Annotated in this window: 57 protein-coding genes (2 of these 57 cut by a window edge); 46 read left to right on the top strand and 11 right to left on the bottom strand. The window is 45.4% G+C overall.

Features of this window, described 5'->3' with window-relative positions; genetic code table 11:
* The 32 genes from sctD to AC5YB3_RS01470 all read left to right on the top strand — a co-directional run.
* Positions 1–145, top strand: partial view of a type III secretion system inner membrane ring subunit SctD gene (sctD, locus tag AC5YB3_RS01625; protein ID WP_494526430.1) — the 3' end only. 1,061 nt of this gene lie to the left of the window's left edge; only the last 145 of its 1,206 coding nucleotides appear in the window; its start codon lies off the left edge, out of view; it ends in the stop codon at positions 143–145.
* A gap of 8 nt (positions 146–153) precedes the next feature.
* Entirely contained in the window at positions 154–345 is a 192-nt protein-coding gene (locus AC5YB3_RS01620) for a hypothetical protein (protein ID WP_259516144.1), read from the top strand.
* A gap of 104 nt (positions 346–449) precedes the next feature.
* Entirely contained in the window at positions 450–824 is a 375-nt protein-coding gene (locus tag AC5YB3_RS01615; protein WP_259516146.1) for a hypothetical protein, read from the top strand.
* 50 nt (positions 825–874) lie between these two features.
* Complete coding sequence (gene sseB, locus AC5YB3_RS01610; RefSeq protein ID WP_006081435.1) at positions 875–1,450, top strand: type III secretion system translocon protein SseB; 576 nt, start codon at positions 875–877, stop codon at positions 1,448–1,450.
* A 37-nt stretch (positions 1,451–1,487) separates the two neighbouring features.
* Complete coding sequence (locus AC5YB3_RS01605; protein WP_494526429.1) at positions 1,488–2,288, top strand: secretion protein EspA; 801 nt, start codon at positions 1,488–1,490, stop codon at positions 2,286–2,288.
* 10 nt (positions 2,289–2,298) lie between these two features.
* Positions 2,299–2,769: a SycD/LcrH family type III secretion system chaperone gene (locus AC5YB3_RS01600; RefSeq protein WP_494526428.1), complete on the top strand. Its 471-nt coding sequence runs from the start codon at positions 2,299–2,301 to the stop codon at positions 2,767–2,769.
* Entirely contained in the window at positions 2,759–4,213 is a 1,455-nt protein-coding gene (locus AC5YB3_RS01595; protein WP_259585624.1) for a type III secretion system translocon protein, read from the top strand. Before AC5YB3_RS01600 ends, AC5YB3_RS01595 begins: the two co-directional genes overlap by 11 nt.
* Positions 4,214–4,225: 12 nt before the next feature.
* Positions 4,226–4,828, top strand: a complete 603-nt coding sequence (gene sseD, locus AC5YB3_RS01590; protein ID WP_006081439.1) for a type III secretion system translocon protein SseD — start codon at positions 4,226–4,228, stop codon at positions 4,826–4,828.
* A 63-nt stretch (positions 4,829–4,891) separates the two neighbouring features.
* Positions 4,892–5,275 (top strand): type III secretion system effector protein SseE, encoded by a 384-nt coding sequence (gene sseE / locus AC5YB3_RS01585; protein ID WP_494526427.1) that lies wholly within the window; start codon positions 4,892–4,894, stop codon positions 5,273–5,275.
* A 48-nt stretch (positions 5,276–5,323) separates the two neighbouring features.
* Positions 5,324–6,949 carry a hypothetical protein gene (locus AC5YB3_RS01580; RefSeq protein ID WP_494526426.1) on the top strand — a complete coding sequence of 542 codons (1,626 nt, stop codon included), beginning with the start codon at positions 5,324–5,326 and terminating at the stop codon, positions 6,947–6,949.
* Positions 6,950–7,161: 212 nt separating this feature from the next.
* A complete protein-coding gene (locus AC5YB3_RS01575) occupies positions 7,162–7,641 on the top strand; it encodes a SycD/LcrH family type III secretion system chaperone (protein WP_310803354.1) in 480 nt (159 codons plus the stop codon).
* A 47-nt stretch (positions 7,642–7,688) separates the two neighbouring features.
* Positions 7,689–8,795 carry a hypothetical protein gene (locus AC5YB3_RS01570; RefSeq protein ID WP_494526425.1) on the top strand — a complete coding sequence of 369 codons (1,107 nt, stop codon included), beginning with the start codon at positions 7,689–7,691 and terminating at the stop codon, positions 8,793–8,795.
* A gap of 259 nt (positions 8,796–9,054) precedes the next feature.
* The gene (locus AC5YB3_RS01565; RefSeq protein ID WP_006081444.1) at positions 9,055–9,753 is read left to right on the top strand and encodes a helix-turn-helix transcriptional regulator; all 699 of its coding nucleotides are present in this window, start codon (positions 9,055–9,057) and stop codon (positions 9,751–9,753) included.
* Between the two features lie 9 nt (positions 9,754–9,762).
* Positions 9,763–9,978 (top strand): type III secretion system needle filament subunit SctF, encoded by a 216-nt coding sequence (gene sctF, locus AC5YB3_RS01560; protein WP_006081445.1) that lies wholly within the window; start codon positions 9,763–9,765, stop codon positions 9,976–9,978.
* A gap of 22 nt (positions 9,979–10,000) precedes the next feature.
* Complete coding sequence (locus AC5YB3_RS01555) at positions 10,001–10,315, top strand: EscG/YscG/SsaH family type III secretion system needle protein co-chaperone (protein ID WP_494526424.1); 315 nt, start codon at positions 10,001–10,003, stop codon at positions 10,313–10,315.
* Positions 10,302–10,643, top strand: coding sequence for a type III secretion system inner rod subunit SctI (sctI, locus tag AC5YB3_RS01550; protein WP_494526423.1), 342 nt, complete (start codon positions 10,302–10,304; stop codon positions 10,641–10,643). Before AC5YB3_RS01555 ends, sctI begins: the two co-directional genes overlap by 14 nt.
* Positions 10,640–11,359 (top strand): type III secretion system inner membrane ring lipoprotein SctJ, encoded by a 720-nt coding sequence (gene sctJ, locus AC5YB3_RS01545; RefSeq protein ID WP_259506604.1) that lies wholly within the window; start codon positions 10,640–10,642, stop codon positions 11,357–11,359. Before sctI ends, sctJ begins: the two co-directional genes overlap by 4 nt.
* Positions 11,360–11,385: 26 nt before the next feature.
* The gene (locus tag AC5YB3_RS01540) at positions 11,386–12,066 is read left to right on the top strand and encodes a type III secretion system domain-containing protein (RefSeq protein ID WP_494526422.1); all 681 of its coding nucleotides are present in this window, start codon (positions 11,386–11,388) and stop codon (positions 12,064–12,066) included.
* Entirely contained in the window at positions 12,063–12,716 is a 654-nt protein-coding gene (locus AC5YB3_RS01535) for a type III secretion protein (protein ID WP_494526421.1), read from the top strand. Before AC5YB3_RS01540 ends, AC5YB3_RS01535 begins: the two co-directional genes overlap by 4 nt.
* Before the next feature lie 10 nt (positions 12,717–12,726).
* Positions 12,727–13,755, top strand: coding sequence for a TyeA family type III secretion system gatekeeper subunit (locus tag AC5YB3_RS01530; protein WP_494526420.1), 1,029 nt, complete (start codon positions 12,727–12,729; stop codon positions 13,753–13,755).
* A gap of 290 nt (positions 13,756–14,045) precedes the next feature.
* Complete coding sequence (gene sicP, locus AC5YB3_RS01525; RefSeq protein WP_494526419.1) at positions 14,046–14,480, top strand: chaperone SicP; 435 nt, start codon at positions 14,046–14,048, stop codon at positions 14,478–14,480.
* Position 14,481: 1 nt separating this feature from the next.
* On the top strand, positions 14,482–18,528 hold the full coding sequence (locus AC5YB3_RS01520) for a type III secretion system effector BopA family protein (RefSeq protein ID WP_494526418.1): 4,047 nt from the start codon (positions 14,482–14,484) through the stop codon (positions 18,526–18,528).
* Positions 18,529–18,646: 118 nt separating this feature from the next.
* On the top strand, positions 18,647–19,006 hold the full coding sequence (locus AC5YB3_RS01515; RefSeq protein WP_011846702.1) for a hypothetical protein: 360 nt from the start codon (positions 18,647–18,649) through the stop codon (positions 19,004–19,006).
* A complete protein-coding gene (locus AC5YB3_RS01510) occupies positions 19,006–21,063 on the top strand; it encodes an EscV/YscV/HrcV family type III secretion system export apparatus protein (RefSeq protein ID WP_011846703.1) in 2,058 nt (685 codons plus the stop codon). The genes AC5YB3_RS01515 and AC5YB3_RS01510 overlap by 1 nt, the downstream gene beginning before the upstream one ends.
* Positions 21,064–21,075: 12 nt before the next feature.
* Positions 21,076–22,407: an EscN/YscN/HrcN family type III secretion system ATPase gene (locus AC5YB3_RS01505; protein WP_432359454.1), complete on the top strand. Its 1,332-nt coding sequence runs from the start codon at positions 21,076–21,078 to the stop codon at positions 22,405–22,407.
* 16 nt (positions 22,408–22,423) lie between these two features.
* Positions 22,424–22,825, top strand: coding sequence for a hypothetical protein (locus AC5YB3_RS01500; protein ID WP_494526417.1), 402 nt, complete (start codon positions 22,424–22,426; stop codon positions 22,823–22,825).
* The gene (locus AC5YB3_RS01495) at positions 22,818–23,264 is read left to right on the top strand and encodes a hypothetical protein (protein ID WP_006081458.1); all 447 of its coding nucleotides are present in this window, start codon (positions 22,818–22,820) and stop codon (positions 23,262–23,264) included. Before AC5YB3_RS01500 ends, AC5YB3_RS01495 begins: the two co-directional genes overlap by 8 nt.
* Positions 23,265–23,268: 4 nt before the next feature.
* The gene (locus AC5YB3_RS01490; protein ID WP_494526416.1) at positions 23,269–24,189 is read left to right on the top strand and encodes a type III secretion system protein SepQ; all 921 of its coding nucleotides are present in this window, start codon (positions 23,269–23,271) and stop codon (positions 24,187–24,189) included.
* A 117-nt stretch (positions 24,190–24,306) separates the two neighbouring features.
* Complete coding sequence (sctR, locus tag AC5YB3_RS01485; RefSeq protein WP_006081460.1) at positions 24,307–24,957, top strand: type III secretion system export apparatus subunit SctR; 651 nt, start codon at positions 24,307–24,309, stop codon at positions 24,955–24,957.
* On the top strand, positions 24,954–25,223 hold the full coding sequence (gene sctS / locus AC5YB3_RS01480; protein WP_006081461.1) for a type III secretion system export apparatus subunit SctS: 270 nt from the start codon (positions 24,954–24,956) through the stop codon (positions 25,221–25,223). Before sctR ends, sctS begins: the two co-directional genes overlap by 4 nt.
* Before the next feature lie 2 nt (positions 25,224–25,225).
* Positions 25,226–26,026, top strand: coding sequence for a type III secretion system export apparatus subunit SctT (gene sctT / locus AC5YB3_RS01475; RefSeq protein ID WP_011846708.1), 801 nt, complete (start codon positions 25,226–25,228; stop codon positions 26,024–26,026).
* Between the two features lie 21 nt (positions 26,027–26,047).
* Positions 26,048–27,097 carry an EscU/YscU/HrcU family type III secretion system export apparatus switch protein gene (locus AC5YB3_RS01470; protein WP_494526415.1) on the top strand — a complete coding sequence of 350 codons (1,050 nt, stop codon included), beginning with the start codon at positions 26,048–26,050 and terminating at the stop codon, positions 27,095–27,097.
* 541 nt (positions 27,098–27,638) lie between these two features.
* Here the strand turns inward: AC5YB3_RS01470 and AC5YB3_RS01465 are convergent.
* Positions 27,639–28,073 carry a cupin domain-containing protein gene (locus tag AC5YB3_RS01465; protein ID WP_006081465.1) on the bottom strand — a complete coding sequence of 145 codons (435 nt, stop codon included), beginning with the start codon at positions 28,071–28,073 and terminating at the stop codon, positions 27,639–27,641.
* Positions 28,074–28,669: 596 nt separating this feature from the next.
* The gene (locus tag AC5YB3_RS01460) at positions 28,670–29,059 is read right to left on the bottom strand and encodes a helix-turn-helix domain-containing protein (protein ID WP_006081466.1); all 390 of its coding nucleotides are present in this window, start codon (positions 29,057–29,059) and stop codon (positions 28,670–28,672) included.
* A gap of 89 nt (positions 29,060–29,148) precedes the next feature.
* Between AC5YB3_RS01460 and AC5YB3_RS01455 the strand changes: the two genes are divergently transcribed.
* The 7 genes from AC5YB3_RS01455 to AC5YB3_RS01425 all read left to right on the top strand — a co-directional run bounded on the left by AC5YB3_RS01455 (position 29,149) and on the right by AC5YB3_RS01425 (position 36,417).
* Positions 29,149–29,634 (top strand): DUF2938 domain-containing protein, encoded by a 486-nt coding sequence (locus tag AC5YB3_RS01455; RefSeq protein WP_494526414.1) that lies wholly within the window; start codon positions 29,149–29,151, stop codon positions 29,632–29,634.
* Positions 29,635–29,976: 342 nt separating this feature from the next.
* The gene (locus AC5YB3_RS01450) at positions 29,977–30,291 is read left to right on the top strand and encodes an SDR family NAD(P)-dependent oxidoreductase (protein ID WP_494526413.1); all 315 of its coding nucleotides are present in this window, start codon (positions 29,977–29,979) and stop codon (positions 30,289–30,291) included.
* Positions 30,285–30,695, top strand: a complete 411-nt coding sequence (locus AC5YB3_RS01445) for an SDR family NAD(P)-dependent oxidoreductase (protein ID WP_494526412.1) — start codon at positions 30,285–30,287, stop codon at positions 30,693–30,695. The genes AC5YB3_RS01450 and AC5YB3_RS01445 overlap by 7 nt, the downstream gene beginning before the upstream one ends.
* A 759-nt stretch (positions 30,696–31,454) precedes the next feature.
* Positions 31,455–32,771, top strand: a complete 1,317-nt coding sequence (locus AC5YB3_RS01440; RefSeq protein WP_006081469.1) for a hypothetical protein — start codon at positions 31,455–31,457, stop codon at positions 32,769–32,771.
* A 19-nt stretch (positions 32,772–32,790) separates the two neighbouring features.
* Positions 32,791–33,321, top strand: a complete 531-nt coding sequence (locus tag AC5YB3_RS01435) for a hypothetical protein (RefSeq protein WP_006087243.1) — start codon at positions 32,791–32,793, stop codon at positions 33,319–33,321.
* Positions 33,318–35,306: a GMC family oxidoreductase gene (locus tag AC5YB3_RS01430; RefSeq protein ID WP_494526411.1), complete on the top strand. Its 1,989-nt coding sequence runs from the start codon at positions 33,318–33,320 to the stop codon at positions 35,304–35,306. The genes AC5YB3_RS01435 and AC5YB3_RS01430 overlap by 4 nt, the downstream gene beginning before the upstream one ends.
* Before the next feature lie 97 nt (positions 35,307–35,403).
* On the top strand, positions 35,404–36,417 hold the full coding sequence (locus AC5YB3_RS01425; RefSeq protein ID WP_494526410.1) for an HAD family hydrolase: 1,014 nt from the start codon (positions 35,404–35,406) through the stop codon (positions 36,415–36,417).
* Positions 36,418–36,766: 349 nt separating this feature from the next.
* On the opposite strand, the gene AC5YB3_RS01420 is transcribed toward AC5YB3_RS01425, so the two are convergent.
* The 4 genes from AC5YB3_RS01420 to AC5YB3_RS01405 form a co-directional block, all read right to left on the bottom strand.
* Positions 36,767–37,624 (bottom strand): DMT family transporter, encoded by an 858-nt coding sequence (locus tag AC5YB3_RS01420; RefSeq protein WP_494527211.1) that lies wholly within the window; start codon positions 37,622–37,624, stop codon positions 36,767–36,769.
* Positions 37,625–38,364: 740 nt separating this feature from the next.
* The gene (gene iadA / locus AC5YB3_RS01415; protein ID WP_494526409.1) at positions 38,365–39,534 is read right to left on the bottom strand and encodes a beta-aspartyl-peptidase; all 1,170 of its coding nucleotides are present in this window, start codon (positions 39,532–39,534) and stop codon (positions 38,365–38,367) included.
* Positions 39,534–40,979, bottom strand: a complete 1,446-nt coding sequence (gene yfcC, locus AC5YB3_RS01410) for a putative basic amino acid antiporter YfcC (RefSeq protein WP_494526408.1) — start codon at positions 40,977–40,979, stop codon at positions 39,534–39,536. The genes iadA and yfcC overlap by 1 nt, the downstream gene beginning before the upstream one ends.
* A gap of 79 nt (positions 40,980–41,058) precedes the next feature.
* A complete protein-coding gene (locus AC5YB3_RS01405) occupies positions 41,059–43,662 on the bottom strand; it encodes a TonB-dependent receptor (RefSeq protein ID WP_494526407.1) in 2,604 nt (867 codons plus the stop codon).
* A 346-nt stretch (positions 43,663–44,008) separates the two neighbouring features.
* On the opposite strand from AC5YB3_RS01405, the gene AC5YB3_RS01400 reads away from it, so the two are divergent.
* The gene (locus AC5YB3_RS01400; RefSeq protein WP_071939769.1) at positions 44,009–45,805 is read left to right on the top strand and encodes a cyanophycinase; all 1,797 of its coding nucleotides are present in this window, start codon (positions 44,009–44,011) and stop codon (positions 45,803–45,805) included.
* A gap of 297 nt (positions 45,806–46,102) precedes the next feature.
* On the opposite strand, the gene AC5YB3_RS01395 is transcribed toward AC5YB3_RS01400, so the two are convergent.
* Complete coding sequence (locus AC5YB3_RS01395) at positions 46,103–46,603, bottom strand: peptidylprolyl isomerase (protein WP_006081478.1); 501 nt, start codon at positions 46,601–46,603, stop codon at positions 46,103–46,105.
* Positions 46,604–46,700: 97 nt separating this feature from the next.
* Positions 46,701–48,104, bottom strand: a complete 1,404-nt coding sequence (locus AC5YB3_RS01390; RefSeq protein ID WP_494526406.1) for a DEAD/DEAH box helicase — start codon at positions 48,102–48,104, stop codon at positions 46,701–46,703.
* Positions 48,105–48,415: 311 nt separating this feature from the next.
* Between AC5YB3_RS01390 and AC5YB3_RS01385 the strand changes: the two genes are divergently transcribed.
* Positions 48,416–50,188 (top strand): DUF885 domain-containing protein, encoded by a 1,773-nt coding sequence (locus tag AC5YB3_RS01385; RefSeq protein ID WP_494526405.1) that lies wholly within the window; start codon positions 48,416–48,418, stop codon positions 50,186–50,188.
* 249 nt (positions 50,189–50,437) lie between these two features.
* Here AC5YB3_RS01385 and AC5YB3_RS01380 read toward each other — a convergent pair whose 3' ends face one another.
* Positions 50,438–50,758, bottom strand: a complete 321-nt coding sequence (locus AC5YB3_RS01380) for a hypothetical protein (protein ID WP_006081481.1) — start codon at positions 50,756–50,758, stop codon at positions 50,438–50,440.
* A 232-nt stretch (positions 50,759–50,990) separates the two neighbouring features.
* Between AC5YB3_RS01380 and AC5YB3_RS01375 the strand changes: the two genes are divergently transcribed.
* The 3 genes from AC5YB3_RS01375 to AC5YB3_RS01365 are packed head-to-tail and all read left to right on the top strand — an operon-like array spanning position 50,991 to position 53,986.
* Entirely contained in the window at positions 50,991–51,485 is a 495-nt protein-coding gene (locus AC5YB3_RS01375) for a putative 4-hydroxy-4-methyl-2-oxoglutarate aldolase (protein ID WP_494527210.1), read from the top strand.
* Between the two features lie 57 nt (positions 51,486–51,542).
* Positions 51,543–53,366, top strand: coding sequence for an AsmA family protein (locus AC5YB3_RS01370; protein WP_494526404.1), 1,824 nt, complete (start codon positions 51,543–51,545; stop codon positions 53,364–53,366).
* Positions 53,366–53,986, top strand: coding sequence for a BsuPI-related putative proteinase inhibitor (locus AC5YB3_RS01365; RefSeq protein ID WP_494526403.1), 621 nt, complete (start codon positions 53,366–53,368; stop codon positions 53,984–53,986). The genes AC5YB3_RS01370 and AC5YB3_RS01365 overlap by 1 nt, the downstream gene beginning before the upstream one ends.
* A gap of 140 nt (positions 53,987–54,126) precedes the next feature.
* Here AC5YB3_RS01365 and AC5YB3_RS01360 read toward each other — a convergent pair whose 3' ends face one another.
* Positions 54,127–55,686 carry a lytic transglycosylase gene (locus AC5YB3_RS01360; protein WP_494526402.1) on the bottom strand — a complete coding sequence of 520 codons (1,560 nt, stop codon included), beginning with the start codon at positions 55,684–55,686 and terminating at the stop codon, positions 54,127–54,129.
* A 232-nt stretch (positions 55,687–55,918) separates the two neighbouring features.
* The gene (gene gloB / locus AC5YB3_RS01355; protein ID WP_494526401.1) at positions 55,919–56,710 is read right to left on the bottom strand and encodes a hydroxyacylglutathione hydrolase; all 792 of its coding nucleotides are present in this window, start codon (positions 56,708–56,710) and stop codon (positions 55,919–55,921) included.
* 154 nt (positions 56,711–56,864) lie between these two features.
* On the opposite strand from gloB, the gene AC5YB3_RS01350 reads away from it, so the two are divergent.
* Entirely contained in the window at positions 56,865–57,602 is a 738-nt protein-coding gene (locus tag AC5YB3_RS01350) for a class I SAM-dependent methyltransferase (RefSeq protein ID WP_494526400.1), read from the top strand.
* A 33-nt stretch (positions 57,603–57,635) separates the two neighbouring features.
* A protein-coding gene (locus tag AC5YB3_RS01345; protein WP_494526399.1) for a LysR substrate-binding domain-containing protein crosses the window boundary here: on the top strand, positions 57,636–57,671 show its 5' end (the start). It continues 873 nt past the right edge of the window; the window shows 36 of its 909 coding nt (coding positions 1–36); the start codon lies at positions 57,636–57,638; the stop codon falls past the right edge of the window.

Genomic DNA, 57,671 nt, shown 5'->3' with positions numbered 1-57,671 from the left:
GTCTCCATTCATAGAGTTATCGAGTGGTGTTCGGTTATCAACAGGTAGCAAATTAGCTAATGGTTATGTCGTGGAGTATATGAACATTCATGGATTAGATCTCAGTAGAGCCGGTGAGTTAATTCATGTACCACTTATTTTTTAGGAGGCATTATGTCAAGAATTACACAGCTTGAGGATGATATCAAATTACATAATTATAAACAGGAGGCTTACCGTAATAGACTAGCTAAAATGCGCAGTAATATCTTATCCGGTAATAGTGGGACAATTCCATTGTTAGATGAAGCTATCGATGCGGCTGAAATAGTGATAAACACACTTTTTTCACGCTATAAGAAATAGGTTTAAATTTCAAGTAAGTGGTTCGACCAGTTTTGTTTTATTCTCATTGTTTTTAGGTATCTTCAATTCGCAATAGTATTAATATATAAGTCAAGGAGTTAGTTATGGATATGTTCAACGATATAAAGTCAGTTATGCAAGATCTTCAGCAACGTAAAGCAGCACTTGGAGAACATCTTAAAGAATTTCAATCGCTACAAGAAGAAGTAAACCTACTCGTAGAACGTTCCGATAGAGATCCTGAAGCATTAGCTAAGTTGATTAAGTTAAAGAATGCGTTTCCAGGAGGGTTTGAATTACAGCAAGACACTGTAATGAATAAAGTCAGTGAATTGGAAAGTAATTTTAAAAGTCTCGAAACACAATTTAATTTATTAGGAAAAATTGAGTCGGGTGACGTTGATAATGATATCAATTCGACTTCTAAAGATGGAGTGGGTAATAAAGTTAAAGTTAAAAAAGTTAGGAGTTATATGTAATCACAATATGGAAAGTCATATTTAATTTAAATAATCAATGAGGTGTTATTATGGATATTTCAAATGTAGGCAATCAAGGCACTAGCATTATTAACTCTCAACAACCTGAAAGCGTTAAAAATCAAATCGCTTCACGCGGTGATTCTGTGCTCTCAGGGGGAATTGCAGTTTTATATATGTTTATGAATTTGCTCTCTGAATTAGCCGATGCAAAATACAGTCAAATGCAGCAAAAAGCCGATGTTTCTCGTCAAGCGCAGGATATGGCAAACCAGGTGGATGAGGTCATTGCAAACGTCTCTAAAGATGGTGATAAAGCCGTAGGTAAACTTCCAGATGATGTCGTGAAATACATGCACGACAATGGTTTCACTATAGATGGTATGACCATTGATAAGTACCTTGCCAAGAATGACCCTGACGGCAAAGGGTTAGATAAAGGTAAGTTACAAGCGGTGAAAGCAGCGTTGGAATCCGTATCGAACCGTGCCTCTGACTTTGTTTCACAATCCCAGCTACAGCTGCAAAAAATTATGCAGACTTACAACGTTACCGTCAGCTTGTTAAACAGTATGCAAACCATGTTGGCAGAAATGAACAAGTCGATTGCGCAAAACATTCGTTAATTTAACGCGTTATCGTTTCTTGTTGGAGGTCATCATTGTGGAAATTATAAATGTAGCAACTCAAGGTACCAGCATTACCAACATTCAAGCGTCGGATGAGGTGAAAGCTCTGATAGCGTCTCGCGGAGATTCAGTGCTCTCTGGTGGTATAGCCGTACTGTATATGTTTATGAATTTGCTGTCAGAACTAGCCGATGCCAAATATGGCCAAATGCAGCAAAAGGCTGATGTGTCGCGCCAAGCCCAAGAGATGGCGAATCGGGTCGATGAGGCGATAGCCCAAGTCGCGAAGCAAGGTGATAAATCCACGGCAAATCTGCCAGCCGATGTCGTTAAGTATATGAGTGACAATGGCTTTGAAGTTGATGGAATGAGCATCTGCGCTTATCTCGACCACAATGATCCCTCCGCTGTTTATATGAAAGAGTTACTCGACAAAATTGCCGCTGCTGGACCAGCAGGAATGCAATCGGCGAGTTGGCAAGATGTGGTTAGTTATATGGATGAACACGGGATCAAGGTCGATGGTCAGCGTTGTTGTGATTTTATCTGGGGTCTTCCCGAAGTTGGACGGCAATCGTGGCAAAACATCAGTAAGGCGCATATGCAACAGATTGCCGATGCCCTTGGCGCTGCAGGAGGACTAGATAAAGGCAAGTTGCAAGCGGTGAAATCTGCTTTGGAATCGGTCTCAAATCGCGCCTCTGACTTTGTTTCCCTGTCACAACAGCAACTGCAAAAAATGATGCAGACCTATAACGTGACCGTCAGTTTACTCAATAGCATGCAGACCATGTTGGCCGAGATGAATAAATCTATCGCCCAAAATGTCCGCTAAGGAGTCAGTAATGAAACAGCAAGAATTTGAAGTACTTGAACATTTTCTGCAACGGGGCGGCTCACTGCGTATGTTGGCTGATGTCGAGCAAAGTGACTTGAATTTGCTGTACCAATACGCGTTGCAGTTAATGGCCTGCCGAGATCAACAAGGGGCGAAGCGGATCTTTTACCTCTTGATGCGCATAGATCAATGGAATTACGACTACTGCTTTTCTCTAGGGATATGCTGCCAGCAGTTACACGAACATGAAGAGGCCATTTTCTGTTTGGGCCGGGCAGGGATGATCAAAGTCGATAATCCTTTACCCGCTTACCATGCTGGTTTGAGCTACTTGGCTTTGGGCAACCACGACTATGCCAAGAGAAGCTTTAACGCCAGTCTACGTTGGTGTGAAGGCCACCCAGAGAGCACTGGGATCGCCGCCAGTGCACAGCGCGGACTGGCCACACTCGCGAAGGAGAATTCCCATGTCAATTAACAGTGTATTGGAAAGAAGTCCTGAGAATGTGTCGGCCAATTATGTTACCGCTCAGGCGCATGCTGTTAGCAAAGCAAGTTTGCCCGACTGGTCCATGCCTGTGCAGCTCACTCAAACTGAGCATACAGATCAGCATCAAGGTCCAGTCACAATGAAAGATGCGCAAAGGGCATTGCAGCGTATTTTAACGCCCTTTTTTACCCCAGACCCTAAAACGGGCGCTGTTGGTGGATTGGGATCATTAAATTCATTAGAAAAAGCGTCCATGGATTCCATGGTCATGATGGCTGCGAATCTCAGCATTTCGACCTTCGCAGACACAGCAAGCTCGGCCATGAAAGCCAGCAAGATAATGACAGATACCCAAGAGTTCCTGCGCGATAAAAAAGTGAAGGAGTATCAAGAGCAACTGGCGAAAGCCATCGAGCAAGCTGACAAGGCCCACAAGGGGGGGATTTTCGGTGCCATCTTCGATTGGATTGTCGGTGCAGTCGAAGCTATTTACGGTGCCATCAAGTTGGTCGAGGGAGCCTTACGCTGCGCGGTAGGCGATGTAGCGGGGGGCGCATTAGAAATCGCCGGTGGTGCAGCCTATCTCGCCGCAGGGGTCGCAGGCATGGTTAAAGCCGCGGCTGAAACCGCCATCTTATGCGGGGCTGACAAAGAGAAATGCCAGAGCGTAATTGATGTGGCGGGCAAAGTGCAACTAAGTTGCGAAATAGTGGGCATGGCACTGGATATCTTCCAAGCGGGGCGGGCAATTTCAGCGACACGTTCTATTGCTAAAGGCACAGAAACAGCGATGAAAGAAGCGGCTCCTAAACTCGTTGATGGTATTACTAAAGGTTCTTCCGAGGCGGTCACTAATGTCGCGAAAGAAGTGGGTAAGCAAGTTGCCGAACAAGTTACTGATCAAGTAATGGCTAACTTAGGAAAAGGCTTAAAAGAAGCGGCTGAACAGGGGGGGCGTAAACTTGCCAGCGGTCTGATGGATGCCTTCAGTAAAGAGGCGATTGAGCAACTCGTGACTCGCTCTGTGGAAGAAGTTGGCAAACAAGCCATTAAGAAAGGCGTGCTTGTCACCGCCGAGGAAATCACTAAGCAAGTGGTGAAAGAGGTGAGCCATGAAGTGATTAAAACGGCAATCAAAGCATGTACTTTTACAACCCTAGATGTGATCCGTGCGACCGCAGGTGCAGGAAAAGCCATTACCGATGGCAGCATAGCCGTTGAGAAAGCCAAACTGCAAAAGCAAATTGAAGAACTGATTTTAAAACAGAATTTCTTAGAGTTTTGCTACGAGTGGTACGACAAAGCTAAAGAACAGCAAATGAAAACGGTAAAAGATCTGATTGAAAAACAAGGCGACAGCTTAGACGGTGCCAGTAAGGCCATCAGTCAGAGTGGCGCACTACAAGCCCGTATCGCAGGTTCAACAGTATAAGTGAGGTTTACCATGACAGACATCAATATTATTTCGGGCCAAGGCCACACTCCTGCGCCCGTTAACACAGATAAGACAGATCAACTGAATGACAACTGTGCCAGTGACGGTATGGATGCTATCTCGCAAATTAATGATCTTATGCTGAAATTGGCCGAGATGTTTAAAAAATTACGCAACGTATTACAGGACTACAACGTTAAGCAGCAACAACTTGGTTGGGACGTACAAATTGCCGCAATGGATGACAAACGTTCCGCTATTGATAAGGCCTGCGAAGCGAGCATCTGGACGGGGGTACTAGAGATCGCCGGAGGCGTCATAGGCATGGCTGGGGTTGGGTTGTCGGGTAAGTTTGGCGATGCAGCGACTCACATGAGTGGGGCGTTTAGTAAAGGGATTGAAGGCACAGGTAAAGTAGTCGGTGCCAATATGAGCAAAGAGGCTGAGCTAGAACGCACTATAGGTGATTTTAAGGCGAGTAACGCTCAGAGCTATATCAAGGGTGTTAATGATCTGAATGATAAAGCAAAACAAATTTCAGAGCAGATGCGCTCCTTGATCAAAGATCTCGTCGAATTGCACGGTCGCATTAGCGCGGCAGTACATAACTAGCAGTGCTTCTATTTCACATCATTAAGTGTTAGGCCGCGCAGGTCTAACACTCAGGAGTTTAATATGGACAGTGTAAGTCAATATCTTGCCCGTAAAGGGGTGACTGTCAGTCCTGCCTATTTTGAAAACAGTCAGTTTGAGTGGGGTAAATGTTGGGATACGGCGCATTGGTCAATGGTGTTTCGCGTTGATGACAACACTCTCACCATTTGTGACTTTTGCAGTAAAGGCAATACCTCGGGGGTCGGCAGTGCGGTTTTGCAGCTAGTGGAACAATTACGTCATTTAAGGCGAAGTCTGCCGGATATTCAACAGATCCGCGGCATGGTAATCCATGATGCTGGCAGACCTGCACAACGTCTCGCCCGTCAGGCGCTGAGAGAAGTATTGCTCAAACAAGGCGCCAAGGAAGTTAATCAGAATGGCGAGACTTGGTTGGTTTACTAGGTCAAATAAACGCTGTTCATGAGCGTGGTCACTTAAGAGGCAAAAAATATGACTGTCGAAGTTGCATTGGGTAGGCAACATACCTATCACTTTAACGAGAGCCGCTTAGAGCGGGTTCTCACCGCCAACACTTTAGATGAAGCTGGAAAAATGGGCTTACTGGACAAAATACTCGATTGGTTTCGTGGTGGCGTGAAACTCGAAGCGATAAAAGCTTTATATCAGCAAGTAACCGAGCCTGGCGATCTCACTCCTTCCCAAGTGGCAAAAAGATTTTGTGCATTACGTAATCTAGCGGTCGATCAACATCAAGCCAAATTTACATTGGCTCTAGGCGACAATGGTGAGCAATGGCGTATGTTGCTAAGTATTGGTGGCCGAACAATTTATCAAACGGATAACCGCGATATAGACACGCATTTCTATCAAGTTGCCGCAGTAAAAACCACAATAACGGCCAGTGATGACCTACGAAAAATGGCCTCTGCACTCACGCTGGAAAAATACATTGAAGGTAATATTCAATGTATGTCTGACAATCAAGCTGTACAGCAAGCCTTGCGAAATAGCTTGGCAGATCCTCGCTTTAGCAGTGAACTGTTTACTGGAGTCCTCCCCAATGACAGCGAAGCCGCGACCTTTGTCGCTCAATTTGGCGATCTTCAGTGGACGTTTTCCAATCGCGCCGAAACAAATGGTGAGTTTCGAGGTGAATTGCTTAAAAGTGCTTTATATTCAGGTGATTATAAAAACCTCGGTGACTTAGCGGCCAAAGGTTTTATGAGCAGTGAGGACAATTCATTGCGTTATGCCGTCACACCGTCTCGCTACGAATTACTCAATTGCGTAGCGGCTCATGGCATGGAGGACGAAGGGCTCACACGAGTGTTATATCAGGCCAAAATAGGCAATACCAATTTAGGGGCTCTTTATGGTTTACCCGCCCCCAAAGATGCACCGCAGCTAGATAATGTTGATGATTTTATCTTATGCGACGAGGATATTAATCTTGGCGTATCCCAAACGGATGTATATGCCGATGAAGAGACATTCTACCAAGGTATAGGGCAGCATCAAACCACCACTACAGGTGATAACTGCTATAAATTACTTCAGCTGAATATCAATGAAGGCTTGCATTATCTCGCGACTAAAGCTAACCCGCATAAGCTGCAAGGAGGCATGCAGAACGTCTTCGATTACCTTGTTGGACGTAACTCAGGTGCGATTGCACTACGTAATTGTATAACCTGCGCTAAGGCTGTCGATGTCAATATGGGACTCATGTTGGATCGACAAAATGATAGCGTCGTTCCGCTCAAATTTTGGGAAGCGATAGATACGAGAGCTGGTGTTATTAGTCAAGTTACGGCTCAGAGTCAAACGATAGGGATATTGCCTGAACAGTCAGTCTCTTCGTTACTATTGAGCGCCTTGCCCCAAGGACAGCGGGCAATAATTACAGTACCTGTCAGTGGGGAAAAAGACTCCCATGCCATGAACTTGTTTCACTTCGATTCGGGTCAATGTTTTTTGGTCGATGGACAAAATGGCAAAAGTTATGATCTTCAGCACCCTGCAGATCGCACCGCGTTAGATAGCCAATATAACGCTCAGGGCCGAGACCTCGCGCCTATCATGCTCCATACCACAGGAGACTTGCCGAATTTTTAAGCCAATGAATAAGGTATGCAATCGGAGAGTTCACGATTTTCTAAGCTATTCAGACACAGGCATTGCAATCCGATTTGATACGCCTATTGGCTAATATTGACCTGGCTAAAAACGAATTAGCATCATCTTTTTTCATATTAATTAATGGATTTTCGCCTTGTCGAGTGGAACGCCATCAATGCATTCAAATTGAACCACTAAAGGTACCCAAAATGATAAATAATGAAATTGAATTAGATTTTGAAAAGCTTGAAGCTGCCTGCCAGTTAGCTTTAGTGAATCAACAGACCTTAGCTGAACAAGTGGGTTTAACGAGCCAAGATCTCGAGCTAATTTACCAATCTGGCACGAGTAAATATCAGATGGGCTTGCCCGCAGAAGCGATTGTCGATTTTACCTATTTGGTCATGCACCAACCTTGGGATAGACGCTTTCATCTTGGACTGGGGTCTTGCCTACATTGGCTAGGTGAATACCAGCATGCCTTGACCTTCTATGGTTATGCACTCGTGATGGATGCCTGCTCTCCCGACGCGAGTTTCCGTATTGCGCAGTGCTTTCTGAGCTTAAATGATGACGCCGCGGCAATCGAAGCGTTACAGATGGCCATCTCACAGAGCTTCAGTAAGCCAGAGCACCATTTTGTGGGGGAGCAAGCACAGCAATTGCTTAGTGCTCTTAATAATCAATAGATAATAGGATTTGCAATCATCATTTATATTATTGAAAGAGGTTTATTATGAATGAGTTAACACATGTTTCTTTATCATCCCTGACTTTAAGCGGTTTAGATTTAGTCAGTTCGGCCCGCGCCTTGCTTAAAACGCAGTTAGGCAGCTTTGATCCCAAACAAGTGCCCCTGAGCTCTGAAGTCGACGCTAAGGTCACTGATATTCAATCCAAGGCACAACTGACACGGAATGAAGCTAAAGAGGCTGCCAATGAGGCTAAAAAAGTGGGTGTAGATCTGGCCAAGTCCGGTTTTTTTAGTAAGCTCGCTTCGGTGGCTTTTGCCGGTATTGCGCTTGGCGTGTCTATTGCTGCCACAATACTCACGGGGGGGGCAGGGGTTCCCTTATTGATAGCCTCTGGCGTTGCTTTTACCTTAGCGGTCGCCGATGCGGGTTGTGCTTTTGCTGACTGGCGCAGTAAAGCGGCGGGTGGCAATGGACTCGCCATGGGCAGCGATTCCATTGCTAATGCTTTAAATGCTTTATTAGGCAAGATGGGGGTAAATGATGATAGAGCACAGTGGTGGGGCAAAGCTGTTTCTATTAGCTCAAGAGTTGCACTAGTAGTAGGCACTTTATGGAGTGCGGTGGTATCTCCTCCTTCACTTCCTGCGCACATTGCTGGCACAGTCAATATTGTGAATATGGCCCGTAGAAGCGCCGAACCTGTCGTAGAAGGGGTTATCGGTTTAGTGGACAATACCTCGACCAAGGTACTGGATAAGCTAAAAGGCACTTCCCAAAATAAATCACTCGAAGCAGAAGTGTCTAGCGTAAAAGCATACCAACTGCGTCAGTTACAAGCCTCAGCCCTTACACAGCAAGGTAATATGAAACTCAGTGAGGCACAGTTGGCAGTGAAAGACAGCCAAGCAAAAGAAAAAACGGCGCAATTTGATGCCGAAATCCGTATGAAACAAAGTCAGCAACTCAGAGGAACTAATCAAGCATTACAGCAACAACTTGCAGAGAAAGATGGATTGCTACTGCAGAGTCAAAATCAATTTGAGCAACTACAGTCACGCTTCGATAAATCCAACGTTCAACTATCAGGTGTGATGCAGCAACTACACATGCTACAGCAGCAATTAGCCGAATTACAACCTGTGTGCTAGGAGTCATAGCTTTAGCTAAATCAATATATACAGTGACTTAGCCTGAGTCATTACGGACAACCAGCAGGGATGCTGGTTAGCGTATCAACCATTTTCCTTTCAGTCGGTTCTTCAATTCTTATCCCACGAGTGAGTTTCTAATAAGTCGTTGTTGACGCGGCTGCATTTAAGCGAATTCAGATCTCAGGTTAACACCTGATGTCAACCCATCCGCTCGCGTTTCACAATGAATCATAGTTTGCAGAAAGGGTTAATCCATATGAGTGCAATACAAATAATTTTGTTTCGACAGCCAGGGAAAATCCATTGTCAGGGTGAAAACTTAGCGATCGGCAGCAATCAGCTAGTCGTCACCACTGAGGAGGCTACAGCCTCGGCCATGAGTCGTGACAGTTGGTTGAGCATCTTTTGTTATCCAGGGGAGTTACACGCCTTATATCACGAAATTGCCGATCTGATTGGCCCGAGCACTGAGATGAATCGATTTCAACTTGAATCAGTAAAAATACTCCCCGTATTTGATGAGCTAAGCAATGTCATTGAACAGTTGAAAGGTAATCATAATTTATTGATTAAGTTTATTTTTATGTACTGTCTGGGTATGGATAACGGTTACTTTTCCGGCTTAATGCGTTACTTCTTAGCCCATAACGACAAGATGCTGAGCTATCTCGAGGGCAATTTTATGCAACCTTGGCCAGTCACACGCTTTGCCGAAGATTTAGGCATTGAAGTACGCCGACTCAATTTCTTGTTTTATAAAAACTATGGTGTATCGGCAAAGCAATGGTTGTTAGAACGGCGCTTAAGTTATGCCCGTCAACAACTGATGGTGACCGAGAAGAAAGTCGCCGACATTGCCTTAGATAGTGGTTTTAGCAATCACGCACATTTTACCGAATCGTTTAAGAAACGTTATTTATGCAGCCCAACCGTACTGCGTGCAAACTTCGCATAAGGAGGTCCCATGGACTTAAGTGCCATAGTCAATCAATTGTCTCAGCTATCGACGCGCTCGGCTCAAGAGGTACAGGCCAAGATGTCTGCAGGTGATTTGAACGATCCCGACAAGATGATCAAAGCCCAATTTGCCATGCAGCAATACTCTAATTTTGTCGGCTATGAGAGCGCCATGATAAAGGCGATTAAAGACATGATCCAGGGGATCATTTCCAAGATTTAACCCCCAATTGCAAGGACTAATTATGTTAACCAGTGCCGATAAACAACTGTTAGTTGAGGCTGCCATTGCCGCCTCAAACCATGGTTTAACATCGCAAGCTTATGCTTTGCTAGCCATTTTCCCTCAACTTATTAGCGATGATGAAGATAGACATATTTGCGCCAGCCTTATCTACTTTGGTTTAAATGAGAATGCTAAAGCACTAAGAGAATTAGCCTCTTGCCAGACAGAAGCCGCCCAAGGATTGAGGTTTTTATTTTCAGGTTCAGGCCCAGCAGCTGGGCGTAGTGAAATTATTTCACAGATGTTGCGTGGAGGTTCCAATGGAAATTCATAGCCTAAGTCAGCTTGCAAAAGCCGCCCAGCAAGCCAGTAAAACCACAGAAGCAGACCCTAACTTAACGAGCCAGTTTTCACAATTAATGCAATTAGGGGGATCGGATATCAGTCAGGCGGTGAACATAGCGACCCAGCCACAGATTACGGATCCATTACAAGGTGTGATACAGAGTGCAGAAAGCAAAGGAGTCGGCCACTCACCCTCTCCGGAGGCCATGTTAGGCGGACAGCTCTTGATGGGTAAAGCCATTGTAGAGGTTGATCTGGCGGCAAAGACTGCTGGCGCCTTATCCCAATCCATAAACAAATTGGTGAATATGCAATGAAATATTTTAAATGGTCAATATTGTTGCTCGTCTTCGCGTTGACTGGGTGCAAAGTCGATCTCTATCGAGATCTTCCCCAAGATGAAGCGAATCAAATGGTTGCCCTGTTGATGCTCAATCACATAGATGCCAGTGCGGAAGCGGATCAAAAATCAGGCAATGTGTCTCTAAAAATAGAGAAAGACCAATTTATCAATGCCGTTGAATTACTGAGGCAAAATGGCTTTCCTAAACCTCATTATGCCAATATCGAGGATTTGTTTCCTTCGGGTCAGTTAGTGACTTCACCTGCCCAAGAGGAAGCGAAAATGGGTTATCTAAAAGAGCAACAACTCGAGCGTACCTTGTCGAGTATGGATGGGGTGATCAGCGCTAGGGTGTCTATTGCCGAACCTGCACCCGACACCGGGCGTCAGCTTGCACAAACTAAGTCGGCCTCCGTATACATTAAATATTCACCTCAGGCTAACTTAACAAATACGGAAAATCAGATTAAGAGCTTAGTGCAGAATGCCGTTCCAGGACTGAGCTACGACAATATCAGTGTCTTTTTGCAAGCCGCAAGTTATCGCTATCAAGCCATTACTCAGCCCACTAGCAGTAGTTCATCCCAATTATTAGCCCAGGTCGAAGCGTACAAGTTGCCGTTAGTGATCAGCTTATCGGGAATAATGCTACTCAGCATTGGCGGTATGTGGTGGATGAGACGCAAATAAACATAACAATTATTTCTGGAGGAACTATGGACGACTTGACCTCTAATCAACCATTAATAAGGGTCGAAGCTACTGGCCAAAACACGTTAAATCGAGTGTTATCGCCAGCATTATTGACCTTTAATCGTCTCGTTTGGCAACCTGTTGCGACTATGCATCCGAGTTGGTGGCAAGAATTACAATTAACCCTTTGGCAGGCACAGTATCAAGCCGGTACCCGCTTAGCGCAGCGAATTGAAGCGGTTGTGGTTTCCCGTTATGGTTTGGCAGACCAAGTTTTGCCATGGGAACTTAATGATCTCGAGGCTAACCTATTAGTCTGCCGACATAAACTCAGTGCCATAGTGACGGCGTTGGGGCTTTTTCTCCTCAACCGCCCTGATTATGTGTCATTACGTGAATATCGTGATGCCTTGCGTCAAGAGTTAAGCAAGGCACAAATTCAGCAAATTTGGAATTTGTGGCCCCAGAGACCCCAACTTGCGACATATGACTATCGAGACGAAGTGACGGCAACAGAGTTAGTTAGTGTCGCCCAGGCCTGCGCCATTACCCTGATAGCACAATTATGGGGAAAAAAACCGTTTTGGCGGGCATTAGCCTTGACCTTACCTGTGCCAGCAACATTGCCATGTAAAGCGGACTCCTTAGCCCCCATGTCCTTGGATATTCCTCGCTGGTTAATGAGATTGGAGCGACTACTATGAACCCATTTTTAATTGAGGTGCGCGCCTGCGAGATCCGTCGTGAAGGCAACCATTTGATCAGTGCAATAGCGTTACATCGGGCGAGTGAGCTAGCGGATATGGAACACTTAGTTCGCACGCGAATTGCCAAAGCACTCAAAAAAGCACGCCGTCAACGTGATGCCGCTCAAACCCGTAGCGAGCAGATATTGCAGCAAGCACAGCAAGATGCCCAAGCGCTTAGCGCCCAATGGGAACAGCAAGCTAAAACTATGGCCATCGACGAGGCCATTAGCTGGCATTATAACGAAGCACAGTTAATCCAAGCACTTACCGATAAGTTGTATGCCAATATTGCCGAGCAAATTAAAAAAGTGCTGACTACTTGGATGCAAGAGCAAGAGTTGTCTGCATTTTTAATCAAACGGTTAACCGACCAAGTCTGCGAACGAGTAGGGCAAGGTGCTTTAACACTGCAGGTTTCAAATGATGATTTTGCTTCAGTAGCCAAGGCATTCGATGGCCTTATGACAGTGCAAGTCTCGGCGGAGTTAGTCCCTGGACAGGCCGAATTAAGTTCTTCGACTATGACAGCTAAGATAGATCTCAATGCACACTTACAGCAATTACTGGCGGCGTTTGTCCCAGAACCATTAAAGGGCGTAGGCTAAGGAGCTTATTATGGTGCGTATCGATGGTGCCAACGCTGTGGATTTTCACAACACAACAAGTGTAAACGAAACCCGTGGACAAGTGTTTCCGGCAAACAATGCAACAGCCATGGCGGCCGCAGAATTAGCCGAAGTGCGTTCTGAAGCATTGGAAGAGACGATGGAAGGATTAAGTCTTGGATTAAGCAGCCATTTGAAAAAGCTAACTTCAGGTAAAGAGCCAACAGATCCCCGATTTACAGCACTCGAGCAGTTGCTACAACAACTGGGAGACACGCAAGCAACCACAGTCAATAAACTGGTCGAACAGTTTGCGAGCTTAGGCGAGGGTAATGAGCTTCTCTCGCAACTTAAACAATTGGGCTTAGACAGCGGCAACATGATGCTATTAATGATGGCGCTAGTCGTGTCAGGCAAGCTAGGTCAGTCCGCCCATAATAAGCTACGCAAATTATTAACAGAATTACTCGCGCAAGAAGGCGCTGAAATTGCGTTATTTGCCGCCCTTGAAGGCGTTGCACTCGATAATGCTGGCCTGCAAGCCTTGCAACAACTTTATCAACAAGCGGTGCGAGGCGATGCCGGCCTAGCCAAATGGTTTGAATTACTCCAGCATCTTCCTGACCGCCGTAAGCGGATCCGTGTGTTACTCAGAGCCCTGTCTGAACCCCTGAGCGATCAGCACAGCGGGAGAAACATGGTCAAGATAGCTGCGGCGGTAGATGACTTACGCCGATTGCTTATTTTTCTCACCATAGAGGAACATTGCCATATGCTCGCCCGTGCGACTCAGCTTGATGGTGAACAAGTGTTAAAAGTCACGTTACAACTAATAGAACAAGCTTGGGTGTATCCCCAGTGGATCGATGAACAAATACGGTTATTACCCTTAATGCCCGCAAGACGATTGGGATTTCTACGCCGCTGGCGGGAACTGCTGAGTATTATTCCTCTGGCATGTTTTCGCGATCCAGAACAGAAAGAACATGTCGAAGAGGCCATGTTGAGCCTACTCGATGACTGGTGTGATCAGGAATAACGATCGTCTGCTAATGCTCGCTTCACGCAGAACTCAGACAACTGTAATGACATCACTGGCAAGGCCTACACGCTGACCAAGTGCAATACCTATACAGTAGTTGACGCACGGTTGCTTGATTGTTCAGCGAGCCTTTGCTTGTCGCATAAGACTCGATATTGGCCCTGTAACACAAGAGGTATTTAAGCAGGAACGCCATTAGTCTCAGGTGTACACCTGATATTCATTTCCCCTGACTCAGGTCAAACTTTCATCAAGGTCACACTTTCACCAATTGAGGGGGACGCTAGATGAATGCACATGACCAATTATTGGCCCAGTTCGGCCAAGCACTCGGCTTACCATTAGTGTTTGATGCTAATGGACAGTGTCTGTTAATGCTAGATGAAAAATTAATGATCTCCATACGTTACGGCGATGTGCAATGGACGTTTTATTGCATGCTTGCTCAGCAGCCGCTGGCTGAAAAGCACTATTGGCAAGCATGTTTGCAATTGAATCTCCAACTTGCTGAACAAGGTAAGGGCTGTGTCTGCTATGAGCCTCAGGCCGATGCATTGTTATATTTAACCTTTATTCCTATGCCAGCCAGTGCACTCCAGCTCCGCGAATTTCTCGGTGACTTAGCCGACACTTATCAAGCACTGCTGAGCCATGTCGAAACCGAAATGACAGGGCAAACCTCATCAATAAATACCATAAACCTCAGTGCGGGAGGACAATAATATGGCCTTAGATATTAATGCATTTAGTCATGCGGCTAAGTTTGACGGCCGTCTTACCTTAGTCGATACCCCCGAGGGCATACCGACGATTATAGCGGCCAAAGAAGGCTTTAAAGAAAAATTACTGAGCATGCTTAGCCACATTCCTTTACTCAAAAATACCCAAGCGGTCCAAGATTATGTCAATGGCTTATCACTCGATAATAAGCAAGTGTTGGGCGTGTTCTTGCAGGCATTGGCGGCAAGATTTGGTCATGATGCTGCACTGGATATAGTCGATGCCGTTGATTTGTCCGGCCATACTCCATTAACCCTGCGCACGATCGAACAACTCACCGAGCGGAGTGAGACATTTGCGCCTCTCCACCTTCCTTTAGACATATGTGAGACTGATGAAGATGCGCTCAAATTGCTTGTCTTACTTTCCCCTATCGCGATTGAGTCCGAGTCGTCGGAGAAGCAAACGCCCAGCCCCTCAGAGCTTAAACCTTTAACCGATCCCATAGCCGTTGATAAAGGCATCAGGGGGACGGCTTCCCATACTTTAAACCAGCAGTTTATAGCGCCACAGGTTTTTTTACATGAACAGGATCAATGTCTTAAACAGTTGTTAACCACACCAATACCACAAAAAATAACTATGCCGACCACTCAAACTTGGTTGGCTTCTTGGGTGTATTCAGAACCTGAACCCATTAAAACCTTACAACAAGCCATTAAAAATTATAATCAAGTACTCAGTGACACTCAGCTCGCAACATGTATACAAAACTTAAATCAGAGTCGAGATCCCTTGATTACCAGCGATGAACTGACTGCGCAGCGAGAGCTTGTCACAACTGCGCTAGCAAAAGTTAAGCAGGCTTTAACCCTAGTCGCTGAGTTGAACGCGAATTTGTCGGTGGAACAGAGCGGTGTCCTGTCGCCACTACTGGCCGAAGTCAATCTGGGATTATCGCAATATGAGGTCTTAACGGCGGCAATGCAGACATATGAGCAAGCCTTATTAGCATCGAACCCGGTGCGCCAAGCCTTATCTGAGTTTCATGCCGCGCTTCCCTATGCACTACAAAACAAGCTAACAGCGGATACCTTAGTGAGCAGTTATCAACTGTTTTCCCCTTTGATGCAAACTGAATTAGGTCAGACAGAGAGAGTAGAATACTTAGCGGCAAGCTTAGTCTCTATGCTCAATGAAGAGAACATCAGCGCGGTCTCTGAGCAAAAAAAAATGATGCCTGAGGTCAAAAGCTTAGTATTACTCATTAAGCAGTTTGTGCTAGAACCCATGCAAGAACCCCTGGCCGTAAGTTCGTCATTTCAGACTCCATTTGAAGCGCAGCAGGCCGAAGCCGAACAGTATTTAACTCAGATAGAACAAGCACAAACCTTACTGGCCGATTGTCTTGCACGGGCCAGTAAGCTCAGTGGAGAAGCGCTCATCACTGTCGGTAAGCAAGTGCAACTCGAAGAACATTTAGCAGCAGTGAAACAGGCGGGAGCTCAACTCGGTACAGTATTATATAAGGCTATCAACCCAGCCGAAGAAGAGGTCCAAGTCGATGATCTCACCGCAACATTACTGTATCTTGGCGGACAAGAGTATGTCGAGAAAGGCAGTCGTTTGCAGTTCGATGAGCCAGTTCACTTTGATGATCTCGCCCTTGAGCTAACGCTAAGAAATGAGCTCGATGGCAGTACTTTTGCACCCCAAGTGGCAAGCTTAGCGCAGCAAGTTCTACAAACTCAGCATCATCTTAATTGGTTTGAGGGCGTAAGCTCCATCAGCTTTAGTCCAAATAATTCACAAGATATTTCACTGTTTGATGATGTTAACAACCTGCGGCTAGTTTCGCAGATTGAGCAAGATCAAACTCGTTATCACAGTTTTCTTACCGAACGTCTTTCCCTGTGTAATGATTATCATCGAGCCGTGACTGAGCTGCTGTTAGCTGTTCCCTCTGAGACGGTGCGTAATCAGCTATCCCAAGAACTCGTGCACATTAATGCGGACCAAGATGCGACCCGAACTTTAGTCGAGCGACTCAATCGACTGCAGAGTGCACAAGACGTGTTAGTGATTGCGGGTAATAACGTCGCTAAATTGTCGGCGTTAACCCAGCAACTTGAGCATGTAAGGAGGGAAACAAATGCTGAACGTGCTGCGGTGAATCAGAGTTATTTCCTTAGCTATCTACCTGAATTAAAAAATAATAATGAACAAGTGCGCGCCTTAACTCAAGAGCAGCATCTCTTATCGGCCAAACTGGACAAATTGACCGAACATTTACAGCAATTATATGGCGATGGCCTAGTACAAACCTTAGCCGAACCAGAAGCCAGTTCCCCTGAACTGCGCGCTTTTCGCACTGTGACTAGCCAGTTAGCGGAAGTCAATCGCTCCCTTGAAGAACTCGATGATGCTTACCAACATGGTTTGTTACAGCTGAAAAAGGCCACTATCGCAGCAAAAAATAATGGCGGCTTTCCAGAACAAGGGGGTATGGCGAGTAGCCATGCATGGCAAAGTTGGTTAGTGCAAAAGTTTGTCGGCAATTGGTCTTCCCAATATCGCCCAAGTTTAGAAGAACTTATTTTATCTAGGCAACTGGCTAAAAATAATATGAGCAGTGTCGCCGAGGCTTATCTCGCTTTAGCCTCAAGTGTTAAAGCATCTAAAACGAGCTTAGTAAATGTGTCTGTTTTAACCTCGCCCAAGGTCATGGTGGCAGCACTGGGCGACCTGCATAATTGGTCTATGGCACACCCGATCGAGGCCCGTGAGCTCGCAGGCAATTTAACTCAAGCCTACAATATTATTTTGGCTAACCCTGGCACCTTTGGACAGGAACTGGTTAACACTGTCACCACAGTGTGGCAAACCGGGACAGTACAAAACCAAGTGCACGATATTCTGCAAGGCAAGAGAGAAGAGCTACCCGATAAAACGAATTTCGCTATGACACCGCAAATGATTGCGTTATTACACATGGCACAGTTAGCACCGTATATTGCGGGTGGGGCGAAAGGGGCTGCTAATACAGGCATAGGTGGGCCTTTAGTCAGTGGTGTATTTGGGATGATGTTTCCCAGCGCAGGGATAGCAACACCTGTCGTCGGCTTAGTTGGCGGCATCCTGCAAACCTGGTCAGAACGTCAGCTTGCCAATAACATGCGTGAGTATCGCAGCAGTGAAGTCATGGTGAATGCTTTAATTAAAGGTATGCAGGCAGAAGGCGGGCTGAGTGCTCGTGGCGAGGCCATTGCTGGCTATATGCTACAGCGACAGGCTCTGCAAGATGTTGGTACTGTCGCCCGTGATTGTTTTGAAGTCGGTAAAGTAGGCGCAGTCAAGCGTGCATTCACAGATATCGCCAATTGGTGGAAACATGCTTCAACGGGAGCCAAAGCCTTGGCTGTGGTGGTGACAATTGTGGCAGCCTCTGTGGTATCGGTGGGAGCGATCGCGGCGGCAGTGTTTACCTTAGGGACTGGCGGCGTCGGTATAGTGGCAGCCGTGGTGCTTGGCTTGGGAGGATTAATGGCTGGCGCCTATTCTTCCAAGGCTGTGGTGTCGACATTGCAAGGGGCTAATTTTTTAGGCATGGCCGATACTGCCCGCGCGGCCGAGGCTGAAATGACAGAAAAAAGGATCGAGCAAGCATTTGCGCAATTGGCTCACACTCCTGTATCTCAAACCTCAGTCATTAAGACGACTGCCCTCAGTGCATCAGGCACCCAAGAAATCCCTAAATCGATGGCGGATGTACTGGGGCTTGAACAGCATCAAGCTGTGCTAAAAGCACATTTTCTGCCGCAATTAGTTGGCCTCGATAGTGATGCGCAGCAGGCCATATTTGTTCAGGGCATGCGGCAATACGCCAATGATAAAAGCCACGAAATAGAAATAAATCAAGCAATAGACAGAGATAAAACCGTCGAGCGAGCCATGAAATGGGTAGCTGAACTGGACATAATGCCAGCGCAATTACAGCAATGCATGGCAGAAATCGATGCGGCCTTATTGACGGAGATCTCGTCTCGATAATCCACAGAGTTTGAATCGCTGTTGATTTAGTACTTGCGGGTATTCAGGTGTTCACCTGATACCCGCTTTTTATTGTCTAGGAGAAGATAAGACCGAGAGTTAATGCAGGAGAAGCGATATGGATTTACAACTAACGCGCAACCTCGAACAATTTTTTCGGTTAGTGAATCACTGGCCTGTGAAGCTTGAGGCACGCATTGAATGCCATTGGCCTCCACACGGAGTGTTACTCGAGTGCCATCAAGGACGATTGTTGATGACGACTTGGTTGCTTAATACACCCGTCCGTGATCTCAAACCTCATTTATCACGTTGGCATCCAGAAGCTTTTGCAGGCAGAGTTCAGCGACTTTTCATCGTCAAAAACCGTCTAATGATCAGTTGCCTCTGTCCATCGACACACCAGGGTCATGATTGGTATCACTTGTATCAGCTGCAACAAAAATTCCTAAATCGTATGCTCATAGGAGGTCAATGATGAACCTCATCAGTCGTTGGTTAAGTAAAGCCGCAGGGCGTCACGATATCATCTTAAGTGCCATGTTAATGGTAGCCGTATTTATGATGATCTTGCCTCTACCGACACCTTTAGTCGATGTTTTAATTGCCTTAAACCTCGGCTTGTCCATAGTGTTATTGATGATCGCCATTTACATCCGTGACCCTTTAGAGTTCTCAGTCTTTCCATCCCTACTACTGATCACAACCTTGTACCGTCTGGCACTCACTATCAGCACCAGTCGTTTGATTTTACTGCAGCATGATGCAGGGGATATCGTATATACCTTCGGTAACTTCGTCGTCGGCGGCAATTTAGCGGTCGGAATTATTATCTTTGCTATCATCACCATAGTGCAGTTTATCGTGATTACTAAGGGTTCCGAGCGGGTGGCGGAGGTGAGTGCACGTTTTTCTCTCGATGGAATGCCAGGTAAGCAAATGAGTATTGATGGTGACATGCGTGCTGGCATCATTGACGCTAAAGAGGCAAAACGCCAACGTGCGCAAGTTCAGAAAGAAAGTCAGCTCTATGGCGCCATGGACGGCGCGATGAAGTTTGTCAAAGGCGATGCCATCGCCAGCATTATTGTCATTTTAACCAATATCATTGGTGGTATCGCTGTCGGTGTCATGCAGCACAATATGTCGGCTGCCGAAGCATTAAATACCTATGCAGTCTTATCTGTCGGGGATGGTTTGATAGCCCAAATACCTTCGCTACTGATTTCAGTCACCGCAGGCTTAATCGTGACCCGAGTGCCAGGAGAGCAGAGACAGAACTTAGCCAACGAATTAGTGATGCAAGTAGGACGTCAACCTGCATCATTGCAAATGGCGGGGATCGTGATGTTCATCTTTGCCTTAATCCCAGGTTTCCCAATTTTAGTCTTCGGCACACTCGGTTCGGCCGTCTTAGGGGCTTCATGGTGGTTGACGCGTCAGCAAAAACGAGCGAGTGCTCAAGGGGATGAGAGCCATTTCACCGAAGCAGGTAAAAGTGAGATGACCAATGTCGACAATATGGCGCCGGGAGCTGTACCGCTGATTTTATATCTTGGTGCCGATGTGCCTATCAATGGGGTTAAAGAAGCACTGCAAAAACTGCGTTGGCAATGGTTTGAGCAATTGGGCGTGCCATTACCGGAAATACAATTACAGATAGCTAAGAAAGGCACCCTAGGCCGCTGTGATGTACTTTTGTACCAAGAGCCCGTATTGCAACTGCAATTAGCACCACAGGAAGTCCTGTTGATTGACCCCATCGCAACGATTCCATGCCGTGTCGAGTCCATCCCTTTTAGTAATCAAAGATTGCATTGGATCAAAGGTAATGCGCTTGAGCAGGCGGAGGCCCAAGGTTTAGCGGTTTGCCGTGATGAGCAAATTCCTGCTTATGTGATGGGTAAAGTGATCGACCGCTATGCGGGGGAGTTTATCGGCGTACAAGAAACCCGTTATTTAATGGATGCCATGGAGGCTCGCTACGGTGAGCTAGTCAAAGAACTTCAACGACTGTTGTCTGTGGGGAAGGTCGCCGAGATCCTACAACGCTTAGTCGAAGAGGGGATTTCAGTGCGCGATCTACGGACTATTTTTGAAACCTTAGTCGAATGGGTACCAAAGGAGAAAGACATCATCATGTTAACTGAGTATGTGCGGATTGCGCTTCGCCGCCATATTCGCCGCAAGTTTGCGACCCCACAAGGTTGGATTGCTGTGCTTATGGTCGGAGAAGGAATTGAAAATGTGATCCGTGAATCGATACGACAATCGACAGCCGGCTCTTATTCAGCCTTAGATATGGCGCAAACTCAGCAAATATTAACCTGCATTCAAGAACAGCTGCCACCGGAGCAAACCTGTGTACTGCTGACTTCGCTCGATGTGCGCCGTTACCTGCGAAAAATCGTAGAACGCGAGTTATTTAGCACACCCGTTTTGTCGTTTCAGGAATTAGGCGACGATGCAGAAATAAAAGTCATAGGCCAAGTGGACTTAGTGGGTGACATGCTCGATGCCGCACTGGCGAGCTAATGGAGGCGATAGATGAAATTACCCAGTAAAGAAACACTTTATGCACAACTCGAACCTCGCTTATTCGCCGCTCAGAGTCTGTTGCCTGTGCCATCGGTTCGCTATTTCGGCAAAGTTCAAGAGGTGGGCGCCACGCTCGTGCGTGCAACTTTGCCCGGTGCGCATCAAGGAGAGCTCTGTCTCATTGGCAATCGCCTAAGTGCCGAAGTGGTTGCGGTCAAAGGCAATGAAGCCCTGTTATCGCCCTTCGACGTTACGGCGGGACTATGCAGTGGGGAGTTAGTTGAAACATTAGGCCACGGGCATCAAGTCCCCTTAGGACAAGGTCTGCTCGGTCGAGTTGTTGACGGCCTTGGGGCTCCTATGGATGGCTATGGACTTACGGCAACGGCATTAAGACCTAACCAAGGTTCAGCCCCAAATCCATTATCACGACAACTGATTGATACTGTCATGCCCATGGGGATCCGCGCTATTGACAGCGCTCTCGCCTGTGGCGTCGGCCAAAGGATTGGTATTTTTGCTGCAGCAGGAGGGGGGAAAAGTACCTTGCTTGGCATGATCGCTGCGCACTGCCAAGCAGATGTGATCGTACTGGCCTTAGTCGGCGAGCGTGGCCGTGAAGTCCGTGAGTTTATCGAATATAACCTCACTCCAGAGGCAAGAGCGCGCACTGTGATGGTCGTTGCCACATCGGATCGTCCTCCGCTTGAGCGAATGAAAGCCACACTAACAGCAACGACGATTGCCGAGTACTTTCGTGATCAAGGTAAGAATGTGCTGTTGATGGTGGATTCACTAACCAGATTTGCCCGCAGTGCCAGAGAAATTGCGTTGGCGGCTGGCGAGAGCCCAGTGTCGAGCGGTTATCCACCAAGTGTCTTTGTCAATTTATCGGCCCTAGTCGAGCGAGCAGGCCCTGCAGCCCAAGGCAGTATCACTGGCATTTATACCGTACTGGTTGAAGGGGATGATATGAATGAACCTATCGCCGATGAAGTTCGTTCCTTACTCGATGGCCACATAGTGCTATCACGTCGACTCGCGGGAGCGGGGCATTACCCTGCAATTGATATCAATGCCAGTGTCAGCAGGGTAATGGATCAGATTGTTAGCCCTGAACAGCGTTGTTATGCCGCCAAGATGCGCCAGTTACTGGCATTGTATCAAGAGGTTCAATTACTGATCCGAGTGGGTGAATACGTTAAAGGTGCAGATAAAGAGACCGATGAAGCCGTCGCTCGCCATCAGGATATTCAGCAGTTTTTATGTCAATCAGTCAATGAATTCAGTCCCTATGAAGAGACACTACAAAAATTACAGTTATTGCTTTCAAGCCATTAATGGGAGGAACTCAATAATGAACCCATCCCAACTTACAATAAAAGACAGGCAATTATTACAGCGGTTACTCGCAATTCGTAGCGACAAAGAAGCTAAATTACGCCGAGAACTGGTCTTACATAGGCAAAAATTCAGGGAACTACTTGACCGGCAAATCCTCATCAACCTCGATCGGCAAGCGCAAACTAATCGGCTGCGTCAGTGGCAGATACCGGCACAAATATTAACCCCAATTGAGTTAATCACCTTTAAGTTGACCTTGATGAATGAATACCAAAAAGAAAGGGCATTAGCCGAAACGGCTGAAATGCTGGTAATTGAAAAAGAGCAGCTGGAATCCACTATGGTGCATATGCAACAGGCGATTCTTTTGTTAGTTAAATCCCAACAAAAACTGCAGGAGGTTGTCGATGAATAATCCAATGGCGATAGCGCGAACATCGAAAATATCTTTCCCCAGTGTTGAAGCCAGACAAGAGTCGGATCCAGAAATGCGTCGCTTGTTTAACCGTTATTTCTGTGGTCAACAGGAAGATGACAACCCCATATCGACCAGAGATCGACTTACCGCTAAGGCGCTACTCAGCCGTGATGGTGGTGTGTATCGGCTAGGGGCGGCCGAAGTGATTCGGCAAGGTGAGCAACTATGCTATCGCTTGCTCAATGGCCCTATGATGGGGCTAGTGATTCAAGCCAGTTATCAACCACGAGGAATTCAATTGCAGTTGTTTCCTAAGACAGCGCGTCAATCGGAACTGCTTGCGAGACTCTTACCTAAACTCAACGAGCAACTACAAGGGCGACGCTTCGCCATTCATTTAGATCTTATGCCAACCAACACAGCAGAGACGAGGTAGACAAGTGAACATCAATACATTGATCAATGCCAGTCAAGTCATAGGCTGTGGCTTAGCCCAACAAGCTTGCCGGATCGAACTGATGCGTATCGGGGGGGATGGAGTATTCTGGCAGAGACGCAATGCACCATTAGGAGTAGGTCTGTGGTGTTCTAAACAGGATTGGCAACAGTGGGTGACCACACTTACTGGCGTAACTTCTCCGTCTGAGGTTGCCAGTGATTTATTACCTTGTATCAGTGCGGTAGCATTTGAAGCCGCGGGTGAATGGTTAGTCGATGTCCTCGAAGAAATCCCTAAGCCATTTGGATTGGTGCCAGATATTTATCCCGTGTTAACGCTTCAAACGGCGCAATTGGGACAAGGCAACGCAGAGTGTGCCAGTCAATTAGCGTGTGTCTTAGTTGATTGGTCGCAAGATGACTGGCAGAGCCAAGTCGAGTCATGGTCAGCATTTTCAGGTAAAACGGCTGATGTTAGTTTGAGTTTAGTGGCCGGTTTTGTGCCCCAATTAACGCCCATACCAGACTTACCTGAGATTGGAGGGGGAGTATGGCTCGATGGTGATGTGCAAATCGAGCAGGGTGAAGCCCTATTATGGGCAGATGGGCCTTTGGCTAAGATCAAGTTTATTACCCCCATTGATGGCCCCCAAGTCCAACTCGAAATCGTGTCTTTATTGCCTAAGATAGACGCTATTCAGTCCCCTTTGATCGCCGAGATCGGTCGAGTGAGTCTCTCTCTGGCTAAGCTCGGGGCTATGATGGCTGGTGACAAGCTAACGCTGGCAGTCACCCTGAATAGTCAAATGATTTTAGGGCGGCTTAGTTCTCAGTACGGTCAAGAGCAGCACCAAACCCTCGCGAGTATCCATCTCCTGCGCGGAGAGTCGGGATTGCTCGCGCAAATCGAGGCTCTAGTTTAAAGGTAACGGTATTGCATTCACTGATGTTAGCGGTTTTAAGTCAGCTAAGGTCTTCACCTGATACAGGTTAATCGCAAAGCGCGCCATGATGGAACCCTAGCCACAAAGGAGGTTTCCATGACCTTACTCGACCACCCAGTCCAATTGATCATTATGTTGTTTTGCCTGTCACTGCTGCCGCTGTTTGCTGTGATGGGCACCTCATTCTTGAAATTGGCAATCGTATTCTCTATGTTACGTAACGCTCTAGGGATCCAGCAGATCCCACCCAATATGGCAATTTACGGCCTCGCATTAATCCTCACCCTATTCACCATGGCACCTGTGGGGATGGCAATCAATGACAATCTCAAAGCCACTCCCATAGTGTTCGATGCGCCCAATGTTTTTGAGCAAATCAACACTGAAGCTATCGCTCCTTACCGCGCGTTTCTCGACAAAAACACCAGCAACACTCAGATTGAATTCTTCGCCAATATAGGCCACAAGGTCTGGCCCGAAAAATACCAGCAAGTGCTGACCAAAGACTCACTGTTAGTCATGGTGCCAGCCTTCACTATGAGTCAGCTCATAGAGGCATTTAAGATAGGTTTACTCATCTATCTTCCCTTTGTTGCAATTGACCTTATCGTCTCCAATATTTTACTGGCAATGGGCATGATGATGGTCTCGCCCATGACTATAGCGCTACCTTTCAAGTTGTTGATTTTTATCTTGATGGGTGGATGGGAAAAACTGATCAGCCAACTAATGATGTCATTCTCATGAGCGAAACTATCATTGTACATTTCACCTCAGAACTACTGTGGATGGTGTTACTGCTGTCGCTACCTGTCGTTATCGTGGCTTCAGTTGTCGGAGTTTTGGTTAGTCTTATTCAAGCCCTGACCCAAATCCAAGACCAAACACTGCAGTTTCTAATCAAACTCATCGCCGTGTGCGTGACACTCGTGGTCTGTTATCACTGGATGGGCAGCTCACTGTTGAATTACGCCAGCATGGCTTTCGATCAAATTAGCCAAATGGGGGATTAGTGATGACAACTCTGCTGCCCAATCTGTTAACGGCACAACTTCCTGTATTGGCACTCTGTATGATGCGACCATTAGGCATGATGCTGTTATTGCCCCTATTCAAAGGCGGGGCTATGGGTAGCGCATTAATCCGTAATAGCCTGATTTTAATGTTTGCTTTACCTACTGTGCTGGCAATGGATGAAATGCAGCCGATACTGCAACAGGCCGACACTTGGATGCTCATCAGCCTATTTGGCAAAGAAATGATTGTAGGCGTGTTACTTGGTTTTTGCGCCGCTATTCCCTTTTGGGCAATAGATATGGCGGGATTTGTGATTGACACCATGCGGGGAGCATCCATGTCGACTGTGCTTAATCCCTTGATGGGACTGCAATCATCGATTTATGGCATGCTGTTTACTCAAGTTCTGACAGTGCTGTTTTTAGTCTCGGGTGGTTTTAATTTTCTGTTAACCGCACTCTATCAATCCTATCAACAACTTCCCCCAGGATTTAATTTAACGCTAGCCCAACCCTTGATGGTGTTTATAGCCCATGAGTGGCAATTGATGTGCCAACTTTGCCTCAGTTTTGCCATGCCCGCCATGGTGATTATGATCTTAGTCGATGTCGCCTTAGGGCTAGTAAACCGCTCGGCGCAGCAGTTAAATGTGTTCTTTTTGTCTATGCCCATTAAAAGCGCTTTGGTCTTACTGTTATTAATCTACAGCCTACAGTTTGCCTTGTCCCATTACCTGCAGACCATTTCTGGGGTAGAGCAGCACGTAGATATTTTGTTTGGACTCTTAGCAGGGCACTAGTGCCCCTGACGGATGTGACCTATGGCCGAGAAAACAGAAAAACCCACAGAAAAACGCTTACGAGAAGCGAGAAATCGCGGCCAGGTCATTAAAAGTGCAGAAATCGTCACCGGACTACAGATGGCGATCATTCTCGGGTACTTTCTCTACGAAGGGCCCGCACTCGTTCAAGCCATTATGGCGTTAATCGACTTAACCATTAATGCCATCAATCTTCCCCTCGAAACAGCGGCCGAACAAATCGTGGGTACCTTCGCCATGCTGGCATTACGTTTTCTCGGTGGGCTGACATTAGTACTCGTGTTTACCATAGTGGTGGGGAACTCAGTCCAAACAGGCCCCGTTTGGGCGACTGAGTCTATAATGCCGAGCATGAATAAACTCAATGTTATGAATAATGCTAAGCAACTTATTTCACTGAAAAGTCTATTCGAGCTCGCTAAAAACCTCGTCAAAGTCACAGTGTTGAGTTTAGTGTTTTACTATCTGCTCCATCGTTACGTTAACGCCTTTCAATACTTGCCTTTATGCGGAGAAGCCTGCGGCATCAGTGTGATTTCGACCATGATCACATGGCTCTGGGGAAGCTTTTTAGGATGCTACTTAATATTTGGGATCGCCGATTATGCATTTCAACGCTATAGCCTAATGAAAGAGCTCAAAATGTCCAAAGATGACACCAAACAAGAGTACAAAGATTCTGAAGGTAACCCCGAAATGAAACAGAAACGCCGCGAAACACAGCGTGAAGTCGCGTCTGGCAGCCTTGCCAATAACGTTCGCAAAGCCACTGTGGTTGTACGAAATCCAACCCATATTGCCGTGTGTTTGTATTATTGCGAAGGCGAGACACCGTTGCCTAAAGTGCTCGAAAAAGCCGAAGATCATATGGCTTTACACATAGTAGCTTTAGCCGAGAAAGCAGGTGTGCCAATAGTCGAGAACATTCCATTGGCACGCGCTTTATTTAAACACGTTGAGACTGGAGACGTAATTCCAGAGAGCCTATTTGAACCCGTAGCAGAGCTATTGCGTCTAGTGATGGCTATATCCTATGACAATATGGAGTAACAGGTTTTACTGCAAGCAAATAGGATAGTTGATGATAATCGTCTCTTAGGAATCCCCTAATGAATGCTATGAAATTCAAATAAGCAAACAAATAAGTGGCCACGGCTTATATTGTTTGAAGTAATCAATTTCGACAAAAACTATTAATCCAACTCCATAAACTGGCGTTAATTCGATACATTTACTAATCAGAAATGAGCCTGATAACTTCCCTATACCAACTCATTTTTCCCCAGACGAGTTACTTACTCTTCAGTTGTGCTAAAGCGCTTTCTCTGCAGATACGACTAGTGAGCGTGTAATAATTATTGATGGATAACTATTTATGTAATTTGTGTTGTATAAACTCAGGTTCACACTCGTTCGTCGTGATAATGCGCAAAACACATTGATTAAGCTCTATAACTTGCGAAAACTGCACTTTAATAACGATTAAAGTGCAGAACTTTTTTCAAATCAGCAATGTGCAATGTAATTGGTATCGCTTCTATCAAACTGACCTATTTTTGTAGAGCACTACAATTAGACTCTAAGACCATTGTTATTCAACGGATTTAGACAGCGGAAGTTCTTTTTGCCCTGCATAGAAAACCACAAGTGTAACGCCTTCTTTACCTGTATAACCGCGATGAGCGCTGCCAACCATCTCTGGCAATACCTCACCCGCTGTCAAAACACGTTTTTCGCCAGTAGATCTTTTTTCCACTGTTAATATCCCACTCAACACATAAGCAGCATTGGGTATCGGGTGTTCATGCCAAGCAAGACTCGTATTTGGTGCAACAGTAATTCTAAGCACTGACAGCTGCGGAGTCCCCTTGGGGTATTCCTTATAAACCACTCCATCCCAAGATTGTTCTGTTTCAAGTAGTTTTTCAACATTAATACCCGCAGTATCAGTATTTTGTGCACTAGTTGTAAATGGAGTGATAAAAAACACTAAACAAAATGTACTGATTAATAGAATTTGACGCATGCTGTCTCGTTGTCCCTAGTTAGCGTTAATCGCTTATTAAAAAAACCAATAATAACATTGGGAAATAAGGTCATAAACTATTATTACTGGCTAATGTCTCTTTATATCAGAATGCGCGCGTAAATTTACACTTACTATTTCCAGTCGTCATTTTTGAACAAATCATTGAGGCGTTTAGGAAATATTTAGAACATCTATTTATAGTACCACTCGGGTACTAACATGCTTTTGCTGACCCTGATACCTCCTCTAAAAGTCATATAAATCGGGTAAAACAGGCTGTTATATGGGCTTTTCGAGAGTTAGACTCACTTTCTCTTCGCAAAATGAAAACAAACTTAATAGTGTTTTACTGGTTAAGTTTGTTTTTTGCAGAATTGACGGACTTCTAGTCCGTTTAAGCCCTCATATAATCCAACCATTTCTGTGATGTGGTCAGCCATTCTTTGTGAGTCCTTAGGTATTCATTTCCCATAATATTTTTAATCATTTTGGTGTCGCTATAACCTAGTTGTCTTGCAAGCCATTCAAGTGGCGCCTAGTTCGAAGACAGTATTGCTTAGACATATAGCAAGGGCTTAATTTTTATCACCGAATTAAGATTCAAATGGCTTTACCGACTTCATGAGTTTTTGAAATGAGAGGCAGGCTAAATGATCTGACTGTGGGCAACTCGCGACATGGTTAAGACTATCTCGTATTGCTTTTAGCTGCTTAATTTTAACATCAATATCAGAGGCTTTTTGTGCCAGTAAAGTGCGGTCAATGGCCAATTCATCGGATTCATTAAACATTGTCGTTATTTCGTTTAATGATAAACCCGCAATACGTCCAAGTGAGATGATATTCAATTTATTGATGATCTTAGGGGCATATTGGCGTCTAAGTCCTTTCCTGCCAATGGATTGGATCAGTCCAATTTTTTCATAATATCTCAGTGTTGAAGGAGCTAATCCCGATTCGTGTGAAACATCTCCAATATCCATAAAATGCACTCTTGACTTAAAGTCGACTTCAAGTTGTACCATGCCTGAACTATATCAATCTCAGGAACAAATACAAAGTGGAGTACTCAATGGCGATTTGGCTACAGGTGATGTTAGTGGGCACAGGTGCCACATTAGTGATGGATGTATGGTCATGGTGGCAAAGAAATGTACTTCGTATTCCAACGCTTAACTATGCATTTGTGGGACGTTGGTTTATTTTCATTTACAGAGGCCAGCTGGTTCATCGACCTATTATGGTGACTCCATCAGTGAGAGGAGAAGTTTCTATAGGTTGGTTTCTGCATTATTTGAGCGGTATTATTTTCGCTTTGGTTCATGTAATGATTTTCGGGGATATGTGGTTATCTGAGCCAACGTTAATTCCTGCGCTAGTTACTGGTGCTGTGACCCTAGTGTTCCCGTTCTGTCTCATTCAACCTTGTCTTGGATTCGGGGTTGCTGCAAATAAAACGCCTTCTCCATGGAAAGCACGCGGGTTAAGTTTGTTGACCCATAGCGTCTATGGTGTCGGCTTATTTACTACAGCCTTAAGCCTTAAATATTTACTCTAATTACTCAAGGTTGTGCAAAACTACAATCCTTAAGCTTTATTACTTTGCCTGTGCCGATTGATTTCAGTGATCTTGTTAGTGCTCAAAGCGGAGTGCATTGTCAGTTGATTAGGTTTAATGCTGCTTAATACCACCATAATGCGTGTTCACAGAGTTCTAGCATCAATTTGAGTGATAACTTTGCGTGCCGTGTATCCCTATTTCCTTGGGTCAAATGCTCAATTGCAAACGGTTCAGTTTCATTTAATACAGTTAGTTAACCATGTGCGTATTGCTGGCCTATTAGCATAAATACGCACATGTACTCGTTAATGGTTTCGATCCGATGGAGAGTTTAACATTATGAAATTGATGGTTGTTGGAGCGGGTAGAGGTCTTGGCCGCGCTTTTGTTGAGGGATTATGTACTGCGGGTGACACTGTTATTGGTGTTTCACGCAGTCAACCCAGTGATCTCAATTTACCCGCCTGCGTTGAGGTCGAATGGATTAATGTAGACATGAGTTCGCCATTAGAAGCCGTTCGATTGATTGAGCAGCAAACTCCGGCGCAACTGGATGTACTCATTTATAATCTTGGAGTATATGGGAACCTTCAGCCTTTACCGACGAGTACAGCTTCCTTGACGATGAGGATCAAAGTATTGTCGATATGGTAAATATTAATATCACGGGCACAATTATTCTGCTTAAGCGCTTGATCCCTAAATTACTCAACTCTTCTAAACCTCAGTTAATCCTTACGGGCTCAACATCTGGACTACGCCAAAGCGGGCGTCCAGAAGTGACGTTTAATGCGTCAAAATTTGCTCTTACCGGTATTAGTGACGCATTGCGAGAGGGTTTTAGAGAAGAGGGGCTGGCTGTAACTTGCTTGCAGCTGGGTTATCTCAATACGAAGGATACGCTTGCAACATCCATTGACGAAGCTGCTCAGCGAGGTGATGGCACCCTTGTGCCAGTGCACGATGTTGTCAACCTTGTTCGAACTCTCCTGAGCTTGTCAGATGCATCTTATGTGCGTGAACTGTTACTTCCGGCGATTCGTGATGAAAGATTTTAAGTCTTGATAAACAGTATTGAGCCAGCTGCGTTACATGCGCAGGCTCATGCTTTATGTCCGCTTTACCAAGAACCATACCTTGTTTAAGTACAGCCTCTTCCTTTCTGCAAATCCAACAAATCTCCCGTTTCAAACTTGACAATAAGTCAATTGTAAACAATTTTTTAACTTAGCATGTTTTCAGAAGGTAACTTTTCTTCAACCAGAATAGAATTAGTTTCACTGCAAAAATGCAGGAATATCTTATCCTTCACGGAGCTAACCGGATTTCAATTAAGCATTTGGTTTTAATTGAATTATCTAGGCTCAAGGTATCGTGATAACACGCTGTCATGAAAAGGATTTTCAATGAAAGACGTTCATCATTATCCATATCAGTCGCTTCAGATCTGTTCTGTAGACCAGCGGGAGCGCTCAAAAAAACAAACTAAAATCGCATTATGCACACCCATTTATCTGGACTTGGCAGAGGCTAAGTCCTGCACGCGACTTGTACCTTGATATCGGCGCTAGGTATGCAGAGATGCTGCTGAGTACTTATGTTTTTCGTTGTCAAAGTAAGGTTAAAGCAAGCTAAACCGCGATTTTTTGCATCGAACGTGTTTTATGCATCGAACGAGTCCGTGATGAAGTCATCACACTGTTATATAGCAGAGTTCGGCTGGCTTATGCACCTTAGGCAAACAACAGAGGATTAATCGTTTCTATAGCAGTAATGATGGTGAGTGATAAGTTTCAACAACAAGGAGAGTTAATTTCATGTATATCAAATACTTTAGTTATAGCGCGTTGTTCTTGTGTATGAGTGCGACCGTGCAAGCGGAATCGCCAGCCGTTACCAAAGCCGCCGCAAGTTTACCAATCTTAAGCCCGGTTATACCATTGGAAATCGCTGCAAAACCGCCTTTCTCTCTTGAGAGTTTGCAACATGATTTTGATGATTTTTCTTGGCAATCCTTTATCGCACTGAATTGGCCTGCCAATGCCGATGGTACACCCAATACCATGTCCACCATTGGGCAAAAAACGAACCAGCCAGTCGTGTGGCTGCATTGGAAGGAAAGCCGGGAGATTTTTTTACCCGATGGCGTAAAACCACCTGGATGGGATCAGTCCAATAATGTGCCGGATGTTTGCAAAAGTATTGATCCCAAGTCCATTCCTCAAGGGACTATTTATTTAACGCAAGTAGGTAAAACCCCGAATGTGTTGGATGAAAGTGGTGAGCCTTTTACAACGGGTCCATTGATTGATCAAAACGGGCTTTATACCCGTTATGAAATATTAACCAATGAAACCATGTTCAATTTTATTTTGGACAATAACCTCTACAGTAAAAAAGGCCAGAAACAGTTTAATGCCGATGTTGATTTTACCGCGAGCGACAGTAAAACCGGGCAGGTAGGTTCTATCATGCTTAAGGCCTCATGGATAAAAATGGGCGGCAAGTTTGATGCGACAAATTACTATACGACTTACGCGCTAGTTTATAACAATCCAGAAGAGCAACACGGGGTCAAGCCCGCGTGTGCGCTTGAACAAGTCGGTTTAGTCGGGTTTCACATTGCCCACAAAACCACAGGCGAACCACAATGGATTTGGTCTACTTTTGAGCATGTCGCTAACGCGCCAACCCAAGGAGAGTCAGCATCATTGTCGGCATATAATTTTTACGATGCTAAATGTACTGACTGCAAAGTCAATGAACCCCCAGCACGCCCGTGGGATCCGGCAAACCCGCACACTAAACCAACTCAAGTGGAACGCGTCATTCCTATTACTGCCGACGCTAAAGCCTTAAATGCCAGTTATCACGCTGCACTCGACGCTGTGGTGCCGGGATCGGTATGGATGAATTACGAATTGGTCAGTACGCAATGGCCTACCGATGCTAAAAATCCCACCGATCCAACGGGCGTGCCTGCTCCCTCATTTTTAGCGAACACTACGCTCGAAACTTATATACAGGGTTCGGTAAAGCAAACATCAAGCAGCTGTATGGCTTGTCACAATAATGCGGCAACCACTAACGGTAATTTTGCTGATTTCACTTACTTGCTGCAACGCGCGCAATAATTTATGAAAGGAACTCATCATGACTGATATTACAGGCGCGACTGCCGACACTATGAATAATTTTATTGGTTTGAGCGCGGTATTAACCGGCTTTGCAACCAGTATTATTGCCCCGACGTTGGATCCCGTGGATATTAAATCCGAATACTTACCTGTGTTTACGCAAAAAATAACCGAAGAGTCGAAGGACCCAACCTTAGTGACTACTATTCTGCAAAAATATGCGGCGTTAAAAGCGCAGCAATTATCAGATCAACAAATTGGCACGCAAATGCTGGCACCAGACAACGGGACGAATTTTGTGTTGGCCTGTCGTAAATTGATTTTTATGTGGTACTCAGGTGCATGGCCAACCATTATTCCCGCGACGGATAAAGATCCGGAGACCACAGTTAGCGATATGATTTCGGCAAAAAGTTATACCACGGGTCTAGTCTGGCAAGTTATGCAGGCGCATCCGATGGGTGATTCAAATTATCGTTATGGCTATTGGGCAAAACCACCCGCAGCACTGTCGGCATATACGGGTCATCAAGGAGGTGCAGTATGAGCGCTCAAACCAATTACGATGTCATTATTGTGGGCTCTGGTATTGCGGGCTCTATCATGGCTTATCAACTGGGGATGGCGGGGAAAAAAGTATTAATCCTCGAAGCAGGGCAGGAAGTGCCTGTTGACCGCAGTGGTTACATGGAAACCTTTTTTAAAGCCAATGCCAAAACACCTGAATCACCTTATCCTCCTACGACGCAAAATCCAGCGGCATCGACGGCGGATAATCCACTCGGGCTGCCTGATCCGGCGAAGGAGAATGTGCCGCGTTATACCGTGTTGCAAATTGGCGCATGGCGTAATCCAAAGCAATGTTATTTCGACTACACGCCGCAGCCTGAGCATTTGAAACCTGACAGTCCTGAAGCAAAGTTTGCTTTTGCCAGTTCCTATGAGCGCATTGGCGGCGGCACAACTTGGCATTGGCTGGGAACCAGTTTGCATTTATTGCCCAATGATTTTGAGTTGCAAACCCAGTATAAGCAGGGGGTGGATTGGCCCGGTGGAAAACAATTTTATCAGGCGCTGGTTCCTTACTATGAACAGGCGACTAATGAGATTGGCGTCGCCGGTGACAAAGAGGCGATGGATCAGCTCTATCGAGGATTTAATGTTTCACCGGATGGCGTTTATGGCGCGAATTACGATTATCCCATGCCTGGTATTGTTTCATCTTTAGTCGATCAACAATACGAACAAGCGGTGAGTGATATGGTGTACGACAAGATTAAATTGTCAGTTACGCCAACCCCTCAGGGGCGTAATTCATTACCGGGTGAACGCCGTCAATGTGCGGGTAATACGAATTGTATTCCTATTTGCCCAATCCAAGCCAAATACGATGCCACTGTGACGCTCGGACGAGCATTGCAAACCGGCAATGTTGATGTGTTTTATCGTCACGTTGCGACAAATGTTCAAGTGGATGAAAACACAAAAGATGTTGTTGGTATTGATTATGTAACCTATCAAACTCACGGAGGGATAGCGACGGGCGGGGGTACTGTTACGGCTAAAAAATATGTGATTGCCGCTCACGCGATTGAGACGCCAAAATTATTGCTCATGTCTAAGCGTAATAAAGCCTGTCCGAACGGTGTTGCCAACCATAGCGATCAAGTTGGGCGTAATTTGATGGATCACATCATGTATTTGGCCTGGGGATTGGCGAAAGATCCTGTCTATGGTTTTCGAGGACCTCTATCTACTGCGGGCATTGAAAGTTTACGCGATGGCGCCTTTCGTAAAGACCGTGCCGCCTATCGTATTGAAATCGGCAATGAGGGTTGGCAGTGGGCCGCTAATGATCCATTCACTACCTTAGCCGACTTTATATTTGGTCAAAATAATTCGCAATTAAATGGGGATTCTGTCAATCAGCAGGGTATTCCATTGCGCTTTGACCCTGCGAGCCCTGCAAATAGCAGCTTATTTGGCGCCTCCTTGGTGAATACCTTAAATGGTATTTACACTCGGCAAATTCGTATGGGCTATCTAATTGAGCAATTGCCGGATCCGGAAAACCGTGTAGAACTGTCTGAGACCTTGACTGATAATTTAGGTTTGCCGCGCCCCAAATTAACCTATCGAGTACGCGAAGATTATGTGCGCAACGCATTTGTCTCGGCTAAAGATATTTCGACCAAACTGTTTGATGCCCTTGGTGCGCGCGAATATACCAAGGCTCCGCCTGCGCCGGTTTTCTATGGTGATAAGCGTGAGGTAACCTCGAATAATTTTGAATATCAGGGCAATAATTTTACGTTTTACGGTGCTGGACATATTGTGGGGACGTATCGAATGGGGGACTGCAAAGATACGTCGGTGGTGAATCCTCGTCAGCAATCTTGGGATCATAGCAATCTGTTTTTAGTCGGTAGCGGCGTGTTTCCAACGGTTGCGACGGGAAATCCCACCCTCACTTTGGCAGCGTTGGCATTTCAGGCAGCAGATCATGTATTAGCAGATCTCAAAGCATGTTAATGCCATTTTGTTTATTGAGTCATTAACCGGCTTTTAATTGCCAGTAAATAACCGCGTGCTCAATCGGCGCGGTTTTCACTGTCATCGGAGTATCACGATGAAACATATTATTTTATTACTGCTGATATCCAGTTTTCTCAGTGGATGCAGTGCTCATTCAACAACACCAGACCCGCTCAGTTTGTACCGCGAGTTGACCCGCGATAAATCGCAATTAGATGTGCGTATTGGGGCGGCGAATCAATACAGCGGTTCCGAGAAAATCTGTTTAGATGCGAAGTGCGATGCTGATGGCAATAACTGCAAGCCCATCACCGTCCCCGCACCCAGCCCATTGATGACCAATAGTGATGACCAAAACTACTATCAACTCACGCAGGATAGTACAGGTTTTTCTCAGTATGGTGCCCAATCTCAGTATGCCACTGATATTGATACCTTGCGCAAACGGTTAGATGATCTGATGTGGTCCTTTAAAAAAAGCGGCTTAATCGATGCACTCAAACAGCAGAAAAAAACGCCAGCATTGATGTTTGATATCGATAATACACTGGAATTTAGCGCTGCAATTGATTCCGACCCAACGGGCAAGGGGCCAGCAATTCAGGGCATGGTTGATTTTGCGAAACAATGGTGTTTTAAAGACGGTGTTGATTGTTATTTTGTCACGGCCCGTAATTGTGAAAACCAAAGTGCTAAACCCACTCAGTATTGGCTTGAAAATAACATGGGCCTTGATGCCAAGGTCGTAGATAGGTTCACCTATTTTTCACGCAACACTAAACAACTGGTGTGCAGCAATTTACCCACACCAGCACCCAATGTTGCATATAAAGATATTGTGCGCGAGGCGCTGGAAGCTGAACGGAAGGTATTTTGGCTAATGAGTATCGGCGACCAACTAACCGACTCTTTGGGTGAACACAGTGGTTTAAAGGTACGGGTTCCGAATCAGTTCTTCCATGCTGACATTAACCCCAATCAGTTTGCGACTTATGGTGTGGGACGTTGCGGCCCCTTAGAGACAATTGCGCCGCCATTGGAATGCAGTATTGCATTAAAACCACAGGTACTTGCTGTAACCAACATCAACTACTGTCGTTCACAATAAGATGACTAACGCCGTCCTCGCAGCGCCGCTTGGACAGATTCAATAAGAGAGTTTACACGTTATGTTGGTGTCATGACTTGCAAGCTCGCCGTCGAGGGCGTTGAAGCTTAACCATTTGAATTATAAATCTTAAGCTGGGTAATCTTTATTCGCTAGCGCTTAAGAGTTAGCGCTTAAAAATTAGATCTTAAAAGTAGTGCATAAGCGTTAGCACGCTTTAATGCCATAGCAAATCACCAAAGGCTGAATCTGTGTTGAGTGTATCGCGCTTGTTTCTGCGCCTCGTCGAGTCAGTTTACTTGCGAAGAATTTAGCCGAGATTTCAATTTACCTTGTTGTTTTACTCAGTTCATGCCGCATTAGGTATGTTATTCGTCGTGGTTCTTTTACGCGTTTGGATTAACGTATAGCCGCCACTTAATACTATGAGTAAGCTCCCTAGAAGTGTCAGTAAATCTGGTGATTCTCCAAATATCAATATGCCTAACGCTAAGGCAAACAGTAAACGTGTATACCGAAAGGGGCTGACTACTGAGACATCTCCAGCGCGCATAGCGATTGTCAGCGCATTGTAGGCCATGACACCAAAGACGATGGCTCCCAGAATTTGTGTTGCCTCAGTGGTACTAAACTGTAAGGGCTCATTTTGGTACATCATTATGGCTAAGCCTGTCGGAATTAACACAAAAAAGCCATACACCCCGAGTTGCATGTTAGATAACACGGGTGATGCGGTACGGGTTGCTAAATCGCGTCCTGCAAAACCTAAGGTAGCGATAACGGCAAATAAAGAGGTGGCTTCAAAGCCATCAAGCCCTGGGCGAATGATCATCAGTACGCCCACAAAACCAACCAATACCGCAAGCCATCTTTTATGGCCTACTTGTTCACCGAATAACAAGGCGGCGCCAATCATGGCTATTAGAGGTGTGGCTTGCAAAATAGCGGATGCACTTGATAGTGGTGTTAAGGTGATCGCTAAAGCAAAACAGAAGCGGCCGATCACTTCACACAATGCGCGTAACAGTATGGGGGCCGACAATGCCGCTGGGTGAAGCACTGTTTCGCCCTTGCGCCAGGTTAACAGTATAAAAATCAACATCCCACCTAGGCCAAATAACGCTAAAATGAGGCCGATAGAGGTGGTTTCTGCTGCAGACTTGATGAGCATGTCTTCAATAGAAAATGCTGCCATCGCAGCCACCATAAACAGACTACCTTTTGTATTATTCAAATCTCTTCCCAACATGTGTAGACTGCGTCTGTGAAAAAGTATCGACTTGAGAGTGTTGGCTCGATGGAGCAGGCCGCTGAAGTCATGGTATAGCTTATTGTGACCCAAGTTAAACATCATGTGACTCGAGTTAAACATCATGTGACTCGAGTTAAACATCCTGCGCTCTAAGTTAAACTGCATTTTATGCGCGCTACAGCAGGCTTTCTTTGCTCATCCTAATCGGATTAGCAGCCCAAGTTCGCAGTTTTCTTGGGCTTGAAAGGAAAGGGGATAATAAGAGTAAGCAAGACACTATAATAGATACAGACATGGCTTTTCATCTATATCAGATGGTTAATTTTGCCTAACGCCGTTACGCGTATCTTGTATGTCCAATATCTGCAAAGAGGATAGAGAACAAGCTGTTTTGCAGTGGCGTTAATCTGCTGAATATAAAATACTTTTCCTAAATAGGGCAATAAGATGCCCAGTTTTTATGGGATAGTTTGGCTAAAGCGCGGTAACTGTAATGGTGCAGTTCGGGTCTCGATGGCGTAACGTTGCGCGTTTTAAAATGTCAGTCAATCAGCGAGAAGTAGAGTGCGCTTACCAATGCAAACTGCTTTCACCTTGAGAAAATGAGCTTGATACGCTCTGTTTGCGGGTAATCTTCTTGCATTGCACACAGTTTATGAGTGTGGTGCACGCGCGCGGCGTGCGCCATTATTGAGTTACTGCGATTCAAATGTCCCCCATTTCAGCGCGTTACCTTCATCAACGAGTAGTTGCCCTTTGCTCCATACTTTATCGATATTAAAATTATCCGTTAATAACACAAAGTCGGCATCGTGTGTTTCGCTTATTCTGCCCTTGGTTTTTAGCTTGAGCACGCGAGCGGCATTTGAGGTCACTAAAGGAAGCACTTTTTCTAGGGGTAAACCACTGTTAATTAAAGCCACTAGTGCTTCAAATAGACTGCTGACTTTACCCATTTCAATTCCAATACATTCACCGTCAGAACTAAATATGGGCAGGCTAGCATTTCCGTCGGAACTTAAGCTGATTTGACTCAAGTTGATACCTTGCGAGATTGCAAAATGGACCGCATTAACGACCGCGACTTCACCCTCGTTTAAATACTGAGTATTGGTCGACGTCGTGAAATCGATAACCCCACCTTGTCGTGCAAATTCAATCCCTTGCTCTAATAGCTGCTGGGAGCGATTCATGTGAGTGGGATAGAACTGCGTTAAAGGGATATCTGATTGCTGCGCGATGAGATGCAATATTTGAATACCACTCGCACCATCGCCCACATGCACAAATACTATGCCGCCTTTACCGCTGAGCATGCCGCCGACGCGGCTTTGTGCTGCGACTCTGGCGAGTTCTGGCACAGTGAGTTGTGAGCCTCGATGATCTGCAATTGCAATTTCACCCACACCAATAACATTGTCGATTAACACCAGATCTTGGGTGACATCGCCAGTAAGGGTCTTTACGGGGTACTCGTAAGAGCCTGTGTAGCAAAAGACAGACAAGCCTTCATATGTGAGCGCTTTCGCTTTGACGACAAGTTCGTTCAAGCTGCGACTAATGGCGTCGGTTCCCAATGCTGCGACGAGCGTAGTTACCCCAGCAAGACTGGCGTCTGTTAGTTGCATCTCTGGGGTACGTGTGTGATAACCGCCTTCACCGCCACCGCCTGTGATATGCACTAAGGGATCCACTAAACCTGGGATTAAAGGGCGACCATTGGCTTCGATGATTGTGACTAAGTCTGCATGCTTAAGATCAATGACGGGGGCGATTTTAAGGACTTTCGCCTCGCAAAATAACACGTCGCGTAGCCCTAAAAACTGCGGCGCATAAACGGCGGCGTTACGGATTAAAGTTAACATCAGCTATATCCTGTAATAACGGCAAATAAAATGACGGCACTGGCCATCAAGGTCAGCAATAATTGAAAGCGCCAAATAAGCGCAAGCCATTGAGCGTATGAAATTTTAGCCACACCTAAACAACCCATTAATGAGGCTGAAGTAGGGATCACTAAATTTGTCAGTCCATCACCAAACTGAAAACAAAGCACTGATACTTGGCGGGTGACGCCTGCAATATCGGAAAGCGGCGCCATGATAGGCATGGTCAGGGCGGCTTGACCGGAACCAGATGCGACAAAGAAATTCATAATAGATTGAAATATATACATAACAATGGCAGAGGTGACATCAGGTAACGTTGCCAAGGACTCGCCGGCATAATGTAAGGCAGTGTTAAGAATAGAGGGCTGTTGTGGGTCATCGCCGCCAAGCAATAACACCACACCTTTGGCGAATCCCACAATCATAGCGGCGGGTAACAGTTCACTGGCGCCTTTTTGAAAGGCACTTGAGATTTGGTTTAAGCTACGTTTCCGCCAAAGAACGGCAATCAGCCCAACAACCAATGCCAGTGCAAAAAACTGACTGGCGATTTGCGGAATATAATAGCCTTGGCTTACCACTCCCCAAATCACCCACATAATTACGCCGAGTAAACAAAGCAACACGAGAATGTCAAAGGAAGAACATTTATTATTCAATGGATTATCGTTAGCATGCACGAGTGTGGCATCCACTGCCGAGCGATGTTTTTTAGCGTAGCGCAGGGTAAAAATTAAGCCGACAACAGTGAAAACTAACCAAGCTGCAATCCGTAAACCAGCGCCAGACATTAAAGGTACACCGGCAATCCCTTGCGCAATGGCCACGCTAAATGGATTCATCCATGAGGTAGTAAATCCAATTTGGGTGGACAAATAGGTGACCATGACCACAGTTGCCGCTGAATAACCTAAAGCCTGAAAAAGCGGTAACAGTACAATGCAAAATGCAATGGCCTCTTCGCTCATGCCGTATATCGCGCCGCTTAATGAAAATATTATAAACAGTAATGGGATCAGTAATACTTGGCTGCGCTGCAGTTTGGCGATCATCGCCATAATGCAATGAGTAATGGCGCCAGTGTCCATGACGACACCAAAGGCACCACCCACGATAAGGATAAATGCCATGACGCCAACGGCCGAGCCCATGCGATCGCCTGATGTCATGCCGTCGAAGGCAAAATTGGTCAGCCCCGTTTTGTTGTTGGCTGAAAATAGACTGACATGATGCGCGTTATCGTATGTCATGAAAAACTGTTGTGGATCGATTCTTTGAGTGATGTTGCCAGCGCTATCAACGATATCGACCATAGCAAACCAACCCGCAGGAAACAGATAACTGCTTATTGCGGCGGCTAAAACGATAAAAAATAAAATAACAAAAGCGTCGGGCATTGCCCTTGCAGTAGGTAATTTCATCCTAATGTGCCTTTATAAAGGGTCAGAACAAGGCATTGGCCACAATTAAACGCTGCGGCCAATGCCTCAAGTCAGTACATTAAAACTTGAAGGTATAACGTACGTTCCAGCGACGGCCTAACCAATCATGGACTGAGCTTGCATAGCCATTGGTTGGAGAGGAGGCGTAGGGCGGTTCTTCATCTGTTAGGTTACGCACTGACACCAAAAAGCTATGGTGTTCATTTAACTCATAACCAAGGCTCGCACTGAAGGTGAGCCAACTGTCGACGGTTTCGTTATCAAATTTAAAGTCACCATCACCCAATGAACTGATGTAGTGACCCGATAAACTGGCACTCCAATCGTTGAGCTGCCAGTCGGTTCCTAGATCAAGCACGCTTTCAGGGCGAGCAATTTCTGAGGCGCCACTTAACCGCCCTAATAAATCTTCCACTGGGGTTGAAGGTGTGACTTGTCTTTCAAACGATAGGGTTTCAGTGCCCGCAACATAAAACTTAAATTCACCTGCGGTTTCAGTGTCTAAGCGATAATCTAGCTTGTAGTCGATGCCATCAGTATTTTGATTGCCGACGTTAAAATAGCCGGTGCGTAAGAAGCTGATATCCCCTTGGCCATCAACAACACAGCCAAATTCATCCCCCAGTTCTGCAACGCTAGTCACGATTTTTGTACTGTCTTTAATACAGGCGCCCAAGGTAGTGTTGGCATCAATATCAACAATATCATCGTGCTCGTAGCGCCAGTAATCGACGGTCAATTGTAGTGCTTCGGTGAGGTTCCAAGAGACGCCAACGTTAATGGCGGCAGATTTTTCTGCGGATAAATCCTTATTGCCTATGGTTTCTTGGTCAAACTCGAGTTCGCCAAACTCAGCACCAGCAGTACCGCATAAGGCATTGTAAGGTTCAGCTGAACCACAATTGATATACTGGCTGCTGAGCGACGTCCCTGCGCCTAATTGGGATAACGAAGGGGCTCTAAAACCTGTACTCCATGACGCCCTTAATACTAAGTCCTCAAGTGGGCGATAACGCATTGATATTTTAGGGTTAACATCACCACCAAAGTCACTATAGTGGTCGTAACGTAAAGCTGCGATCACATCTAAGGTGTCGGTAATGGGGAAATTAAACTCGCCATACACAGCATATTGCGTCCGGTCTGCTTCGGCATCGCTTGCGCCTAAGCCGATAATTTCGTTATTAACGGCGTTGATAGATGGCCTATCAAATATTTGCTCTTTTCGCAGCTCTCCACCAAAAACCGAGCTTACTGTACCTGCGGGCAATGCAAACAAATCGCCACTGATATTAAAATCCAGCGACAACACCTCTGATTCACCTTTACGAATGCCGGGATCGCGCAGGGTAGCAATTTGTGCAGCGCTACTATCACGGCCTAAATTGAACGGATTAAATTCATCCGCCGCCACGGCGGCATCCAGTTTAGTGGCATTCATATAGCCAGCAACATTGTTGATTTCGTTTGTAGATTTGCCATAACTCGCCGCGGTTTCCCAGCTCCAGTCGGCAAGTTCACCGCGCAGTCCAGCGAGGACTCGATAGCTCTGAGTGTCATATTCCTGTACTCGACGCTCAGGGAAACGAGTTCGAACAGTGATAACGTCGCTGACACTCCCATCTAGCATGTCAATGTCGTGAACATACTGGGGAATGTTGGCAGAATCACCAGCAATATCCACTGTATATCCCGCAGGCGCCTCATAGGCTGAACCGGTATTCTTTTGATACATGCCTTCAGCAAAAAACTCCAATCCATTATCTAGATGATAAATATGATTAAAGGTCGTGCCTATATTGTCAAAGTCAGGTTGGATAGCGCGTTTAATAACATAGTCATAATTGCAACGTGTACCACTTTTTTGAGTATCGTCGCCACACCAAGACTCAGCGTAATCCTCACCATCTATGGTCATACGAGTGCTGGATTCAAAGGTAACATTAACAGGTCTATCGCTATTAAAGATGGCGTTTCGCGTCGCATAATCGACTACAACTGTAGTATTGCTGTTTTCTGTGGCAAAGCCGCCAGCGTAGGTCAGATTCTTACGGCTGGCATCGTGATCAGAAGTATCATCCCCATATTGGGCACTGAGCTCATGCCCGACAAAATCCTTACGGAGGATAAAGTTAATCACCCCGGCAATGGCATCCGAACCATAGATGGACGATGCGCCATCGGTTAACACATCGATGCGTTCAATGGCAGATAAAGGGATAGAATTGACGTTCACAAACGAGTCAGAGCCATTAGAGAAGGAATCAACGGCGACTCTTCGGCCATTGACTAGCACTAAGGTTGAGCTTGAACCCAATCCGCGCAAACTGACACCGGATGCGCCAGCTGGTGCTCCATCGGCTCCACCGACACCCCCAGTTTCCGAGAAAGTCCCCGCACTTGAAGCTTGGGGGAGATCGCGTAGAAACTCACTCACACTCTCGTAACCGCGTTTAGTGATGTCATCTTGGGTGAAACTTTGCAGTGGATTGGCGCCTTCCATATCCACCCCTTTTAGGCGTGAACCTGTGACTGCGACACGCTCGACCGGTGCATCTGCGGCAGGTTGCTCAGTTGTTTTTTCTAGTTCATTGGCTACAGCTAAAGCAACGGGCGACAAGGTCAACCCAAAAACAGCGCACAAAAATACAGAACTTCTCATGATAAGCTCCCGATAAATCTCTTATTAGAATTTTTAGACGTGGCTAAGCTGCGCGTGAGTCAATACGCATGGCATTAGTTAATGTTTTGCAGAAAGCGCAACGTCAATCAAATTATTGAGAGGGGAGTAAGACGGCTAGACTAGACTCCACCAAACACAAGGTGTTTAGCGGTTATTCGTCCCACCATTCGGACAGATACCATGTGCGGTAGTGGTATCTTTGGAAAAGAGTTGTTTCTGTTTTCATGTAATAAACTGAAGTCTTTTGTTATTGACCTGTTAAAAGACTATCCGTAACATGAGCCTTGAGTCAATACATGGCGCACACTTTTTATTGAGTGCCACTATGAAAAATCGTTGCTTAAAAAACTTATCTTTTTTGCTCAATAGCTTAAGTATTTCTTACTTTGCTCTTTTGCTATTTATCGCCCCAAGCGTGCAGTCAGCGCCAGTGAAATCCCTGAGTTTATCGATACCCACTCATCAACCATTTGATCTTATGCTGGTGGGCGGAGGGATGAAAACCTGCAGCTCTCAAGCTCCCGCAAATTGCCAATCGGAAGTCAAATTCTCAGCCGATGCCAAACGCGAAACACGTTATGTGTTCAACGTTTCGTGGCTTGAACGTGCACTTAAACACCCAAGATTGCAGTCGTTAAATGAGCAACAGAAAGTGATATTACGGCAAGCGGCTAAAGCACTTTCTCCTGTCAGTAACAGTCTTGAAAATAGCGATGTTGAAATTGGCCGTTCACTTGGCCGTTTACATAGTGACAGCTTAACCTTGGCAAGCCTTGAACAAGCCATTGCAAAGATAGATAAGCAATTTCTGGCGCATTTGAGCGACCAACAATATTACACACTGCTGGATTTACTGGAAGAAAAGCAAATGCTTGCTGACGGCACGCTGTTACAAGAACAAGTGTTACTTGATTCCACAACCAATCCCCATGCCGCGACGCTTTATCAATTATTTACGCAGCAAGCGTTGGCAAAGCGCCAGCAAAGCAACCCCAATGCCAAACGTCCACTGATCGCCGTTGTGACCGCCTCTGCGCGCGATCCCTTTGAAGCGGCCCATTACTATGTCAGCGTATTTGAGCAAATGGGGGCCGAGGTTATTTGGCTGCCTTTAGATGCAGCGTTGCAAGCAGGTATCGCTACCCGTCAGTGTGACCAACTCGAAATGTTTAGACAGCAAATACAAGGTAATACGGATAGGGCGAGGCTTTATCCAAAGCAAGTTGAGCTGCAAAAGGATTTCTGTGCCAGCCCCATTAAACTCTATCAATTGCTTAATCAAATCGACGGACTCTTTTTAAATGGCGGCGATCAGAGTCTGACTTTAAAGGCTTGGACGACGCCGGATGAATCACCCAGTGAAGCATTAACCATCATCAAGAAACGTCTTTCCAAACAAGAAATTGTCATCGGTGGCACCAGCGCTGGCACTGCTGTGATGGCTGATAAAAATATGATCACCGGTGGCACGAGTGAGGGTGCCCTGAGTTTTGGCGTTTTCGCGACCGAAGCGCCAAGTGAGCGTTGTGAAGTCGCTAATTGTGATGCCTCAGTTCCTGCAACGGCGGTCACTTATCGCGAGCAAGGTGGGCTTGGATTTTTCCCCTTTGGTATACCCGACACACACTTTTCACAACGAGACCGTTATTTAAGACTCTTGCTCCTTACCGCCAATGCCGATAGCAAAATGGCATTTGGGGTCGATGAAAATACAGCATTATTGGTCGATTTATCACATCGTTCGCTCTCAGTGGTCGGTGAGCATGGAGTATGGGCATTAGCGCAAGTTGAGCGATTGAAACAAAGCCAAGCTAACTCTGAAATAAATGCGATTTCGCACTATCTCACTCCGGGATCCTATGCTGAAATCGACGCCACTGGTGAGCATTTGACTCATATCCGCCTAGCTCAGACTGCCAAATTGACTTCAATAATGAGTAAACAGAGTGACTTTTTTACTTGGGTCAGCAATGCGTGTCGGCAAGGTATATATTCAACATCACTGAGTGATAAGTACGAATTAACCATTACTCCAATGGCGGTATTAAGTTGCCAAGGCATTTTAAATCAAGAACGCGGATATCAGTCGATGGGTTTAACACTAAAAGCGTTAGATAAATGACAGTAAGTTGAATTAATTTTAGTTGGATAGCTATGATATCAATAGGATAGGCTAAATTTATTAAGGTTAAGTATATATTAGGTAGATTTTAAAAAGTTGAGAGGATAATTAATCTACTGATTTTAAGTTAAGCGATTGAGGTTAAATTAGGTAAAGTAAATTTATATTAAGCAGTATTTATTAAGTATGATTTTTTTGCGAACTAATTAATTTTCAAAACCGCTAAGAAAAATAATGAATCGCTCAGCAAAACTGAGCGATACATTATATCAAAAGAAATTTTTATCGTTTTAACGATCAGCTTTGGATATTAATCGTCACTTTCTCGATAACGATGGGTTCGCGGGGCACATCTTCGTGGCCGGCAACTGTGGTGGTTTTGACTTTTTCAATCTGCTGGATAATATCCATTCCCGCAGTGACCTTACCAAATACCGCATAACCCCAACCGTTATTGGTGGTGGCAGTGTGGTCTAAAAAGTCATTATTGGCGGTGTTAATGAAGAACTGCGCCGTGGCCGAATGAGGCGCATCGGTGCGAGCCATAGCGATAGTGCCTATGGTGTTACTTAGGCCTTTGTTGGCTTCGTTCACGATAGGCTCGTGGGTCGGCTTCTCTTTCATTTTTGCGGTAAATCCGCCACCCTGAATCATAAAACCTTTGATAACACGGTGAAAAATCGTGTGCTCAAAGAAGCCTTCTTCACAATAGCGGACAAAGTTTTTTGAACTGACAGGCGCATGTTCAAAGTCGAGTGCTATGGTGATGTCGCCTAAATTGGTGCTGAATGTAATCATGCTAATATCTTCTATCTTAATGAGTTTCTATTTCTAATAAGTCACGACTGGTACTAGATCATGACTTTTTACGGGATCATGACTTTGTATTAGGCCATCAGTTCGTTTTAGAACCGCTGTTCCACGGATTAAAGGGCGCACTGCGACCCGTAGTCTCGCTACTGTTATCAGTCTGCGCGGATTGTGGCCGCGCTACAGAGGCTTTTGCCTCAGGCTTAGATTTAGCACTGCGATGCTTTTTCGCATGGGCGGTTTCAAAGGAGCCTTCTTTCGCGGGGCGTGAGGTTCTGGCCTCAGGTGTGCGGGCTTTAAAGGTTTTTGGCGTGGTATTTTTTGGCACAAAGTCGAGGACCGAAATCGGCACTTCTTTGTTCGGCACAAAGCCTTCAATTTCTTTACGCACTATGATGTGGCCTAGGCGGCGCTCGATAGCACACAGGTTTCTAAAATCATCTTTGGAAACAAAGGAGATGGCTTCGCCGCAGGCGCCAGCACGACCGGTTCGGCCAATACGGTGAATATAATCATCGGCTTCATCGGGCAGATCATAGTTGACCACGCGGGTGAGGGCGTCGATATCGATACCGCGAGAAGCCACGCCGGTCGCCACTAAAAAGCGCAGTTTTCCGGACTTGAAATCGACTAATAACTGCTCGCGTACCGCTTGGCTGCGACCACTGTGGATGGCTTCGGCGGCAATACCGCGTTTTTCGAGTTGGCTGACCAGTTTGGCGGCGCCTTGTTTAGTCTGGATAAAGATCAGTGCCTGTTCCCAAGCTTGCTCAGTGATGAGTTTGCTTAACAGGGCAGACTTTTTATCTTTATCGACAGTGATCAACCATTGGTCGATTTGCGGTGCGTTCGCACTGTCGCGGGCAATTTCAATCTCAACAGGGTTTTCAACCGCTGTTTTCGCTAAAAAGCGCACTTGCTTAGATAAGGTTGCCGAAAACAACAGATTTTGGCGTTCTGTTGGCAGACGTTCGATGATCTTATTGATGTCTTCGATAAATCCCATATCGAGCATTCTATCGGCTTCGTCTAGGACTAATACCGAGATTTCATCGAAATGAATCGCTCTTTGGGTGTACATATCGAGCAATCTACCGGGTGTCGCTACCAGAATATCGACGCCTTCGATAAGGCGTTGTTTCTGTGGTGCGGCATCGACGCCACCATACATGGCCATAGAGGTCAGCGGCAGGTATTTTGCGTATTTGGCAATATTGTCTTCAACCTGAACGGTCAATTCGCGGGTTGGGGTTAAGATCAAGGCGCGAACGCGTTTAGCCCGAATTTTCGGCATCTCGGCGAACATTTGCAGTATTGGCAACACAAAACTGGCAGTTTTACCTGTACCCGTTTGTGCGCCAGCGAGCAGGTTTTTACCTTTCAAGATCACCGGGATGGCTTTTTCTTGGATTGGAGTAGGTTGTGAATAGCCGAGCTCAGTGATGGCTCTTAAAATCGGATCGCTTAATCCAAGTTTGGAAAATGGCATTGAATGTCTCAGGTAAAGGGTCAGGTCAATAATGTATAAGCAAACTGTTACGCCAACGCGTTAACAGCGGAGCAGGGCGATATTATAGCAGGAGGTGAAACAGAATTGGCGATTATCGTTATCTGAGTTCGTTTGGCAAAGTGGGAATTTTACCTCGAATAGATGAATGGTAAGCGGCATAAATATCGAGAACTCACAATTTTGTAACCGTAGATGTATTCACGGCTAACACTGCTGCAATTATTGGGACAATATGATTAACTTAGGTAATTTTTGCATGCCTGTTAAATATCAACAAAGGACCCATAATAATGAAAAAATCCGCTATTTCCCTTGCGATAGTGTTATCGCTGGCCGGCCTTGCTGGTTGTCAATCCCATACGAGTCAAACCAAGCCTGTGGTTGCGGCTGAAGTTAAAGCCCAGTCATTTGAGCAATTTTCAGTATCCTTTATTGATTCATTGTGGGAATTATCACCGACGTGGGCCTTATACAGTGGCAAGCATGTTAATGATGGCTATCTTGAAATCCCCGATGCGGCTGGTCGTGCGAAAACACTAGCGTTTGTGAAAGCACAACAAGCCAAATTGACCCAGTTCGAGCAAAAGTCGCTGACGCCGAATGAACTGATTGATTATCATCTGATCGACAATTTACTCGGCAGCATGGCATGGGAAATTGACAGTTTTAAATCTTGGCAGTGGGATCCTTCAAGCTACAACGTATCGGGTGGTTTTGCCCAAATCATCAATGAAAACTTTGCCCCATTAGATGACAGATTACGTTCTGTATTAGCGCGTTTAGAAAATGTACCAGCTTATTATGCAGCCGCGCAGGCAAACATTAGCAAGCCAACATTGGAACATACCGAATTAGCTGTGATGCAAAACCAAGGTGCATTTTCGGTGTTTTCCGATAACTTATTAAAACAGGTCGCCGATTCTGGTCTGACGGCTACGGAAAAAGCGTTATTTAACACACGGTTTGATGCTGCCACTGCTGCAATTAACGGCCATATCGCTTGGTTAGACAAATTAGTGGTTCAACTCAAAAAAGATGGTGCCCGTAGTTTTAGGATTGGCGAGGAACTATACGAGCAAAAATTTGCCTTTGATATCCAAGCGGGCATGACAGCAAAACAGCTGTATCAAAAAGCCGTGGCCGATAAAGACCGTGTTCAAGGGGAAATGGCAAAAATTACCGATAAGTTATGGCCTAAATATTTTACTACGCCAAAACCTGCTGACAGTAAGCTCGCCATTCGCCAGTTAATCGATAAATTATCGACTCAGCATGTTCAGCGCGATGAATTCGTGAATGAAGTGCGTAAGCAAATTCCAGAGTTAATTGAATTTGTAAATAAGAAAAACCTAGTCACATTAGATCCTAAAAAGCCACTTGTCGTCCGTGAAACACCCGAATATATGCGTGGTTATGCCGGTGCTTCAATTAGTGCACCAGGACCTTACGATAAATCTGGTAATACTTATTACAATGTGACGCCGCTCGATGGTATGAGTGATGCGTCAGCCGAGAGTTATTTACGTGAATATAATCACTGGATCCTGCAAATCCTCAATATTCATGAAGCAATTCCTGGGCACTACACTCAATTAGTTTACTCGAACCAATCACCGAGTTTAGTGAAAAGTTTATTCGGTAATGGCGCTATGGTCGAAGGCTGGGCGGTATATACCGAGCGCATGATGCTCGAAGAAGGCTATGGTAATTTTGAGCCTGAAATGTGGTTGATGTACTACAAGTGGAATTTACGTGTTATCTGTAACACTATTTTGGATTACAGCATTCATGTGAAAGGCATGACTGAAGAGCAAGCCATTGCCCTGATGATGAACGAAGCCTTCCAACAGCAGGCAGAAGCCGAAGGCAAGTGGCGCCGCGCTACGCTTAGCCAAGTTCAGCTGACGAGCTACTATTCTGGTTATCGTGAAATCTATGATTTCCGTGACGAATATAAGAAAGCGCAAGGCAAAGATTTTGATCTTAAAACCTTCCACGAACAATTCTTGAGTTACGGCAGCGCGCCAGTGAAATATATTCGTCAATTAATGCAAAACAAATAAGTTCGCATATTGATATAAATTAGCAGAGCTCAGGCTCTGCTTTTTTTATGCCGAATCGTTGCACACATTACCGTGAGGAAGTGAAGTCAATACAGTTACTGATGAAATGAAATCGTTAACACTCAGCAAATAATGGCAAGCAGATCCTATTGCCATATAACTGAAAAATTATATATTTCGTTATATGGCATATGCAGGTGTTAGCCGAAAAAATTGACGGCTTAATGATTGAGCAGAATAGCGTTATGTTTAATTCTTAGATTTAGATGATGTCATCAGCGCTAAGACTTCATCGTAAGAAATGTTAAATTCTCTCGACAAGTTAATGATTTTTGTTTTGTAGGTTTGAATGTTTTCTTGCTGGGCTAATTGATGTTTCTTTTCTTCAACTAACTCGTTAACTGTTTCTTGTAATATCAATAATCGACGTAAACTATAGTCGAGGGATTTAATATATTTACCCATTTGTTGCTTGTTACGTGCTTGCTCAAGATCCGTTGAGACTTTTTTATCATATCCATATTCATCTAGAGCCGCGATTGCGCTCTGTAAATCAAGATCAGTAGTCATTTGGTTTTCGCTTTATAACAAAGAGGTGTGAGAACAGATTGATGAAATTTTCTTATGAAACATTAAAGGGTGTCATAGGACGTTAACTATCGCAGATTATAGTGCCTATGCCAATATACACCAAGCCTTTGCTGGTTAAAATTAAATAAAAAATTCGCTGATTTTTGCTTTGACCTTGTCGGGGTCTACAATTATGGGTAGTCTAAAGTGATAGGCTATTATGGAGATTCAAATGCTTGATCTACTACCAGATTTATTTGACCACTATCCGTCTAAATTACAGTTACTTCCCCTCGAATTTAAACCCTATGGCGGTAAGCGGCTCTTTTGGGGCGAGATAGTCACAGTCAAGTGTTTTGAAGATAATTCTAAGGTAAAAGAAATACTTGCACAGGATGGGCAAGGAAAAGTTTTGGTTGTCGATGGAGGCGGTTCTTTGCGCCGCGCATTGTTAGGCGATCTCATTGCGCAAAGCGCGCTAGATAATGGCTGGCAAGGGATAGTGATCAATGGTTGTGTTCGTGATGTAGCCCGATTAAATACTTTTAGTTTAGGTGTTTATGCCTTAGGGGCCATGCCGATAAAAACCGAGAAGTTAGGTAAAGGCCAAATTAATGTTGCTGTAGATATGGGCGGCGTAATGGTTACGCCCGGTATGATGCTGTATGCCGATGAAAATGGTATTGCAGTAAGTGATGAGATGTTGAACTTTGCATTTTTAAATTAACATTTTTAAATGAATTAGTTGCTTTAAATTCAAGTTGTTTTTGATAAGGATATTTATATGAAATTCATTAAGTGGCTCCTGGCCTTAGTGGTGACGCTCATTCTTTTAGTCACAGTGTATCTCACCGTATTTTTCGACCCTAATGATTTTAAACCTGAAATAGTTGATGCCGTAAAAAAACAAACGGGTCGTGAATTAGTCATCGCTGACGATTTATCCTGGACCTTTTTCCCTGTTATCGGCATTAATTTAGGGGGCGTGTCTTTATCTAATCCTGAAGGCTTTACCCCTAAGGCTATGTTAGAAGTCAACAAAGCCGTTGCCGAAGTGGCGTTGATGCCATTGTTTAGTCAGCAAATTGAAATTGCGGAGCTGAGTCTCGATGGCGCAACCATTAATTTAGTGACTCGTAAGAATGGCACCAGCAGTTTTGATGGATTAAGTGGTGATAATAGTAAGAAAGCTGCAACTCCAGCGGCCGAAACTTCCTCAAATGCCAAACTGAACGATATTAATATTGGCGGTATTTCAATCACCAATACCCAAATTAATATGATTGACGAAGCGAAAAAGCAAACTCAAGTCTTTACCTTAAAAAGCTTCACCTTAGGTGAGTTCGCTTTAGAACAATTTGCACCCATCGCCTTTGAATTTAGTGCAACTATGCCGGACATGACGGTAAGCAGCGAAGGCAAAGGTGAGCTAAAACTAAGCCGAGACTTTACGCAACTCGTCGTCAATGGACTCAAAATTGACACTGTGGTGGAAGGTGAAAGTATTCCCAATAAGCAACTCGAAACATCGATTAGCTTAGCGACTCAAATCGCATTGGATAAACAGCAATTGTCCGTCGATATTGCGCAGCTTACCGCGGCAAGCATTACCGCTGCGGGTAAAGTTGGCGTGAATTACGCCACGAAAATTCCGCAAATCAATGCTGATTTTCAAGTCGGCGATATCGATTTAGATACGCTGTTACCTAAAACGGAGACCGCTGCCGCAACAGAACAAGCACCCGCTGCCAGCACTCAGGCAGTTGAGCCTGATCTCTCTGCCCTTAAGCAGCTTGATGTAAAACTCAAGTTGACCGTTAAGTCTATTAAGGTTGCTAACCTGTCGACTCAAAATTGGTTGATGGATGTGGGGATTAAAAATGGCGTGTTAGATCTAACGAAACTGAATGCGGATTTATACCAAGGTAAGTTGCTGGTGAGCGCTCAGGTCGATGCACGTCAAGCGGTGGCAAGTTATCAATTCGATAAAAAAGTGACGGGTGTACAAATTCGTCCTTTGTTGAAAGATGCGGCGGATGTGGATTTACTGGCGGGTACGGCCAACTTTGATGTGAAGGGTAAAGGTAAGAGTTTGATCCCTGAGCAGTTAAAGAAAAATCTATTAGCCAATGGCCATTTTGATATTAATGACGGGGCTTTGTACGGGGTTAACATTCCGCAGATGATCCGTAGCGCCCAAGCTAAGTTAAAGGGCGACTTATCGACAGAAACCAAGGAAGAGCGCAAAACGGACTTCTCGAGTCTGACTGGTAGTTTCTCGCTGGATAATGGCGTTGTTACTAACCCAGATCTTGCTATGTCTTCACCTTTATTGCGTTTGGCGGGCAAAGGTACGGCGAATTTATTGACTGAAGCCTTAGACTACAGATTGACGACTAGCCTAGTGAATTCATTAAAAGGTCAGGGCGGTAGCGACAAAGATGCGCTGGCTGGAATTGACATTCCGTTGGCTATTACCGGGACTTTCCAAAAACCTGAATATGCCTTGGATACTAAAGCGTTACTGAATAATCAGTTAAAAGAAGAAACCGACAAAGCTAAGGAAAAATTAAAAGACTCCTTACTGAAAAAACTAGGAGGTTTCTAATGGTTGCTCCAATGCGCTACGCATTGCTTGTTGGCGCGAGTGCTTTTGTCGGCGGGCAACTTGTTGGGTGCTCGGCGCCTGAAGCCGCTGACACGGGTCAGTCTACCAAGGGCGAGACGACAACAGCCGCGGCGGTTCAGCCTGAGATCGTTCGCGCTGCCGATCTGGCGCTCGATGTTTCAGGCCTTAAAAGTACACCGACATTAAAGGTTGAACCTATGACGACTGATGCTACGCCAGGACTGCTTCGCGGCGAGTTAGCCTTAGAGCCATTTGTTGATTTCAAGCAGCCAGTTAAGGCAACGTTGATTGTGACCAATCCACAAACCTATGCCGTCGGCCTGCGTTATAACTCAGGGATGACGGCGGATTTGTGGCTGGTAACGCAAGAGGGCAAACGTCTGTGGGCATGGTCCGATGATATGATGTTTACCCAAGCGTTACGCGATAGCCAATTGGCAGCGGGGAAAGTGATCACCACTTCCTTTAGCATTCCGCCCAAAGCGTTTGCTGGAATACCCGCAGATGGCGCTCGTTTAGAAGCGCATTTTGCCGCTAAAGCATTAGAGTCTGATGCCGTCGTTATGGCGCCTGTTGTCTTATTACTGACGATGGAATAACGCCGCTTCTCATCATAGAGAAAGCTCATAATAGAAAAGGCAGCAATCAGATAAGGTTGCTGCCTTTTTGTTCACTGTGGCTCAATCTTGCTAAGGGTTTATATTGCACCAATCAGTTCGAACTATGTGCCTGTTTAGCCTTATGCGTTTAACTTACTTTCATCGACTACTAATTTAATCACTTGGCCTGGTTGCAAATATTGTGATTGCGCTAGGCTATTCCATTCTAATAGCTCGGCCACAGTCACGTTAAATTTGCTGGCGATACGGGCGAGTGAATCACCGGATTTGACCTTATAACTCACAGTACGAATTTGCGCAGTTTGCTCAAGATTTTTCGGCGCTAAGATCACCAGTTTTTGACCATTTTGTAGCTTGTCACTCTTACCTAATTTGTTCCAAACGCTAAGTTGTTTCACTGTCACTTTATGGGCATGGGCGATTTCAGAAAGTGTGTCACCAGACTTAACCTGATAGGCAATTTTTGTCGATTCATTCGCAGCTTGCGATTTCTTCGGCAATTGTTGCTGAGTCGACAGGGCATAGAGCTGTTTGTCTTGCGCATCGACAGGAATAATCAAATGCTTGCCCGCGACTATGGTATTGTTTTTCATGCCGTTGGCGGCGCGAATTGCATTTATAGTCGTGTGGTGCTGCTTCGCAATCTTGCCAATACTGTCACCGGATTTGATCGTGTAGCGTAGCCAACTGATCCTATCCTCGGTTTCTGTTTCGGCGAGTGCTTTCTTAAATTCTTCCGATTTATCAATCGGTAATACTAAAGTGTGCGGCCCCAGTGGCGAAGTGGCCCAGCGGTTATAACCAGGGTTGAGTTTTTGCAGCTCAAGTGTGGTCATGTTTGCTAAACCTGCCGCCATGGCTAAATCAATTTGGCTATCAATATCAACTACTTCAATTGAAGGATTGTTGCTGATTGGCGCTAAGGTGATGCCATATTCATCGGCGTGTTTAATGACTTCTGCCAGCGCAAGTAGTTGCGGCACGTAGCGTTCGGTTTCACTGGGTAAATCCAATGACCAAAAGTCGGTTTTTAAGCCTTTCTTCTCGTTACGTTTAATCGCATTGAGCACCCGAGATTCACCCGAGTTATAGGCCGCAATAGCATAAAGCCAATTGTTATTGGTTTTATCGTAAAGATATTCCAACATGTCGAGCGCCGCAGTCGTTGAAGCGGGCACATCACGGCGACCGTCGTACCACCAGTTCATTTCTAAACCGAAATGGCTGGCCATAGGCGTGGTGAATTGCCATAAACCCGATGCCGCACTTGCTGAAGACGCCGATGGATCAAAGGCGCTTTCAATAATAGGTAATAGGGCGATCTCAATCGGAAGATGACGCTTTTCAAGCTCTTCCACGATCAGGTACATATAAGGTGCAGCACGCTCTGAGATGATCGCCAGATGCTGCGGATTTTTGATGTACCAATCGCGATATTGGTTCACCAATTTTTGATCTGGAACCGGTAACTGCATACCTTGACGAATTCGCTCCCACACATCGGTAATTTGCGCCGACGGAGCCTCAGTTGCGAGGTAATATTCTGGGACTGTATTTTCGGTTGTGACGGCTTCAACTTCTGTCTGATTAACTGTCTGATTAACGCCATGGTTGTCTAATGTCTGACAACCTGTGAGTAGGGCAAATCCCCCTACAACAACATAAAGTGATACTCTCATTGAAAACGGTAGTCCTCTGTTAGTGCATAGCTTTTCTTTATAGTAACAGTATGTTTTATATGAAGATAAAGACGACGCAGCGCGCAAAGTTTTCACGCAAAACGAGCCATTCTATGGGATCTTTTCGATCTTGTCCCTTAATTATCGTACATAATGTAAGGCCATTTTTGATTTACATCATCAAAAATGGGAAAAACTGTTTAAATTTCAAACTATAATATTGCTTTTGTGATCAAAAATTATCTTTCCACTGTCTGAGCAGGGTAAAACCGCCAAGTTCGTCTAAATTGGCATGATTTAGATCGCTAAAATGCTGTTTTATGCTGTCAACAATCTCAGTGTCGCTGGCACGTAGAAAGGGATTGATGGCGCGCTCTAAAGCGATGGTGGAGGGGATAGTCGCTTTGTCTTGGCGACGCAACGCTATGGCGCGTTCGTTATAGTCTTGCAGCGCGCGATTGTTGGGATTGACCGCGAGGGCAAATTTGAGGTTTGAAAGTGTGTACTCATGGGCACAATACACCTGAGTGTATGCGGGAAGCTGGGCAAGTTGCTGTAGTGAGTTGAGCATTTGCGCTGGCGTACCTTCAAATAAGCGGCCGCAGCCACCGCTAAATAAGGTATCACCGCAGAATAAGGCATCTGCAATAACGTAGGCGATATGTCCTGCTGTGTGCCCCGGTACATCTAAGACTTGCAGCTCGCCACTGATATAGTCGAGTGTAAATCTGGGCTGTGCTGTTGCGTGTAACGGATGGGTGATGCCTTCAATCTTCTCATTATCTGGGCCATACACTGTGAGCCTGTTTTGACTGTAGGCTTGAAGTTCAGCGACGCCACCCGTATGGTCATTGTGGTGGTGAGTCAGTAAAATGCCCGCTAGCGTGAGTTGATTGGCCTCTAGATAGTCAATAACCACACTCGCATCGCCGGGATCGACGACATAAACCTGTGTATGCGGTTGTTGTTGTAACACCCAGATATAATTGTCATTAAAGGCTTTGATCGCTGTTATAGTGAGCATAGAACCGCCTATGTCTGTATTTCAATTCGAAGATAAAGGTATTATCCATGAGTGAACGGCCCTTGGCGACCTTTGCCGCTTTTGTCCTGTGGCAAAATGGCAGCAATCTTTGACCCAATTGGATACTTGTCTACCAAGCTAACGGAGGAACTCTGTGTCGCATTTTAGTACTGAGCTCAAACCCGAACAATGGAGCGACTTACCCAATGGTGAGGCGTTGCAACAAGCCGTTGCTAAACAACTTGAAGATTGGTGGCCAAGAGTCTTTGGTTATCATTTATTAAAGTTAGGGCCTTTGAGTGCCGAATTGTCGAGCATGGCATCGCCAGTCGCCCATCATTTTTCTCTCTCGCCATCCAAAGGCGCTTCGATTGAAGGCGATTTTTGCCATTTACCCCTGCAGAATGCGGTGATAGATGCGGTGGTGATGAGTCTATTGCTCGAATTTGAACCCGATCCTTACCGTATTCTTCGTGAAACCGATCGGGTACTCATCGCCGGAGGCTATCTTTTTATCGTCGGTTTTAATCCCTTAAGTCCAGTATTTTTGGGTAAGTTATGGCCTAAGTATCAGGATTGTCTCCCATGGAATGGCCGCTTCTTTATGCCATCAAGGGTGCGAGATTGGTTAGGTTTATTAGGTTATCAAGTGGTGGGCGATGAGCGTTTGGTCTATCACCCCTTAATGGGTGATTTCAACCAAGGTAAATTTTTTCAACAGAGTTTAGCGTCATGGCTTCCTAGTGCGGGCAGTTTGTATTTGATTGTGGCGCGTAAACTCGACTCGCCACTCACGCCTATTCGCGATAAACGTAAGGTGCGGCAAACGAATTGGACCACGGCACCGACCGCGGGACGTTCAGGGCATTTATCAGAGCATTCGGAAAACTGATAAGCCATTTCCTTTTTAAGTACAGGTTTTAATATGCGGATCACCTTAAGACAACTGGCGGTATTTGAG

This window comes from Shewanella sp. 1311 (genome assembly GCF_059338235.1).
This window is presented reverse-complemented; position numbering and strand designations above follow the sequence as displayed.

Excerpts from the sequence above, each read along its gene's own strand:
- AC5YB3_RS01620 (WP_259516144.1), top strand. The coding sequence starts at position 154 with ATGTCAAGAATTACACAGCTTGAGGATGATATCAAATTACATAATTAT.
- AC5YB3_RS01615 (WP_259516146.1), top strand. The coding sequence starts at position 450 with ATGGATATGTTCAACGATATAAAGTCAGTTATGCAAGATCTTCAGCAA.
- sseB (WP_006081435.1), top strand. The coding sequence starts at position 875 with ATGGATATTTCAAATGTAGGCAATCAAGGCACTAGCATTATTAACTCT.
- AC5YB3_RS01600 (WP_494526428.1), top strand. The coding sequence starts at position 2,299 with ATGAAACAGCAAGAATTTGAAGTACTTGAACATTTTCTGCAACGGGGC.
- AC5YB3_RS01595 (WP_259585624.1), top strand. The coding sequence starts at position 2,759 with ATGTCAATTAACAGTGTATTGGAAAGAAGTCCTGAGAATGTGTCGGCC.
- sseD (WP_006081439.1), top strand. The coding sequence starts at position 4,226 with ATGACAGACATCAATATTATTTCGGGCCAAGGCCACACTCCTGCGCCC.
- sseE (WP_494526427.1), top strand. The coding sequence starts at position 4,892 with ATGGACAGTGTAAGTCAATATCTTGCCCGTAAAGGGGTGACTGTCAGT.
- AC5YB3_RS01580 (WP_494526426.1), top strand. The coding sequence starts at position 5,324 with ATGACTGTCGAAGTTGCATTGGGTAGGCAACATACCTATCACTTTAAC.
- AC5YB3_RS01575 (WP_310803354.1), top strand. The coding sequence starts at position 7,162 with ATGATAAATAATGAAATTGAATTAGATTTTGAAAAGCTTGAAGCTGCC.
- AC5YB3_RS01570 (WP_494526425.1), top strand. The coding sequence starts at position 7,689 with ATGAATGAGTTAACACATGTTTCTTTATCATCCCTGACTTTAAGCGGT.
- AC5YB3_RS01565 (WP_006081444.1), top strand. The coding sequence starts at position 9,055 with ATGAGTGCAATACAAATAATTTTGTTTCGACAGCCAGGGAAAATCCAT.
- sctF (WP_006081445.1), top strand. The coding sequence starts at position 9,763 with ATGGACTTAAGTGCCATAGTCAATCAATTGTCTCAGCTATCGACGCGC.
- AC5YB3_RS01555 (WP_494526424.1), top strand. The coding sequence starts at position 10,001 with ATGTTAACCAGTGCCGATAAACAACTGTTAGTTGAGGCTGCCATTGCC.
- sctI (WP_494526423.1), top strand. The coding sequence starts at position 10,302 with ATGGAAATTCATAGCCTAAGTCAGCTTGCAAAAGCCGCCCAGCAAGCC.
- sctJ (WP_259506604.1), top strand. The coding sequence starts at position 10,640 with ATGAAATATTTTAAATGGTCAATATTGTTGCTCGTCTTCGCGTTGACT.
- AC5YB3_RS01540 (WP_494526422.1), top strand. The coding sequence starts at position 11,386 with ATGGACGACTTGACCTCTAATCAACCATTAATAAGGGTCGAAGCTACT.
- AC5YB3_RS01535 (WP_494526421.1), top strand. The coding sequence starts at position 12,063 with ATGAACCCATTTTTAATTGAGGTGCGCGCCTGCGAGATCCGTCGTGAA.
- AC5YB3_RS01530 (WP_494526420.1), top strand. The coding sequence starts at position 12,727 with ATGGTGCGTATCGATGGTGCCAACGCTGTGGATTTTCACAACACAACA.
- sicP (WP_494526419.1), top strand. The coding sequence starts at position 14,046 with ATGAATGCACATGACCAATTATTGGCCCAGTTCGGCCAAGCACTCGGC.
- AC5YB3_RS01520 (WP_494526418.1), top strand. The coding sequence starts at position 14,482 with ATGGCCTTAGATATTAATGCATTTAGTCATGCGGCTAAGTTTGACGGC.
- AC5YB3_RS01515 (WP_011846702.1), top strand. The coding sequence starts at position 18,647 with ATGGATTTACAACTAACGCGCAACCTCGAACAATTTTTTCGGTTAGTG.
- AC5YB3_RS01510 (WP_011846703.1), top strand. The coding sequence starts at position 19,006 with ATGAACCTCATCAGTCGTTGGTTAAGTAAAGCCGCAGGGCGTCACGAT.
- AC5YB3_RS01505 (WP_432359454.1), top strand. The coding sequence starts at position 21,076 with ATGAAATTACCCAGTAAAGAAACACTTTATGCACAACTCGAACCTCGC.
- AC5YB3_RS01500 (WP_494526417.1), top strand. The coding sequence starts at position 22,424 with ATGAACCCATCCCAACTTACAATAAAAGACAGGCAATTATTACAGCGG.
- AC5YB3_RS01495 (WP_006081458.1), top strand. The coding sequence starts at position 22,818 with ATGAATAATCCAATGGCGATAGCGCGAACATCGAAAATATCTTTCCCC.
- sctR (WP_006081460.1), top strand. The coding sequence starts at position 24,307 with ATGACCTTACTCGACCACCCAGTCCAATTGATCATTATGTTGTTTTGC.
- sctS (WP_006081461.1), top strand. The coding sequence starts at position 24,954 with ATGAGCGAAACTATCATTGTACATTTCACCTCAGAACTACTGTGGATG.
- sctT (WP_011846708.1), top strand. The coding sequence starts at position 25,226 with ATGACAACTCTGCTGCCCAATCTGTTAACGGCACAACTTCCTGTATTG.
- AC5YB3_RS01470 (WP_494526415.1), top strand. The coding sequence starts at position 26,048 with ATGGCCGAGAAAACAGAAAAACCCACAGAAAAACGCTTACGAGAAGCG.
- AC5YB3_RS01465 (WP_006081465.1), bottom strand. The coding sequence starts at position 28,073 with ATGCGTCAAATTCTATTAATCAGTACATTTTGTTTAGTGTTTTTTATC.
- AC5YB3_RS01460 (WP_006081466.1), bottom strand. The coding sequence starts at position 29,059 with ATGGATATTGGAGATGTTTCACACGAATCGGGATTAGCTCCTTCAACA.
- AC5YB3_RS01455 (WP_494526414.1), top strand. The coding sequence starts at position 29,149 with ATGGCGATTTGGCTACAGGTGATGTTAGTGGGCACAGGTGCCACATTA.
- AC5YB3_RS01450 (WP_494526413.1), top strand. The coding sequence starts at position 29,977 with ATGAAATTGATGGTTGTTGGAGCGGGTAGAGGTCTTGGCCGCGCTTTT.
- AC5YB3_RS01445 (WP_494526412.1), top strand. The coding sequence starts at position 30,285 with ATGGTAAATATTAATATCACGGGCACAATTATTCTGCTTAAGCGCTTG.
- AC5YB3_RS01440 (WP_006081469.1), top strand. The coding sequence starts at position 31,455 with ATGTATATCAAATACTTTAGTTATAGCGCGTTGTTCTTGTGTATGAGT.
- AC5YB3_RS01435 (WP_006087243.1), top strand. The coding sequence starts at position 32,791 with ATGACTGATATTACAGGCGCGACTGCCGACACTATGAATAATTTTATT.
- AC5YB3_RS01430 (WP_494526411.1), top strand. The coding sequence starts at position 33,318 with ATGAGCGCTCAAACCAATTACGATGTCATTATTGTGGGCTCTGGTATT.
- AC5YB3_RS01425 (WP_494526410.1), top strand. The coding sequence starts at position 35,404 with ATGAAACATATTATTTTATTACTGCTGATATCCAGTTTTCTCAGTGGA.
- AC5YB3_RS01420 (WP_494527211.1), bottom strand. The coding sequence starts at position 37,624 with ATGGTGGCTGCGATGGCAGCATTTTCTATTGAAGACATGCTCATCAAG.
- iadA (WP_494526409.1), bottom strand. The coding sequence starts at position 39,534 with ATGTTAACTTTAATCCGTAACGCCGCCGTTTATGCGCCGCAGTTTTTA.
- yfcC (WP_494526408.1), bottom strand. The coding sequence starts at position 40,979 with ATGAAATTACCTACTGCAAGGGCAATGCCCGACGCTTTTGTTATTTTA.
- AC5YB3_RS01405 (WP_494526407.1), bottom strand. The coding sequence starts at position 43,662 with ATGAGAAGTTCTGTATTTTTGTGCGCTGTTTTTGGGTTGACCTTGTCG.
- AC5YB3_RS01400 (WP_071939769.1), top strand. The coding sequence starts at position 44,009 with ATGAAAAATCGTTGCTTAAAAAACTTATCTTTTTTGCTCAATAGCTTA.
- AC5YB3_RS01395 (WP_006081478.1), bottom strand. The coding sequence starts at position 46,603 with ATGATTACATTCAGCACCAATTTAGGCGACATCACCATAGCACTCGAC.
- AC5YB3_RS01390 (WP_494526406.1), bottom strand. The coding sequence starts at position 48,104 with ATGCCATTTTCCAAACTTGGATTAAGCGATCCGATTTTAAGAGCCATC.
- AC5YB3_RS01385 (WP_494526405.1), top strand. The coding sequence starts at position 48,416 with ATGAAAAAATCCGCTATTTCCCTTGCGATAGTGTTATCGCTGGCCGGC.
- AC5YB3_RS01380 (WP_006081481.1), bottom strand. The coding sequence starts at position 50,758 with ATGACTACTGATCTTGATTTACAGAGCGCAATCGCGGCTCTAGATGAA.
- AC5YB3_RS01375 (WP_494527210.1), top strand. The coding sequence starts at position 50,991 with ATGCTTGATCTACTACCAGATTTATTTGACCACTATCCGTCTAAATTA.
- AC5YB3_RS01370 (WP_494526404.1), top strand. The coding sequence starts at position 51,543 with ATGAAATTCATTAAGTGGCTCCTGGCCTTAGTGGTGACGCTCATTCTT.
- AC5YB3_RS01365 (WP_494526403.1), top strand. The coding sequence starts at position 53,366 with ATGGTTGCTCCAATGCGCTACGCATTGCTTGTTGGCGCGAGTGCTTTT.
- AC5YB3_RS01360 (WP_494526402.1), bottom strand. The coding sequence starts at position 55,686 with ATGAGAGTATCACTTTATGTTGTTGTAGGGGGATTTGCCCTACTCACA.
- gloB (WP_494526401.1), bottom strand. The coding sequence starts at position 56,710 with ATGCTCACTATAACAGCGATCAAAGCCTTTAATGACAATTATATCTGG.